We start from the raw sequence: 57671 nt of genomic DNA on the forward strand, positions 1-57671 counted from the left end.
TCATATCAACACGGAACATTTGTGCGATACTCAGAGCGCATCCCGTTCGCGTACACACGGTAATCGCGCGGCTGCGGCAGTGATAATCTTTGTCCCGAAACCAGCGTATAGGGCTCATTGGAGGCCGTTTTCCTCAATCGGTTCGACGGTTCCAGATTGTAATTTTTGGCAATAGTGTAAACCGTGTCATCGCGGTGGACAAGGACGGTTCCTGCGACTTCCGCCGTGTTCATACCGTGATGGGTGACGGCGACCTCGGGCTTCGGTTTCGGTGTGTACAGCCGGAAATGACGGCGGCGCTCAGACCAACACACAGGAGCAGTGAGAAAACGCGGCGGCCTTGCTTTTCATCATAAATCTCCTTTCCGGCGGTTCCGGTTTTAAATCCCCGCGAGGCTGAGATCGCCTGCAAAGGAAGCGAAAACTCGTTCTCTTTCGCCGTCTCTTCTTTGGGGGAGGATTGTTTTGCGCCGTCTTGTGCGGCGACTCCGTTTCTTCAAGATTATCGGGGGCGATATCAGGCAGGAGCGGCACGAAACGCACCGGCATCATTTTTCGCTTTCATAGCCGTCTTCTGTACGGGTGATGCGGTGAATAAACTGGTCACCGTTTTGCTTGCCCAGCGGAATAACGAGAAGCCCGCCGATGGATAATTGATCCAGCAGCGCTTTCGGCGGTTCCTGCGAGGCGGCGGCGGTGACGATAATACGGTCGAACGGCGCCTGTTCCGGCCAGCCTTTCATGCCGTCACCTGCAACGGTGGTAATATTATGCAGGCGCAGCTGTTTTAAAACGCGCCTCGGCAATATCCAGCAGCGGGCGGTGGCGTTCAATACTGTAAACGCGGCGGCACAGCCGCGACAGAATGGCGGCCTGATAGCCCGATCCTGTGCCGACCTCCAGCACTTTATGGCGGTCGCTGAGTTTCATGGCCTGCGTCATGGCGGCGACAACCAGCGGCTGGCTGATGGTTTGGCCGCGCCCGATCGGCAGGGCGATATCTTCATAAGCCTGATCGATAAAGGTTTCCGGCACAAAAGCTTCGCGCGGGATGCGCTCAATCGCGCCCAGCACGGCGCGGTCGGTAATGCCGGAGCGGCGCAGTTTCATCAAAAGCCGGATGCGGCGCGCCGCTGTTGTGATATCGGGAGGGCTCATGATCCGATTTTCTCCTTCAGGGCTTCCAGCGTTTTGTGATGGGTCAGATTCAGCGTTAGCGGTGTAATGGTGATATAGCCTGATGTCAGGGCCGCGGCATCATAATCCATACCGGCATGATCCGTCGCCTGTGGCGGGCCGATCCAGAAATATTTGCGTCCGCGCGGATCCATACATTCAATCACATCATCACTTGAAGCTTCGTAATGGCCTTGCGGTACGACGACAATGCCTTTCGGCTCCGCATCGCCGCGCGGCAGATTGACATTCAGCAGCGTGTTTTTTCGATCTCGAACCCGGCCAGTTTTTTAAGACTTCCGGCACCCATTTCTGGGCGATGTCCCAGTTGATATCCCCGTGCCCGCCGCCGATATGCTGGCTGAAGGCAATTGCGGGACAGCCGAGCAAAGTGGCTTCGATCGCAACGGCGATTGTACCGGAATAGGTGACATCATCGGCGGCGTTTTTGCCGTGATTAATGCCGGAGACGACCAGATCGGGCGGCGCATCTTTCATCACATGCTGAATGCCCATCACGACGCAATCCGTCGGTGTGCCGTAAACGGAGAAATGATTATCATCATAGCGCTGGATTCGCAGCGGCCTGTGGATGGTCAGGGAATGTCCGGCAGCGGATTGTTCGCTTTCCGGCGCGACAACGCAGTGGCGGGCGCCCAGAGAAATAACACATTCCTCCAGCACCTTGATGCCTTGCGAGTGAATTCCGTCATCATTTGAGATCATGATCTGCGCCTTGGCGAGATCCGCGGGTATATGAGGCATGTACGTCAACCTTGCTTCGTCAGGACGATATTATTGTTTTTGGTGTTTGTTTTAGAAATCCGCGCGGGGGCGGATAACGCAAGGAAAAGAACATCCCCCGCGCTTACTATACAGTATAGGCAAAAGCGGATGCGGCGTAAACCGTCTTCTTTCAGATGTTTTAAAGCGCGGCGGCGATAATGTCGCAAAATTCCTGCCCGTTCAGGCTGGCACCGCCGACAAGTACGCCGTCGACATTTGCGCAGGACAGGATTTGCGCGGCATTGGCGCCTTTGACGGAACCGCCATAGAGCAGATGCGTTGCGGCAATCACCGGAAAGCTTTTTTCCAGCAACCCGCGAATAAAGCCGTGCATGGCTTCGATATCTTCAATCGTTGCCGTCAGCCCCGTGCCGATCGCCCAGACAGGTTCATAGGCAATGACGGTGTTTCCGGCCAGAATTGTGTCCGGCAGAGATTGCATGATTTGCGCTTTGACGGTTTTTTCCGCTTCGCCGGACTGACGCTGGGCGGCGGTTTCACCGACGCAGACAACAGCCGTCATACCTGCGCGGTGGGTGGCTGCGGTTTTGGCGGCAACCAGCTCATCCGTTTCGCCATGAATGGCGCGGCGTTCGGAATGTCCGGCAATAATATAGGAACAACCTGCATCTTTCAGCATTTCGGCGGAAAGATCACCGGTGAACGCGCCGGATGTTTCCGGATGGCAATCCTGTCCGCCCAGAAAAACGGGGGAAGATTTTGTGACGCTGTGAAGTGCGGAGACCAATGTCGCGGGCGGCGCAATCAGTATCTCGGCCTTACCGTTCAGAGCGGATTTGTTTTCGGTGACGAAATCCGCGATATGCTTGGCGCGCGGCAGTCCGTCCGTTGACAAACCGTTCATTTTCCAGTTTCCGGCAATCAGTTTCGTATTCGCCATAACTTCTACCCTTTACCCTTTATTTTTTAATGAAACATGTGCATAAATATAACGACCGGAATTTTGAAGACAAGGAAAAAGGAAAAACGTCATGTTACAAGCCATGCGTGAAGGTATGAATTCATGGATTTTGAAGACGGTTCTCATCCTGCTATTGGGCGGGGCGATGGGCGGTCTTGTGCTGATGGATACGATTTCCTTTTGGCGGACGGGTGTCTCCCGCGGCTCTGTTGCCAATGTTGCCGGAGAAGAAATAAGTTTTGTCGAATTTGACCGCCAATACCGTATGGATCTGCGCCGCATTCCGCCGGAACTGTCGCAAAAGCCGGATGTCCGTGCCGTTGTCGCGCGCGATACGCTGCAGGAACAGATGCAGAAACGTCTGCTGGTAAAAGCCACGGCGGATAGCGGTTTGATTGTCGGCGATGTTGTGGCGGCGGAGCGCATTCGCGAATATCTAAAACCCCTGACCGATCAGGGGGCGCTGGAAAGTGTGGCGCTGGCCACGGTTTTGCAGCAGCGCCAGCTGAGCGAAAAGGCGCTGGTCGATACGCTGCGGCAGGAGCTGGCGGTCGAAATTATGATGTCGGCACTGGTTGTGCCTGTGACCGCACCGCCGCAGGAGGTGCTGGACTGGCTGCAATATGATATGGAGACGCGGGCGGGCGAATATATCCGTATTTCCGGCGCGGGTTTTAAAGCCGATGCCCCGGATGAGGAAAGCCTGCAGAAATTCCATGCCGATAAAACGGCGTTATGGATGTCGCCGGAATACCGTTCCTTTTCCCTTCTTGTCCTGACGCCGGAAAAAGTCCTCACGGAGATAGAGGGAATCGAGATTGTCAGCGATGACGCGTTGAAAAAAACATATGAAGACCATATCGCCGATTATACCGAGGCCGATAAACGCACGGTGACGCAAGCGGTTTTCGGCGGGGAAGAAGATGCGAAAGCGGTCTTTGCGCTGTTGAAAGACGGAAAAGCCAAAACACTGGCCGAAGCGGCGGAAAAATCCGGCACGGAAGATGCCCAGATCATGGAAGCGGAAGAGCATACGGCGCAATCGATTTTCCCCGAAGAAATCTCTGACGCGGTTTTCGGTTTTGAGAAAGACAAAGGTGTGGTCGGTCCGATTAAATCGCCGCTGGGTTGGCATGTTGTGAATATCACGGCGACGGCGCGGGGCAATGTGACCTCATTTGACGAGGTGAAAGAAACGCTGCGCAGTGACTGGATACTGGATCATGCCTCTGACCCGCTTTATACGAAAGTCAGCGAGCTGGAAGATATGTTCGCGGGCGGTGCCAGCGTGCAGGAGGCGGCGGAATTTATGCAGATCGGCTTTGATAATGTGCCGTTCCTGACATCTATGGGTGCCGCTGCGGATGGTAAAGCCTATCCGCTGGAGCCGGCGAAACATGCGCAGGCGGTGCTGGAAAAAGTCTTTGCCATGAGCAAGGATGACGAGATCAAGGCTGAGGTGCTGGAAATGGATGACGGCAGTTTCATCGCCGTCAGTCTGGACGAGGTAAAACCCGCGCAGAAAATCCCTTATGAAGATGTCGCGGAAAATGTCCGCGAAACCTGGGTAAAAAGCGAAAAGAAAAAGCAGATGCGCGACCGCGCCGAAAAAATTGCGGATGCCGTGCGAACGGATGGTAAAACGCTGGCAGCGGCGGCAAAAGAATTCGGCTATAGCACGGCGCAGATTTCGCTCCGCAGCCGTTCCAAAATGCATTTGACGGAGGATGGTAAAAACGCCGTGCCGACCGAGGCTGTCACCAAGCTGTTTGACCTGACGGCGGAAGGTGATGCGGCTGCGCTGCAATCGGGCGATGATATTGTGGTTGTGACGCTGACAAAACGTGACCTTCCCGATCTGGGAGATGATGCTGCCGCTGCTGCGGTATCGGAAGCGGCCATCAGCCGTGCCATGATCGAGCGCGGCTTGCGCGATGATATCGTGCGGCAGTTTCTGGCGGCGATCGAGAAAAAATACGGCGTTCAGGTCAATGAATTCAGTTTTGAAAAGCAATACGGCAAGGCCGCGCAGGAAGAGGCTTTAGGTACTTATTAAAAGGGATGATTGCTATGCGGAGAGGTTTTCTCCGTCCGGTAATATGTTCTTTTTTGCTGCGGTAATTTCTCTGGGCCAGCGGCGGTGCAGCCACAGCCATTGTTCCGGTCTTTCATGAATCCAGCCTTCCAGCATATGGTTCATATCCTGCAATAACTGCCGGATATCCTGATCCGTATCCCCTGTTTTTTTGACCTCCAGCGCCGGATAAACCGTGACGCGGAAGGCTGTGCCTTTGATGCGCTCAATCCGTGCGGGGTAAAGCGGACAGTCATGTTTCAAGGCCAGCTGTGCCGGAAAAGGGATGGTCATGGCATCATGGCCGAAAAACGGTACGGCAATGCCTTCATTCAGTTTCTGGTCGATCATAATGGCCAGCGTTTTTTTATCTTTGACCAGACGCATCATTTCAATCGCGGCGCTGCGTTTCTTATGAATCTGCCCCTCTGCCCCGCTTTCCCGCGCGCGGGAGAGCAGCCGGTCAACCAGCGGGTTGTTCAGCCGCCGATAGGTCAGATAAGCCTCGAATCCGCGCTGTTGTCTGACGCTGGCCAGCCCGACTTCCCAATTACCCAGATGGGCGGCAACCAGTATGGCGGGGGCGTCGCTTTGCGCGATCGTCTCCAATATGTCACCGCCGACAAGTTCCGCTTTTTTCCCCAGCGCAACCAGATGAGGGTATTCGGCGATTGTGCGCCCCATATTGTCCCACATTTTGCGGATCAGATCTTTTTTTTCGGCGTCGGTTTTATCGGGGAAGGCCAGTGCCAGATTCTCATAGGCTTTTTTACTGGCGCCAAGATGCGGCCCGATCATGCGTCCGATAAAGCCGCCGGTGGCGGAGGCCGCGTTGACGGGCAGCAGTTTAAAGAAACCGTAAAGCGTGTAAGCCGCGGCGGCTTCGATGCCATAGCGGATTTTGCGCAAAAGCGGAATAGGCAGTTCCTGCGGTGTTGTCTGTTGCATCAGCCGTGGTTTCTAGCTTGTTTTTTGCAGTTTTGATTTCAGGAAGGCTGTTATAGCCTGTTCGTCCTGCCATTGTAAAGCAACGGGAAGGGTTTTGACAGACTCCCTTATTTTTGCGGGCAGGCGGACGGCGTCTTTCTCGGTTGTGATCAGCGCGGCATTATGGCGGCGGGCGGCGGCCAGTAATGTTTTGATATCTTCACGGCGATAGGCGTAATGATCGGGAAAGGGAAAGAATTCCGCGACATCCGCGCCGCATGTTTCCAGTGTTTCGCGGAATTTTTGCGGCAGGCCGATTCCCGCAAAGCCGACAAATGCGCCGTCAAAGGAAGGATTTTGCGGCTGTAGATCTGCGAAAAAAACAGGATTTTGGTAGCCGTATTGCTGTAATTTTTGCCGCCAGTCTTCGCGGCTGTTTTCATCCTTTATGCCCAGTAAAATACAGGCATCGGCGCGTTTTAAGCCGTTTTGGGGCAGCTCGCGCAGCGGTCCGGCAGGGAAAACCGCACCATTGCCGAAACCGGCTGCGGCATCAATAACCAGAAAAGACAGGTTCTTATGCAATGACGGATTTTGAAAACCGTCATCCATGATAATGGCACCCGCGCCGCCTTCTTCTGCGGCGACGGCACCTGCCGCACGTTTGCGGGCGACCCAGCAAGGCGCATGGCGTGCCAGCAGCAGCGGTTCATCCCCGATCTCCCGAAAGCCGTGCTGTGCGGGTTTGACAAGTACCGGGCCTTTTAACCGTCCGCCGTAACCGCGGGTCAGGAAATGCGGCAGAAAGCCGAGATCATGCAGGATATGGGAGACGGCAATTGCGACAGGGGTCTTCCCGCTGCCGCCCATCGTGATATTGCCGATACACAGGACGGGAACGGTGCCGTGATGCGGAGATGTTAAGGCGCGGCGTAACCGTGACAGGCGGTCATACAGCCATGCCAGCGGTTTTAAACCGGGCGGCGGGGCGGCTGTGCCATACCAGAAAGCGGGGGTTTTGCGCATCATGTCTCCTTTTTACAAGAAACTTTACCGCAGCTTTGACGGGGATGCCAGCGTTAAGGATGTGTTTCTTAACGGAATTTTAGAACGGGACTGATAATCTGGAAGAAGGAATAATGAAGGAGAAGTCATGGCTCTGCGATATACATCCGTTCTTCCCAATGATTTGCTATTGCGCGATATCAAGGCGCATATGGACTGGTTTGAGACTGTGTTGCGGCGGTCTTTCTTTCCCGCCGCCGTTACGGAAGACGGCGAGGCGCCTGCCATTCCCGCCATTTTTGTCAAATGGTGCGGTGATAATACGCATAAAGAGTCCGTTGATGAAAAAGATGTGGAACATCTGCTGCAAATTCATGACGCTTTGGCGGAGGCCGGGGCGGATTGCCTGCGCGTCGCGGGCGGGATGACGCAGGAAAATTATACGGCGCTGACGCAATGCCTGGATGCCTATATGAAACAGCTGCAGAAATTCAGCGAAGATCTGGCCGGCAGTAATTTCAGTATTGATACGGTGACGGGGCTGCGCAGCGCGGCGGGGATGAAAAACGAAATCGCCCGCGAACTGGACAGGCGTGACCGTAAAAGTGACGTCTTCTGTGTTTGCGCCCTCTCCATTGACGGACATGAAGCGCTGGCGGAAAACCGCGGTGAGCGCCGTATGAAGGAAATCTATGCACATATTGCCGAAATTTTGATGGATTCCCTGCGCTCTTACGATGACGGTTATTTTCTTGGGGAAGGCGCATATCTTCTGTGCCTGAAACATGCGGAATTGCTGGATGCCTGTACGGTGATGGACCGTATTTGTGCCAGAATAGCGGCAAGCCCCGCCAGTCTGGGCGGTACGGAGGAGACGGTGAGCGTCACGCTTTCCTGCGGCGTTGCCGAACCTGTGCCGGGGGATAAAATTGACGATATTTTCGCCAATGCCGAACGCGCAATGAAAGAAGCGCAGGCGGAGGGCGGCAATCAGGTAATGGAGTGGAAGGAAAAAAGCGCCCTGCAGCAATATGCCGAAGATGCCGCCATGTTCGACTGACGGCACCCTGACATCATATTTTCCTGTTAGGCGTTTGGCGTTACTTTGCCGGACCGCCCGGTTTTTTCGCACCGTAACGCTTTTTGATCATGTCAAAGCTGGCACGGATGGCATAAGCCTCCCCGCCTTTCGGTGAGCCGGGTTTGGATGTCGGATTCCAGCCGTAAGTGTCGATATGCACCCAGTTGATATCCTTTTCCACGAATTTCTGCAAAAATAGCGCCGCGGTAATCGCGCCGGCGAAAGAACCGCCGGAATTATTCACATCGGCGATATCGCTTTTAATCATGGATTCGTAGTTTTTCCACAGCGGCAGACGCCAAAGCGGGTCGCTGGTACGTGCGGAGGCGGCTTCAAAATCCTTGGCCGTTTTATCATCATTGGTGAAAATCGGCGGGATTTCCGGGCCGAGTGCCGTACGTGCCGCGCCGGTCAGTGTTGCAAAATCGATCAGCAGATCGGGTTTGTCATTACAGGCCTCGGCCAGCGCATCGGCCAGTATCAGACGGCCTTCGGCATCGGTATTGCCGATTTCCACCGAGATACCTTTGCGGGTGTCGATAACATCGCTGGGACGGAAGGCGTTGCCGTCAATATTGTTTTCCACGGCGGGGATCAGAACGCGCAGACGAACCGGCAGTCCGGCCTCCATAATCATTTGCGCAAGACCCAGCACATGAGCGGCACCGCCCATATCTTTTTTCATCAGCGCCATATTCGCGCCGCCCTTCATGTTCAACCCACCGGTATCAAAACAGACACCTTTACCGACCAGCGTGACTTTCGGTGCGTCTTCATCGCCCCAGCTGAAATCCAGCAGGCGCGGCGCTTTGTCACTGGCGCGGCCGACGGCATGAACGGCAGGATAGTTTTCTTTTAAAAGATCATCGCCGCGGATGACTTTCAGGCTTTCGCTGTTGAATTGTTTTGTCAGGGCGCGGGCGGCTTTTTCAAGATCATCAGGGCCCATATCATTTGTCGGGGTGTTAATCAGGTCGCGGATCAGGAAAATCGCCTTCACCGTCATATTCACCATATCCTGATCGGCATTTGCCGGCCAGGCCAGTTTGTTTTCCTTTTGGGCGGTCTTTGTTTTTTTCGATTTGTAACGGTCAAAATCATATTGCCCGAAAGCCCAGCCCATTGCGGCTTCGGTGGCTTCGTCCTTGCTCATCTTGCGGTCGATATGATAGCCGCCTTTATGTTCCGGCAGGTTTTTCGGCAATGCGGAATAGCTGTAAATCGAATTTTCTTCCGGCAGGCCGAACAGGAAGGAGGTCGCTTTTCCATCCGTGGCGGGCAGCGGCAGAACGCTGCCGCTTTTGGCCGAAAATCCGGCACTTGCGACCCAGTTTTGCGTCTCTTCAGGCTGTTTTTTCAGCCAGTCTTTTAATTCGGACGGTTTGACGGGGATAACGGCGCGGGAGGTTTTGCCTTTACGGTCAAGAAAATTCATGGACGGTTCCTCGTTGTTGTTCTTGTATGATGTGGAGCCGAGATTAGCACGGGAATGAGTTATATGTCAATAAAATACGCGGGGCGGCGCTAATGGCTTGTCAGTCCGATCGCGAGCGGTGAAATGACGAGCGGTTCGGTCTGACTGCGGGATAATGCCCAGATTTGCAACAATTCGGCGGCACCCTCCGGCAGCGGCATCGCGGTGGAAATCGGCGGCACGCCACTGACGGCACTTTCCGTGAAGAGTTCAAACAGCAGTTCCAATGTCGAACGGCGCGGCGGGTACTGCACGACCGGCACGGCCTCTTCCGGTTTAAATCCGGCCATTTCCTTGGCTTTTTGCAAAGCCTCCTCCAGACCGCCGAGGCTGTCGATCAATCCGACTTCAAGAGCTTGTTTCCCTGTCCAGACGCGGCCTTGTGCGACTTTTTCCACCTCTTCCGGCGTCATGCCGCGGCCTTCGGCGACCAGAGCAACAAAACTGTCATAAATGTGATCAAGCAGGGCGCTGAAGCGTTTGCGGGCGGTCGGTGAAAACTGTGATTGTGATGACCACATATCGGCATTTTCGCCGATATTGACCGATTCCCATGTGATGCCGAGTTTTTTCCACAAATCCTCCAGCACCATTTTTCCGGCAAAAACACCGATCGAGCCGGTCAGCGTTGCCGGTGCGGCGACGATATGATCAGCATTCACCACGGCCCAGTAACCGCCTGATGCGGCGGCACCGCCCATTGAGACGATGATTTTTTTGTCTTTTTCGCGGGCATAGACAACAGCGCGGCGTATGGCCTCGGCGGCTGTCGGTGACCCGCCGGGAGAATCCATGCGCAGGACGATGGCGGCGATTTCCTCATTCTGCGCCGCGCTGCGGATGGAGGAGGAAATACGATCGGCGAACATCGGCTCGCCGCCTGATAAAGGTGATGCGCCGCCGCCGTCTTTACTGGGCATAATTGCACCGGAAGCATAGATCAGCGCGATTTTGTCTTTGCCTTCATGTGCCGTGACGGGGGCTTTTTTGCGGATCAGTTGTGACAGGAAACCGACCATACCTTCTTCATCCTCCTCGACTTTGGCGCTGAAGCCGTAACCGAGAAGGTCGATGGTTTTAATACCCTCTTCTTCATCTTCCTCTTCATCGTCGTCGTCGTCGTCATCATCGTCATTTTTGTGTGCAGCAGATTTTATCTGTTTTTCGGCCTCTTCTTTCGCGGTTTCCAGCAGGATATCGTAATGTTCCAGCTTGTCGATCAGCTTGTTTTCCGCCGCTTCCGTGCCCAGATGCGGGGCGGTATCAATCAGTTTACGTACCTCTTCCGGTGTCATGCCGCGGTCGGCGGCAATGCCTTCGGTGATTTGTGCGGCAAGATCGCCGAGCAATTCCGTCATCATGCGGCGACTGGGTTGGCTCATATCTTTGCGGGTCAGGCTTTCCATGGCGCTTTTATATTGGCCGCGGTGGTCGAATTCAGCCTCGATGCCGAATTTTTCCATCACTCCTTTCAGAAACGGGGTTTCGCTGCTGATACCGGTAATGGAGACAACGCCGAGCGGCTGCAGCCAGATTTCATCAAAAGCTGCGGCAAGATAGTAAGTGCCTGTGCCGCCGCCCATGCCGCCGAAATTCTCGCTGTAAATCCACGCTTTTTTGCCTTCGCTGCGGAAACGGTGGATGACATCGCGTAGCTCCTGTATTTCGGCAAGGTCGTAATGGCTGGCACCGGCATGAATAACCAGACCGGAGACGCGGTCATCCGTGGCGGCCATATCGATCGCATCAACGATTTCATGCAATGTTGTCGGCGGGCGCAAGAGCGGACCGCGCAGGGACGGCTTCTGGCTGGTTTTATACAGATTGGGCTTTAATTTATAAGTCAAAAGGATATTTTCCGGCAGCGGCGGCGGCGCGTAATTGACGGCACGGTGAACCGTGGCCAGAAAAAAGCAGATAGAGATAAAAAGCGCAAAGCCGAAAACGGCGAAAATACGTCCCAAAAAGGAAAAAACACGGCCAAAACCTTTATCTTCTTTACGGCGTGTCAGATTGGTTTCCATGGAATATCTCTCTCGAATTACTGATGCGGGCGGATGAGGAGGAAGGTAATGCCGGAATCATCCTCTTATTCCCCATTCTGACGGAAAACTCTAAACAGAATGTAAAAATTTCCGCTGACTGAAAGGGAAAATCTAAAAAAAAGACGCGACCAAAGGGAAAAGCTTTGCTATCCTATACCAACGTGCCAACGGTACGTTTCAGATAACCGAAAATAAACCACAGCATCGCAGGAACGAAAAATATGTTCGGAGGCAAAAAAGACAAGCCGCGCGTCGGCGCAACTGCCAAACGCATGCAGGCGGAAATGATTGCACGCAAACATCGCGGCGAGGACGTCAAAGGCCAGAAACAGGATGTCACAGGCCCGATTGTGCTGATTTTTTTAATCAGTGTTGCCATGGCTTTTTTGATGACGGATCAGGGCGTTTATGACCGTTATGCCCATTACTTCCGCATTACCGGAAACCATCTGGTGAACCAGATGCTGGTCGGGCCGGGAACGCCGGTCTTTATCGGCAACGGTCTGGCGGATACGATTATCGTTTCCATTACCCGCGGGTTGTTTTTGTTTTTGCTGGCCGGATCAGTGCCTTATATGGTGCGGACATATGCCCGGGTGACGGACCGGATGCAGGGAAATCTTTACATCATGCATTGGGGCTGCCTGATTGTCGTACCCTTTATCATTTATGTGTCACAAAGTTTTATCTGGCCGCTTTTAAAAGACGTGTATGATATCTTTTTCTATACGGGATAAGGAACGGAAATTATGACGGAATACAGACCACCGCTTGAGGATTTGGCATTTGTGCTGGATCATATCGCGGGTTTTGACGGTATTTGCGGTGAAGGCAGCGACATCAATATGGATCTGGCGCGCGCCGTGCTGGAGGAGGCAGGCAAGCTGGCGGCGGATGTCTGGGCGCCTTTGAATTCCGCCGGGGATAAACAGCCTGCCGTTATGGAGAACGGTGTTCTGAAAGCGACGCCGGGCTTTAAAGAAGCCTATTTGCAATTTGCCGAAGGCGGCTGGAACGCGATTTCTTTTGACGAGGCGTTCGGGGGGCAGGATATGCCCTGGTGTCTTGCGATGGCGGCGGCGGAAATGTGGCAGGCCTCCAACCTGTCTTTGAGCCTGTGTCCTTTGCTGGGGCAGGCGGCGATTGAAGCCATCCATAAACACGGCACGGCGGAGATGCAGGAAAAATACCTGCCGAAGCTGATCTCCGGCGAATGGACGGGTACGATGCATTTGACCGAGCCGCAGGCGGGAACCGATCTTTCCGCCATACGCACGACAGCGAAAAAAGAGGGTGATCATTACCGTCTTCACGGGCAAAAGATTTTCATCACTTTCGGCGAACATGATTTTACCGAGAATATCATTCATATGGTGCTGGCGCATATTGACGGCCTGCCTGAAGGGAATAACGGGCTGGGTCTGTTTCTGGTGCCGAAATTCCTCGTTAATGATGACGGCTCACTCGGCGAACGCAATGATGTTTTCGCAGTCTCCGTCGAACACAAATTGGGAATTCACGGATCGCCGACCTGTGTGATGACTTACGGCGATAAAGGCGGCGCAGTCGGTTATCTTGTCGGGGAAGAGGGCAAAGGGCTGCGCAATATGTTCACGATGATGAATAACGCCCGTATCGGCGTCGGCCAGCAGGGGGTTGCCCTTTGTGAACGTGCGACGCAACATGCAAAGGCTTATGCCGCCGATCGCGTACAAGGTGGGAAAATCGGCGATAAATCCGGCAATGATGTGACGATTATCAATCATGTCGATGTCCGCCGTATGCTGGCGACGATGCGTGCCTTGACCGAGGCGGGGCGTGCAATGGCGCTTTATGCCGGCGGTTATATTGACCGCGCGACGCGTGCGGCGGATGCGGAACAGAAACAGTCCCTGTCGGCGCGGGTGGATTTGATGACGCCGCTGATCAAGGCATGGTGTACGGATGCGGCGGTGGAGGTCTCTTCACTGGGCGTACAGATACATGGCGGTATGGGCTTTATCGAAGAAGCGGGTGCGGCGCAATTCTACCGCGATGCGCGTATTCTGCCGATTTATGAGGGTACGAACGGTATCCAGTCCAATGATCTGGTCTTCCGCAAAATTCTGCGTGACGGCGGCCGGGAATTCACCCGTTTTGCCGCGGATATTGCCACGGATATTGATGATTTGCGCAGCCGTAATGATGAAGCCTTGTCGGTGATTGCCCGCCAGATGGATACGGCGCTGGAAAAACTGAAAACCAGCACGGAATGGATTTTGCAAAACGGCGCGGAAAATACCGATGCCGTTGCGGCGGCCGCTGTGCCGTATCTGCGTCAATGCGCAACAGTGGCGGGCGGTTATATGATGGCGAAAATGGCCGGAACCGCGCATCAGCTGCTGCAAGCGGGTGCGGATAATGACAATACGGCGTTCTTGCAGACCAAAATCATTCACGCGCGCTTTTTCGCGGAATCACTACTGCCGCAGGTCGGCGGCTTGACGGATGTGGTGACCGGCGGTCATCCGGCGCTGCTGAAAACATCTGACGCACAGCTTTAAGGATTTCCGCTGATGAGCGGCCTCCCCGCAAAAACACATAGGGATATGGATGCCGCCTATGCGGCATTGCTGGCGGATGGCACATTGCACCCCGATGCGGTACAGCAGGAGATCGTTGAAAAACTGACGGCGCTGCAAAAACAGCTGGCGGGCGGCGGGGCGGCAGAGACGTCTTTTTTCGACAGGTTATTTTCCGGTTTTAAAAAAAGCGGTGAAAACGGGCGGCAGGGCATCTATCTTTACGGCGGTGTCGGGCGCGGCAAGACCTTTTTAATGGATCTGTTTTTCAAAACGGCACAGGTGAAGGACAAAACCCGCCTCCATTTCCATGATTTCATGCTGAAAACACATGACGCGCTGCATGACCGCCGCCGCGGGCGTAAAACCATGCATTATCACAAAACGGATATTCTTGCCGATTACGCGGCGGAGCTGGCGGAGAACAGCCGTTTAATCTGCTTTGACGAGCTATATATCCGCGATATTGCCGATGCGATGATTTTGGGGCGCTTGTTTACCGCCTTATTTGCGCAGGGTGTGACGGTGGTATTTACCTCGAACTTTCCGCCGGATGATCTGTATAAGGACGGGCTGCAGCGCGGCTTGTTTCTGCCCTTTATTGCGCTGCTGAAGGAAAGGCTGGAGATTCTGCATCTGTCATCGGAGCGGGATTACCGTTTGAACCGCGCCTTTAAGGAAGGCACATGGTTTGCGCCTTTGTCACCGGCAGCGCAGGAAAAAATGCATACGGTTTTTGCGGCTCTGACGGATGGCAAGCCGAAAGAAAAACGCGTGATAAAAATCAAATCACGGGAAATGGCTGTGAATGACTGTGCGGGGCGGGTGGCATGGTTCACATTTGCCGAATTATGCGAACAGCCGCGCGGCGCGGCGGATTATCTGATGCTGGCGCAGCACTTTGACGCCGTTTTGCTGGCGGATGTACCGCAGCTGACGGATAAGAAACGTAACGAAACGCGGCGTTTTATGACCCTGATAGACACGCTGTATGAAAAAGGGGTCAGGCTGGCTGTTTCCGCCGAGACAGGCATTGACGGGCTTTATAACGGCACGGAGAACGCATTTGAATTCCAGCGCACGCAAAGCCGGTTGATCGAGATGCAATCGGAATCCTATTGGCAGGAAAATGTGGATTAATGTTTGGCTTTGATATGTTTTGCGGGTTTTTCGCGCGCCCAGTTTTTCAGGCGGCGGCTGTCACCCAGACAGGCTCCTAAAACCATGGCGAGGATAAAGATCGGAATACCCGAGAAGCCTGTGGCGAACCATTTATCTTCGTTACGGCGGTCAATCTTCTGTGCCGTCACATCAAGGATGTTTTCGACCGATGAACTGGCATATTGTTTTATGACATCGTCGCGTTTATCGCGCAGGAAACCGTAATCGGCAATATCATATCTGTCATTAATTTCTGCCGGGTCCTTGACGGTGTTTTCAAAAACCGTCATCAGATTTTCGGCCTGTGCTTCTGACAGATGCGGGGTGAACAGGATACGGTCAAGAACGGGCGTGGCTTTGCCGTCAAACGCATTGGCGGCGTTGCGGCGGGCGGTTTGCAGTTCCTGATATTCCGCCGTGGTGTAATCACCGGTTTCAAGACGGGTCTCGATACCGTTTAGCGTGGCAAAGTCTTTTTGCAATACCGTCAAATCGGACTGAATTTCCGCCAGCACGGTTTCCGTTTGCGGCGTGGTCTGGTGATCGGGTGCTTCATCTGCCAGCATCCAGACGCCGCCAAAGCTGAGCGCGGCTGTTAGGGCGGCACCGATTGTGACAGCAACGCCGCCATCGCCTTTGCGGGCGGTTTTGGCAAATTGATGCCGTGCCGATTTCAGATAATAAGATGCGTTTTGCATGGTATAAAACCCGCCCCGTTATTTTAAAGAACAGGCAATAAGCTACCATATTTATGAAAAATAATCAAGTGGCCTATGCGGCAATGCAGGCAAAGAAAAACAGCCCGGCATCGCGCGCGGGCTGTTTTCTTTATATCTTCAAATGAAAGCCTTCTGCTTTTAAAAGCAGAAAACCGCCAACATTACTTGTTGACGATTTCTTTCAGGGCTTTACCGACTTTGAACTTAACTTGGTTGCAAGCCGGAATTTGAATTTCTGCACCCGTTTGCGGGTTGCGGCCTTTTGTTGCTTTACGCTTGGTCACATCGAATGTGCCGAAGCCGATCAGCTGTACTTTGCCGCCTTTTTTCAGTGTAACGGAAACGCCGGAGATGAAAGCTTCCAGAGCTTTAGCAGCTTCGGTTTTTTTCAGTTCAGCATTTTTCGCGATAAAATCGATCAGTTCACTCTTGTTCATAATAGTGCTCCTTTATAAAGTTACGTTTGGCAAAATTCGCCTTTGGTTTTATAAACCAGGGTCGTTTCTAAATATCTTTTTCAAGATCATTCTAGAAAACGGGTTGAGGTCGATAAAAGTAGCCGAGGGCCTCGCAGCCCTTGGTTTCCCTACACCGAATCACTCGATACAATTATAATTGCTGGTTTTCCGCGGAATCTCAATGACGAATTACGTCTTCCGTCATTTTTTTGCGGTTTTTTTCAGTAATCTCTTTCAATTCTTCATTATTTGCAGGTTTTATAGGCTTTGGCGCCTGCGAAAGCGCATGTTCCAGCACTTCCTCGACCTTCGAGACCGGAATAATATCGATGACTTTTTTGACATTTTGCGGAATATCTTCGAGATCTTTAACGTTATCCTGCGGGATCAGCACTGTTGTAATACCTGCGCGCAGAGCCGCCAGCAGCTTTTCTTTCAAGCCCCCGATCGGCAGAACCTGTCCCAGAAGATCAACTTCACCTGTCATGGCAATGTCACGATGCACCGAAATACCCGTCAGGCTCGAGACCATGGCCGTGACCATAGCAATCCCTGCCGAAGGGCCGTCTTTCGGTGTGGCACCTTCGGGAACATGGATATGCACGCCGATTGTTTCGAAAACTTCCGGCTGGATGCCAAGGGCGGGTGCGCGTGACTTTACGATCATTTCCGCGACCTGAATGGATTCCTTCATCACATCACCCAGCTTACCGGTCATGGTGAATTTGCCTTTGCCGGCATGAGTGACGGCCTCAATTGACAGCGTATCGCCGCCGGTTTCCGTCCAGGCCAGTCCGTTGACAAGGCCGACACGGTTTTCTTCATTGATTTTGCCGTAGTCATATTTTGTGATACCGGCGTAATTCTTCAGATTGCGCGGGGTGATATTCACCTTTTTGCGCTTTTTCATCAGAATTTCCTTCACGCTTTTACGGGCGAGATTGGATAATTCACGTTCCAGATTACGGACACCGGCCTCCCGCGTGTAATAACGGATCAATTCGCGCAGCGCATTGTCGGAAATGGAGAACTCGCCTTTTTTCAAGCCATTCGCCTTGATCTGTTTTTCAATCAGATGGCGCTTGGCGATTTCGACCTTTTCATCTTCCGTATAGCCGGACAGGCGGATGATTTCCATCCGGTCCAGCAGCGGGCGCGGCAGGTTCAAACTATTCGCCGTACAGATAAACATGACATCGGAGAGATCATAGTCAACTTCCAGATAATGGTCGTTGAATGTATGGTTCTGTTCCGGATCCAGCACCTCCAGCAGCGCCGAGGACGGATCACCGCGGTAATCATTACCGAGTTTATCAATCTCATCCAGCAGGAAAAGCGGGTTTGAAGATTTGGCTTTTTTCATCCCCTGCACGATTTTGCCCGGCATAGCACCGATATAGGTGCGGCGGTGTCCGCGGATTTCCGCTTCGTCACGTACGCCGCCCAGAGAAATACGGACAAAATTACGGTTTGTCGCACGCGCAATCGAGTGACCAAGCGAGGTTTTACCGACACCCGGCGGCCCGACAAGGCACAGGATGGGGCCTTTAACCTTGCCGGCGCGTTGCAGCACGGCAAGATATTCCAGAATGCGTGTTTTGACCTTTTTCAGACCGTAATGGTCTTCATCCAGCACTTTTTCAGCCAGTTTCAGGTCTTTCTTGATTTTGGAGCGTTTGCTCCACGGAATATCAAGCAGCCAGTCGAGATAGTTGCGCACGACCGTGGCCTCGGCCGAGATCGGGTTCATTTGTTTGAGTTTGCGCAGCTCGTTCTGGGCTTTGGCTTTCGCCTCTTTGGTCAGGCGGGTTTTTTCCAGCTTTTCTTCCAGCTCCGCCAGCTCGTCCATGCCTTCTTCGGTATCATGCAGCTCGCGCTGGATGGCTTTCATCTGTTCGCTCAAATAATATTCGCGCTGCGTCTTTTCCATCTGGTGTTTGACGCGGTTGCGGATATTGCGTTCCATTTCCAGCACATTGATTTCGCCCTCCATGAAGGAGAAAATACGCTCCAGCCTTTCCGCGACATCAACGACTTCCAGCAATTCCTGTTTTTCGGGAATTTTTAAAAGCAGATGCGAGGCCGCCATATCGGCAAGCTTGCCGGGGTCTTCGACGCGGGCAACAGTCGGCACGACTTCGGGCGGGATTTTTTTGTTGAGTTTGACGTATTGCTCGAATTCCGTCACGGTGGCGCGCATCAGACCCTGCAGGGCATCTTCCTGACTGGCGGGCGGGGTTTTGTCTTCCAGCGGCGCGCAATAGGCTTCAAAAAAGTCGCTATTCTGCGTGAAAGAGGAAATACGGGCGCGTTTTTTACCCTCGACCAGAACCTTGACGGTGCCGTCGGGGAGTTTCAGCAATTGCAGAATGGAGGCAATTGTCCCGATTTTATAAAGATCCAGCGTATCAGGCTCGTCTTTGCCGGCGTTTTTCTGGGTAACGAGGAGAATTTGCTTATTTTCCTTCATCACATGTTCCAGCGCGCGGACGGATTTTTCACGCCCGACGAACAGCGGCACAATCATATAGGGAAAGGCAACAATGTCTCTGAGCGGCAGAACCGCGTATTTTTCGGCTGCTTCGGGCGTATCTCCGAGAATTTCGTCTGACATGGATTTATACCTTCCGGTCGTATAGGGTGTTGGTTGTTTTCTAAGCCGCGTTCATCTTTTCACTGTTCAAATCGCGCCCCGAAAAAGGGCTTACAGCACCGCTTTTTTAAAGGGGACACTCTTTGATTATGACCGTTTTTGTTTAAGAAAGGCTTGATTTCGCCTTTTCATAAGTGCTTATTATTTTTTACCGCTATCGGCGTCTTCTTTGACCTCGGGGCGTTTTTCGACAACTTCGTCGATCAGACCGAAAGCTTTTGCCTTAACGGGGTCCATGAAGTTATCGCGTTCCATGGCTGTTTCGATTTCCTTGATTTTACGTCCGGTGTGATGGACGTAAAGCTGGTTCAGGCGTTTACGCAGATCCAGAATCTCTTTGGCGTGGATCTCGATATCCGTTGCCTGGCCGCGCGCACCGCCGGAAGGCTGGTGAACCATGATGCGGGAATTAGGCAGAGAATAGCGTTTGCCTTTTGCGCCGGCTGTCAGCAACAGAGATCCCATCGAGCAGGCTTGTCCCATGCAGACGGTGGCGACATCGGGGCGGATATATTGCATCGTGTCGTAAATCGACAGACCGGATGTAACAACGCCGCCGGGAGAGTTGATATACATGAAAATGTCTTTTTTCGGGTTTTCCGATTCAAGATGCAGCAGCTGGGCACAGATCAGTGTGGCCATATGATCGTGAACTTCGCCATTGACGAAGATAATGCGCTCTTTTAACAGACGCGAATAAATATCGAAAGACCGTTCCCCGCGGGCGGTTTGCTCGATCACGATGGGGACGAGTGTACTGACGGGGGATTCAAATTCGCTCATTGTTTGCCTCTTTCATTGCTTTTAAATTGTTTGGCGTTTTCCTGAATAGGATAGCAGGGGGTTTCACCGCATTTCAAGAATGCCATGACGCGGCAGGGCGGTCAACAAAATGCCGCGCAAAAAGCACAAGAAAAAACCGCCCCCCTTAACTTTCGTAAGGGAGGCGGTATAACAAAGAAAGTATATAACTTACTTTTACCTAAGCAAGCACCTTAAAGCTTAGCGCTTCGGGCCGTTTTTTTGTGCCGGCGTCGTCGTTTTGGACGCTGCGGGCGTTGCGACATCGTTGTCGTTGCCTTTGGTGCGCTCTTGGTAGATTTCGTCGATCAGTTTTTTCGATTTTTCGTTAAACTTCTCGCGTTTCGGCGGTGCATTTCTGTTAACCATATGTGCAAAAGGTGCCGGTTTTTTGTGCGGGATGATACCGTCAATCAGGTTCAGCTTTACGCCTTCTTCCGGAGACAGCCAGTTGTCGCGCTCGAGAAGTTCGTAAACTTTCTCTTCCGCAATACCGGTATGGGCGACATAGATGTCAGCAAGAATTTTGTACAGACGATCCGTGTTTTCCAGGCTGACTTCCTGATCCTGAATTTTGCCCTGCGTACCGGAGGCAATTGCGTGGATCATAATGCTGGAGTTTTGGGAAGCGTAACGCTTGTCACCGCCGACCAGCAGCAGGGATCCCATGGATGCCATCAAGCCGTAGCCTTGCGTGTGAACCGGAGATTCGATTTCGCGCATCGTGTCATAAATGACCAGACCGTCAAGAACGGAACCACCGGGAGAATTAATAATCATGCGAATCGGCTTCGTTTTATCCTGCGCATCCAGAAACTGGAGTGATGCCTGTGCAACAGCGGCCATTGCGCCGTTGACTTCGCCGTCAAGGCGGATAATACGGTCGCTCAGGAGGCGGGAGAACAGATCCCAGCGTTTCATAACGCCGCCCGGCTCTTGCTCTTCAACCGTCGGGATAACGGTGTTGGACGGAGCCGACGTGTTCTCTTTAATGAAGCTTTCCTGATCTTTCGCAGACAGGTTTTCGAACAATGATTTTACAACGTCCAAATTTGTGTTTTGCTTTTCCATGGTCTTCTCGTGCCTTTCTTTGTTTTTTTAGTCAACGGTGTCCATTGCGTCGAAGCCGTGCCGTTTGCTTTTGCAAATCAACACAGAACCCCTTACGTAAACAAACACCGCCAAGTTATAAAGTTTTTCGTAAATTCAAAGATGACTATTTAGACATCTTTCCACTCTCTTCTGCAAGCTTTTTTTTCTTTTTATGCGATAAAACAGCAATTTTTATATTTTTATTTCTTTTTGCCGTCTGTCTTCTTATCGCCCTTCTTTGTTTTTGATGCTGTGCCTTTATCCGCGGAGGTTTTTTTATCGGAACCTGATTTCTTCGAAGAGGCTTTTTTCCCTTTTGAGGAAGATTTTTTCTTCGTATCGATCGACTGTTCCGCCTCTTCGGCGAGCTTTAACAAGTCATCAAAACTTACGCTTGTATTAATAACAGAACATATTTCCAGAATAAAGTCAACAATTTTTTCCTCATATAAAGGTGCGCGGAGTGCTTCGAGAGCTTGTGGCGTGCTTTGATAATACTCAAACACCTGTTTTTCCTGACCCGGATAACGGCGCGCTTCGTTGATGACAGCCTGTTGCAGCTCACCTTGCGAGACTTCGACCTTGTTTTCACGGCCGATTTCGGCGAGAACGAGTCCGAGCTTCACGCGGCGTTTGGCAATCTCGCGATATTCCTTTTTCTCCGAATCGGACAGGTCGAGTTCGTGGTTGCATTCCTCACCGTGATGGTGGCTGCCGTCCTGATGTGCAAGATGGTGCAGGATGCTCTCATATTCCGAATCGAGCATGCCGGCCGGCACGTCGAATGTATGGGTTTCATCCAGAATATCCAGCAATTGACGTTTGGTGTGCAAACGCGTCAGACGGTCGTAATCGGCCTGAATTTGTTCCGTGACGGCGGCTTTTAACGCTTTCAGATCATCGAAACCGAGTGTTTTGGCAAACTCGTCATCCGTTTTCGGCAGAACGGATTTTTGCAGTTTCTTGACCGTGACGGTGAAGACGGCTTCTTTACCGGCCAGTTCCTCGCTGCCGTAATCTTTCGGGAAAGTGACGGTAACGTCTTTCTTGTCACCGGCTTTGCAGCCGACCAGCTGGTCTTCAAAAGTGTCGACAAAGCTGTTTGATCCGAGCTCCAGCGCGTAGTCATCGCCTTTCATACCGGGGCGGGCTTCGCCATCGACGGTGCCGTCGAAATCAATCACGACAGTGTCGCCTTTTTTGGCGGCGCGCTTTTCTTTGACGTCTTCCAGCGTTTTATTGCCTTTTGCGATGCGCTCGAGCGCTTCATCAACGGTTTTGGCTTCCGGCTTGGCTGTGTGGCGCTCAAGCTTCAGTTTCTTGATATCCGTCAGTTTGATCTCGGGCAGAACCTCGACAACCATCGTATATTTCAGGCCTTTGCCTTCTTCAAAGCTTTCCACTTCGATTTTCGGCTGCATGGCGGGTTTGATCTTATTTTCGTTGATGGCTTTCATCGAGCTGTCATTGACAGCACTTTCCAGCACTTCCCCCAAGACGGACTGACCATAGCGGGATTTCAAAACAGCCAAAGGGACTTTGCCCGGACGGAAGCCGGGGATTTTCATGGTTTGACCGATTTCCTGCAATTTCTCGTCAACGCGCTGGGAAATTTCCTCAGCTGTCATGGTCACGGTAAAGGTTTTTTCAAGAGCGTTATCTTTGGTCTGTTTGATTTGCATCGGTTTCATCTTTCTTAAATCGTTGCTTTTAAAAAATGGACTATATTGTCCGCACTTACGTCTAAATTCACCCGGCACCGGCTGTAAGCCGGTTAGGGTTCATTAAGACATTCAGTGACAGACACTTGAAAAAGGCAGATTTACTGTCTTTTTCAAGTGTCTGTGGTGCGGGCGAAGGGACTTGAACCCCCACGTCGCTAGGACACCAGAACCTAAATCTGGCGCGTCTACCAATTTCGCCACGCCCGCTTTTACACGAAATGCCGTTCATTCCTTTTAAGGCGGCCTATTTCCGCATATATTATGCTCAGGGTCAATAGTTTTAGGGGTTTCAGACATTGAAAAACTTTGATTTTGTACCGCCGTCACCGGTTTTTGAGGTTTTTCTGTTATAATAAGGGGTATGGGAGAGGAAAACGGGTGGAACCGCTTTCCGAAAACCCTGTATTTGTTAAGGTTTCTACGGCAATATGAAAGATAGTCGGGTTTTGCGAATCGGAGGATGACACCGGAGATGACAAAGGGGAGTAAAGAACAGGATGCATTAAGCGGTAAAATTCTTGACCGCCGTTTTGTACCCAAAGATACGCTGATTATCGAGGAAGGGCAGCCTGCCTCCTGCGCCTATTATATGGAGAAAGGCGCGGCGGAGGTGTTCACAACCGATATTGACGGACGCAAGATTGCGCTGTCGCCGATCGGGCCGGAGGATATTTTCGGCGAAATGGCTCTGATTACGCGCGGGGTCCGTACCGCTAATGTGCGCACAACGGAAGATTCGACGATTGTGAAGATTACACCGGAGGATTTCCGCCGTTCCTATTCCGGTTCCAACAAGATTTTCAAAAAGCTGATGGTGGCGCTGGTTGACCGTTTGATCGGTGCCAATCACCATATTGCTGAACAGCATAAAACCATTGCGGATTTTGAGGAAGCCGCGCATTTGACGGTGATGACGGTGAGCAAATCCATCCCCGAAGAGCTGCGCGACAAATTCGTGATGGAGGTCAAGCCTGTTCTGGATCATCTGCGGACGCTTTTGAAAAAATATAAAGACCTGATTCCCGCCGAGGCTGAAGAGCTGGAGGAAAAGGTCACGAAAACAGGCAAAAAGCTGAAAGACGAATAAAAGGCTTGATGGATGGGGGCAAGAGTCCTTATGATACGCCTGTTTTATAGAAGATTTGATAAAAACAGGCGCCCGTAGCTCAGCTGGATAGAGCATTGGTTTCCGAAGCCAAGGGTCACAGGTTCAAGTCCTGTCGGGCGCACCACAACCACAATAAAAACTCCCTTGAATGGGGTTTTTTATTGTGGTTGTCACTGGAGCCTTAGCGAGGAAAAGCGGATTTTCCAATCCGCGCAGTCCGAGGTTTAGGCGTAAGTGTAAATAGCCCCCTTGAATGGGGGTTTTTATTGCGGTTGTCACCGGGGCTTACCGAAATCACACAAAGAAAAAACCCCGCCGGTAATCTGCGGGGCTTCGCCAGTTTTGTTATTTGCGTTAGTCGAGACTGCTGTCTCCGTTCGCGTAGTTGAAAATAGACAGGCAACACATTCCCATCGAAACCAGTGTCATCAATGTTGACGTGGTGAACAGCGCCAGAAGATTGCCCCAGAAAACAACCAAGGCGCAAACGCATAATGTGACCATAATGGAAATGACGAACAGCGTTTTCAGCAACGCGACATTTCTTTCGGGACCGCGGAAGTTGTCCGCGCCCTCGCCCGTTGATCCGGTATTCTTCATATGAATATGAACTTGCTGCGGTGCTGCATTTGTCATTTTTCTTACCTCACCGTTTCAAAAAATTGCACACTCCCCTGATTCCATAATAGCGCAGAGAAGTTAATATCGAATGAATAATACGTAAAATTACAACAATCATTATGAAAAGGCAATACTGCGGATGGATTTTTGATGAAAACACGGTTATGCTGGCACAGTACATATTTTAAGCAGGAGGAAAAAATGCAGGTTTCTGAACAATTTATCAAGGATATGCCGAAAATCGAACTGCATCTTCATATTGAGGGCAGTCTGGAGCCGGAATTGATGTTCGAACTGGCGCAGCGCAATAAAATCGCCCTGCCTTTTCCTGATGTGGAGGCGGTGCGCCGCGCTTATGATTTCAGCAATTTGCAGGATTTCCTCGATATTTACTACCAAGGCATGAATGTGCTGCGGGAAGAGCAGGATTTCTATGATCTGGCCTGGGCGTATTTTGAAAGAATCGCCGCACAGCATGTCATGCATGCCGAAATTTTCTTTGACCCGCAGGGCCATACGGCGCGCGGTATTGCTTTTGAAACCGTGCTGAACGGCTTGACCCGCGCCATGCAGGATGCGGAAGACGAGCTGGGCGTGACCGCGAAACTGATTATGTGTTTCCTGCGTCATTTAAGCGAGGAAGACGCGTTTAAAACGCTGAATGAGGCGCTGCCCTATAAAGACAGAATCATCGGGGTCGGTCTCGACAGTTCCGAAAAAGGCCATCCGCCGTCGAAATTCGCCAATGTTTTTGCCAAGGCGCGGGAAGAGGGTTTTTTGATTGTCGCCCATGCCGGAGAGGAAGGCCCGCCCGAATATGTGACGGAGGCGCTGGATATTCTGAATGTTGACCGCATTGACCACGGCAACCGCCTGCTGGAAGACGCGGCGCTGACCGCGCGGATTGTGGCGGAAGGCAAGGCGCTGACGGTCTGCCCTTTGAGTAATCTGAAACTTTGTGTCGTAAAGAACATACAGGATCATCCGCTGAAAAAGATGCTCGATCTCGGGTTGAAGGCAACGGTGAATTCCGACGACCCCGCCTATTTCGGCGGCTATATGAACGAGAATTTTCTGGCCGTTGCCAAGGCGCTGGATCTGAACGCCGATCATTTGCTGACCCTGACACGCAACGGTATCGAAGCCAGCTTTCTGAGCGATGCGGAAAAATCGATACTGTTTGACCGTGTCGATGCTTTTGCACAGAAGGCGGCGGCGTGAAGGATTATTCTTCGGCGGGGCAAATCTCAGCGATGAAGTTTTTGCCTGTTGATATATCCGCGAGCATATAGGGTTTCCACAACCCGAAAATACGGCAACCGTTTGCGGAAACAGCCAGGTCGCTGACTGCACCTGCTAAAACACGGATAATTTTTTGTTCACGTGTGACAAGGCAGAGATAGCTTTTTTGCTGATTGCCCCATAAATCTAAGACATCCGGCTCATCCCGTTTCAGCCCCGCATAGCTGCATGGTATCACAAAACCGTTTGATACCGGGTGACGCAGCATTGTATGTGCACCGTTTTCCATGTTCATTGGTGGAAGCGTGTATTGATCAACAAGGTTAAACTGACGGTCAAACCAGAGGACTTGACGGCTGTCATCTTCTTCTGATGCGTGGGTGGCAAGGAAATAGCGGTCGCTATTGCGATCGAATGTCGGATATGGCGGGTGTGTTCCGCGCCAGTTTATGTCGATTTCACCTTTTGTGCCGTCAGGCTTCTGCCATGTAAATTTTCCAGGCTGATATTTGCTGCGAACGGTTAGGGTGCTGTTGGGTAGTTTATGATGAACACTTGTGTGTTTGATTGTCATCATACCGTCATCAGGGTGAAAGGCCGGATGGGGAGGTCGTATACCGTAGCTTGGCTCACAATTGGTTAAATAAAGCCCTTTGGTTTCTGGATGGGTTTTACTGTTAAATTCTTCCACGAATTCAGCATTTTCGTTGAAATGACCGTAGTATATGATGTGACCGTATTTATTCACGGATTTCGGAACGCTGCGTAAATAAGTGAAACGCCGTGTCGCGGGATAGTAGCAAAGACGGCTATTCGTTTTTCCTATCGGCCCTTCGTCAAGTTTTCTGAACGTCCCTGTTTGCGTATCCAGTATAATAATCGCTCGCGGACTGATACGGTAATTTTTCGTGATAGCGTTATAAACAACATAGCGGTTGTCAATCCAGTGCGGGAAATTGCTCCCAAAGACACTGTTTTGCGTGTGTGCGCTGAGGATAGTAGGCATCTCTGTTTGAGAGAAAAACTTGACCGGATATTCGCCCGGCGCGGGATCAACCATATGTGATTTAATTCTTTCCGCAGCTGTTTTGTAGCGCTCCAGTCTTTCGCTTTCAAGCCCCAAAATGTCGATGATGGAGGTCTGCTGCGCGCCCTCCTCTGCCTGCGATATTCCCGCGTTGCAGATAAACGCCGATAGAAAAGAAAGTAAAGCAATAAAATACAAAAATTTTTTCGGCATACACATCTCGCTTAGTCACCCTTGCGGGACTGAACGGCGTTCAGATAATGTGCCAGCAGGGCATCGGCATCTGCCTTTGTTTCGTTGCGGGCGAATTCGGGGTGCCATTGCACGGCCATGACATAGCTGTCGGGCTCGTCCAGCCAGAATGATTCGATGACGTTATCGGTGGAGGAGACGGCCTGCACTTTCAGCCCTTTGCCGAGTTTATGCACGGCCTGATGATGGACGCTGTTCACAATCGCCTTTTCCCGCCCTTCGAAAATATAGGACAGCGCCGTATCGGGCGTGATATCGATTTCATGTTTCAGATTATCATAGGCATGGGCGCAGCGATGCGTGGTGTCCGTGTCGATCTGGGTGGCGATATCCTGATACAGCGTGCCGCCAAGCGCGACATTTATCAGCTGCATACCGCGGCAGATGCCGAGAACGGGTTTTTTCAGCTCTTTTGCGGCATGAAACAGTGCGATTTCGTAGTCATCACGGGCGGCATCACCTTCCCATTCCGGTTTCAGCGGTTCTTCGCCATAGCTGCGCGGGCATAAATCGGCGCCGCCTGCGAAAACGATTCCGTCCATTTCGGCCACTGCGTCACGGCTGGTCACCTTGCCGGAGATTTTCGGCATCATATAGGGAATCGCGCCCGCATCTGCGAAAAAATCGCACATGCCCTGTTCCAGAAAAGCGAGGGTTTTCTTGGCGTAAAATTTTCGGTCAGGATCCGGGTAAAAGAAATTGGCGGAAATACCGATACGTAGATGTGACATGGCGTCCTCTTATTGCCTTCCGTTATAAGGCGGCTCTTTTACGCCGCTATTTTGGCGCTGTCAAGGTCGCCGCGGCGGGCGGCGTCAAATAATGCGGCATAATCTTTTGCCTTCAAGGGCAGCGGATTGCCGCCCGATGACGGGTCGGCCAGCGCCATTGCGCCGATTTTTGCCGCATCGCCGGTTTTGATGCCGATTTCCGACAGGCTGTGCGGAATGCCCAGACTTTCCCTGATCCGCATCACCCAGTCCAGCACGGCGTCAAAACCGTGCGTACCGGGCAGGTTCAGGAAACGCGCCAGCAGTTCCATTTTGCCGTTGATGGCATCACGGTTACGGATCATCACATAAGGCAGAAGAATGGCGTTTAAAAGCCCGTGATGCTTGTCATACACCGCGCCGAGCGGATGTGCCAGCGCATGCACGCCGCCCAGCCCTTTCTGGAAGGCGGCCGCCCCCATCATCGAGGCTGCCAGCATATTGGCGCGGGCTTCCACATCCTTGCCGTTCATATAGGCGCGGGGCAGGTTCAGGGAAATCAGCCGCATGCCTTCCAGCGCGATCCCGTCCGCCATCGGGTGATAGCCGGGGGCGCAGAAGGCCTCGAAAGAATGGATAAAAGCATCCAGCCCTGTTGCCGCCGTCAGATGCGGCGGCAGGCCGATGGTCAGCGCCGGATCGGCAATCACGACATCGGGCAGCATTTTCGGGTGGAAGATGATTTTCTTTTCATGCGTGTCTTCCTTGGTAATGACGGAGGCGCGTCCGACTTCCGAGCCTGTTCCCGCTGTTGTCGGAATGGCGATAATCGGCGCGATTCCATCGGCATTCACGCGTGTCCAATTGTCACCGACATCTTCAAAATCCCAGAGCGGGCGGTTTTGTCCCGCCATCAGGGCAATAGCCTTGCCTGCATCCAGACCGCTGCCGCCGCCGAAGGCGATGACGCCGTCACAATGCTGTTCCTTGTAATAGGCTGTGCCGTCTGTGACGTTCTTTCCGGTCGGGTTGCCTTTGACCTTTGTGAACAGCGCGGTGGTCATACCGGCATCGGCATTGATTTTCAGCGCGGTTTTGACGATATCCGATTCCGCCAGCCCTTCATCTGTGACCAGTAGCGGCTTGCCGATATTCAAATCGCGGCACAGCTGCGGCAGTTTTGCCAAAAGACCCTCGCCGAAGATGGTTTTGGTGGGGTAGTTCCAGTTGCCGGAAAGTGTTTTGCTCATGCGTTCTACTCCTGTTAAAGGCGGAAATGCAGGTTTTTCGGGCGGGTGAAGCCGGAAAAACCCAGCACGGATAATGTTGCGCCGCAGCCTGAATCCTTGACGCCTGTCCATGCCAGTGCGGGGTCAAGATAATCACAGCGGTTCATAAACACCGTACCGGTTTCAAGATCAGCGGCCAGCGCGGCGGCGGCATCGGCATCCTGTGTCCAGAGCGAGGCTGTTAATCCGTAGGCGCTGTCATTCATCAAGGCGCGGGCTTCCATATCATTTTCGACAGCCATGATGCCGATGACGGGGCCGAAGCTTTCTTCCGTCATCACGCGCATATCATGTGTGACATCGGTCAGCACTTGCGGCGCAAGATAGGGCGTGCCTTTTTCGGAGGCCGGGAATTTGCCGTCATCAATCAATGCGGTTGCGCCCTGTTTGACGGCTTCGGCGATTTGTCCGCGCACGAAATCCGCTGCGCTTGTGCGGACCATCGGGCCAAGTGTGGTTTCGGGGCTGAGCGGGTTGCCAAGACGGTAGCGTTCCGTCAGCCGCACAAAACCGGCAACAAAATCATCATAAAGGCTTTTATGGACATAGATGCGTTCAATACCGCAACAGGACTGACCGGAATTGAAAAAGGCGCCATCGACAAGATTTTCGACGGCATTGTCCAGATCAGCATCAAAGCGGACATAGGCGGGGTCTTTGCCGCCCAGCTCCAGCCCGACGGGGATGAATTTGCCGATGACGGCTTTTTGCGCGGCAATACCGCCTTTGACGGAACCGGTGAAGCTGACGGAATCCGTGCGCGGATCAGCCAGCAGTTTTTCCGTATCCTGATGTGTCAGGTCAAGTTTCCGGAAGATGCCCTGCGGCAGTCCGGCTTCCTGAAAAGCGGCTTCATAACGGTCGGCAACCAGAGGGGTCTGGTGCGAATGTTTCAAAATAACGGCATTGCCTGCCAGCAGCGCGGGAAAAATGGCATTCACTGATGTCAGATAAGGGTAATTCCACGGCGCGACAACCACAGAGACACCGACGGGAACGCGTTTGATGCGGCGCAGGAAACCTTCTTTTTCCTCCGGCACGATATCCGCCAAAGCTTCTTCGGCAATGGCGATCATATGGCGGCCGCGTTCTTCCAATCCGCGCAATTCACCCGGTGACTGCGCCAGCGGACGACCGATCTGGCGGGTGATTTCTTCGGCGATATCGCTTGTCCATCCGGTCAGAATATCCAGCGCCTTTGACAGGATATCCTGTTTTTTCGCCAGCGGGGTTTTTGCCCAGTCTCGCTGTGCTTTTTTTGCGCTATGCAGGGCGGCATCAATATCGGATTCCGTATGATAGCTGCGGGTCAGATAGACGCTGCCATCCACAGGCGAAATAACCTGAAATGTGTTGTCGGCGGTTTTTTTTGCGGGTTTTCCCATGCGCGTTGTCCTTTAAATAATCTCGAAATAGCGTTGCAGTTCCCAATCGGTGATGGCTTTGCGGAATTCGCGTTCCTCCCATTCGCGGGACTGGGCGTAGTGCTCAACAAAATCCTTTCCGAACAGTTCTGCGGCGGCTTTTGACTGGCGCAAACGTCCCGCGGCTTCGTAAAGCGTGGCGGGGAACCGGAATTTCTTGGGGAAAGTCATGTCATAAGCATTGCCTTTGACGGGGGCGGTCGGTTCGATCTTGTTTTCAATCCCCCACAGCCCTGAACCGATGGCGGCGGAGAGCGCGATATAGGGGTTGATATCGGCGGCGGCAATACGGTATTCAACGCGTTGCGCTTTTTCACTACCGGTAATCGCCCTGAGTGCTGTCGTGCGGTTTTCAATCCCCCATGCGGCGGCAATCGGTGCCCAGAAACCGGGGATCAGACGGCTGAAACTGTTGACGGTGCAGGCCGTCATAGACAGCAGTTCCGGCATCAGCGCCTGCTGCCCGCCGATAAACCAGCGCATTTTATCCGAAATATTGTGATCGGCATCCGCATCATAAAACAGGTTTTTACCGCTGTCCTTATCGGTGAAAGACACATGGATATGGCCGGATTGCCCCGGCCAGTCCGGTGAATATTTCGCCATGAATGTGGCCATCAGCCCTTTTCTTTGCGCCAGAACCTTGACGAAGGTTTTGAATAGTGCGGCGCGGTCGGCGGCTTCCAGCGCGTTATCATAGACCAGCGCGGCTTCCAGCACCCCTGCCCCCGTTTCAGTGTGTAGCCCTTCGATCGGGAAACGCATATCACGGGACAGATTCAGGATATCCTGATACAGCTCGGCATGGACGGAGTTGCGCAAAACGGAATAGCCGAAAAATCCGGGAGTCAGATTATTCAGATTTTTGTAATTCTTCTCGCGCACGGATTCCGGTGTTTCGTCAAAAATAAAGAATTCAAATTCGCAGGAGGCTTGCGGCAGAATGCCTTGCGCTTCGGCACGCGCCAGAACGCGGCGCAATAAACCGCGCGGGCAGCATTTTTCCGCCGCACCGTCGAATTCCGCAAGACAGAAAATGCCGTTTTCCTCGAAGGGAATGATGCGTGCGGTATCGGGCAGCAGCCGGACAGGCGCATCGGGATAGGCGGTGTGCCATCCGGTATAAGAAGCCTGATCGTAAAGCTGGTCATTGGAATCCCAGCCCAGTACGACATCACAAAAGCCGAAACCGTTTTTTAAGGCAGAGATAAATTTATCGCGCTGCATATATTTGCCGCGCAACACACCGTCAATATCAAACACGCCGGTTTTGACGTAGTCGATACCGCCGGCCTCCAGCCCCTTGCCGATATCCGCAGCATCACCGCTGCGGAACAGGCTTTCGATATCTTTGCGTGTCAAACGGTTGGCAGCGGAGGCTGCAGAGCCTCCGGCAAAAGCTTCCGGCTGTGTTTTGAAGGCGGGCATAGCAAGGGCACTCCCTAAAAAGAAGAAAGAGATAAAAAATGTGCCGTTACTATATCACCGCTGCCCCGAACGGAAAAGCCCCGTGTTTATAGGAAAATAATCCGGCAAAAACCAGCAGCAGCATGGAAATCAGCACAATGGCAATAAAATTGAACTCGTTTTTCGGACGGAACAGATCGGGATTGATTTCGCTGCAGATTTTGCTGTTGCCATGCATTGGGTTTTTGCCGCATTCGCGCATCTGGTCGAAAATGGCAAAAAAGATAAAAACAACGGCGGCGCTCATCACCACCGAGGCCGTATCCTGCCATAAACCGTCGGGGCGGAAGACCATTAGGCCGAAGATGGTCGAACCGCCGATCAGAGCCAGTAAGACGATTTCGCTGAGCATCATATCGCGCAATTTTGACAGGACGAGGCTGTCGATATCCCTATAGAGAATGCGGACGCTATCGTCGTGCCAGTTTTTCTTTAAGGCGGTTAGTTTTTTATAAACAAGGTGAATGCGTTGTTTATCGCCGGTGGATAAAAGCGCGTCCGTGTATTTGATCAAGGCATTGAGCGGTTTTTTATCCCGTTTTTTATAAGAGGCGCGCAAAGCATCCAGCCCGTAAGAAATATCCAGCGCCAGCGTTTCCACATGTTTGCTGCGGGTGATGACGCGGTCCCATGCGAAGGCGATCAGAATGGCATAGATGACCGTTGTAAAGGAAATCGCATCGTAAAAATCCGGCAGCCCCCGCCCCGTTGTGAAATAGCAGTAAGCGCCGCCGAATAGCAGGGTGAGCATGCTGGAAGTATAGGAAAAACTGTGTTCGGCCTTGATGGTGACCAGCAGATTGGCTGTTAGGACGAATAAAGTGCCGATGACGACAAAATCATTGATGTGTGAAAAGCCGAAGATTTGCAGCCATGTGATCGACAGAACGGGGGCGAGATAATACAGCACCTGGATATTCGGGTTTTTTGCACCGAGAAAGCCGCGTGTGTAAAACAGGCTGCCGCCGGTATAAACGACAACACCGATAACGGCGGCCAGCCAGACATCATTGACGACCATCGTGCTGATACCGTCTTCCTGAAAATACCAGAAGGTCAGGATGAAAAACGGCAGGGCGGCAAAGCGCGTTAATCCGCTGCTGAAACAGGCGCTGAGCAGAACATCACCGTCATGATGCTGCGTAAAATATTGCGAGACCCGCGCCCTGAGAACCGTGCTGAGTGCAATGCCGAGACTGCCGATAAAGGCCAGAACATAGCCTTCCAGACGCACGGCTTCGATATCTTTGAAGGCGGAAAAGGCGAGCTGCTGCACAATTTCGCGGCTATCGGCGCTGACGATAAAGCCGACGCCGATCAGGGCGAGAAAACCGAAAGCGTAATCAAGCCCGCGGACTTTTTCCCAGGCTTTGGCAACCAGAAAAGGCGTCAGCCAGATGGCCAGTATCGGCCATGTTTCATATATAATCGTGGCGCCGATTTTTGATGTTTTGATCAACGCCAGCATAAAACAGGAATGCGCGACCGCCGCCGCCGCCCCTGTTGCAAAGGCTGAAAGCCAGATATGTTTTTCGACTTTCAAGCTGCTCCAAAAGCTTCTTTTACCGGTATAGCGGTTTTTGAAAAGCCTGTAGCCGATGGCAAAAGAGGCGAGGGAACAGAAAAAATGCGCCAGCATGACAAATAAAACCGGATCATTTTGCTCCAGCCCGAAAGAAGCCAGCAAAGGGTAAAGGCTGAAAAGAAAGACGGAGATAAGCATGGCAAAAACGGCTGTCATCGGAAGAGAAACCTTTGAGAAAAATGCGGAAAATGATTGACCGAAAAAACGGCTTTGGTGTCATTATTCTGGCACAAAGCGGAATCGCTGTCACCTGTGGAAATCGGGAAGAGAATTTTCAAGAGAGGCCGCGGGTTCCGTTGTCCGCTGCGGAAAGGAGTGATAGTATCTTTTGCAAGAGAGATGAAGGGGGCACGGGTGTCGCAGCAAGAGCAGATAATCCATACGGCGGAAACGGAAACGGCGTTACAAATCCTGAAAACGGATATGCACGGTCTGTCTGTGGAAGAAGCGGCGCAGCGTTTGGAAAAATACGGGTTAAACAAGCTGCCCGATGTAAAACGCGCCGGTCCGTTGACGCGCTTCCTCCGGCAATTTCACAATGTTCTGATTTATGTGCTGTTGATATCGGCGGCGGTGACGGCGCTGATGGGGCATTTTGTCGATATGGCGGTTATTCTGGCGGTTGTGCTGATTAATGCCCTGATCGGCTTTTTGCAGGAGGGGCGCGCGGAAAAAGCGATGGAGGCCATCCGCAAAATGCTGGCACCGGCGGCGGCGGTTTTGCGCGGCGGGCAGCGTGTGACTCTGCCGGCTGAACAGCTGGTACCGGGAGATATTGTGCTGATCGAAGCCGGGGATAAAGTGCCGGCTGATCTGCGCCTGTTGCAGGCGGAGGGGTTATTGATCAGCGAGGCGGTTTTGACAGGGGAATCCGTTCCCGTTGAAAAAGAGACGGCGGCTGTTGCGGAAAAACTGCCGCTGGGTGATCGCCGCTGCATGGCTTTCAAGGGCACGATGGTGGCGGGCGGCACGGGAACGGGCGTTGTTGCGGCAACGGGCGGCGCAACGGAAATCGGAAAAATCAGTGATATGCTGGCGGAAATTCAGCCGCTGGTCACACCGCTGATTGAAAAAATGAACCGCTTTGCCCGTTATCTTAGCGCCGTTATTTTAATCGGCGCGGCTTTGATGACGCTGTACGGCACGCTGCTGCGCGGGATGGAGTTTGCGGAACTGTTTATGGTGGCGGTCGGGCTGGCAGTGGCGGCGATTCCCGAAGGCCTGCCTGCGGTACTGACGATTACGCTGGCAATCGGTGTGCAGGCCATGGCGAAGCGGCATGCGATTGTGCGGCGGATGCCGGCAATTGAAACGCTGGGCGCGGTGTCCGTTATCTGTACGGATAAAACCGGCACCTTGACCCATAATGAAATGACGGTCGCGACGATTGTCACGGCGGAGGCCGATTTTACCGTGACGGGAGAAGGTTATGCGCCTGACGGGGAGGTGCTGCTGGGCGGGACGCCGATTGATCTTGCCGCGCATGAAACGCTGGGATTTATCGCGGAAGGCGGGGTGCTGTGTAACAGCGCGGTGTTGCATCAGGAACAGGATGGCTGGTTTGTTGAAGGTGACCCGATGGAGGGGGCGCTGCTGACGATGGCGCGGAAATGCGGCTTGCAGGAGGAGGAGCTGCGGAAGCGCCTTCCCCGCCGCGCGGCGATTCCCTTTGATGCGAAAACACGTTATATGGCGGTGCTGCATGAAACACCTGCGGGCGCGGCATTGCTGTATGTGAAGGGCGCGCCGGAAAAAATACTGGAGCTTTGCGGCAGTCAAAGACTGGCGGATGGCGGCGAGGCGGCACTGGATAAAGATTACTGGCGTGAGGCGGTGGAAACCATCGCAGCGGAAGGCCAGCGCGTTCTGGCGGTGGCGGTGAAATCTCTGCCCGCGCCGCAGCAGAAAATTACGGCGGAAGAGGCGGAGAACAATCTGGTATTGCTGGGACTGTTCGGATTGATTGATCCGCCGCGGGATGAGGCGGTCGAGGCCGTCGCGGCATGCCGCACGGCGGGGATCAGCGTGAAAATGATTACCGGTGACCATGCCGTGACGGCAACGGCAATTGCGCGTCAGGTCGGGCTGGAATATCCGGATCATGTGCTGACAGGACATGATCTGGATGCGATGGATGATGAAACGCTGAGCCGTGCCGTGCTGGAAACGGACGTTTTCGCACGGACAAGCCCTGCGCATAAATTAAGACTGGTGAAGGCTTTGCAGGCACATCAGATGGTGGTGGCAATGACGGGGGATGGTGTTAATGATGCCCCGGCGCTGAAACGCGCCGATGTCGGCATTGCGATGGGGCGTAAGGGCAGTGAAGCGGCGAAAGAAGCCGCGGCGATTGTTTTGTCGGATGATAATTTCGCCTCCATTGCCGCCGCCGTACGCGAGGGGCGTACGGTGTATGATAACTTGAAGAAAGTGATCGGCTGGACATTACCGACCAATGCCGGAGAATCGCTGGTGATTGTCGGTGCGGTTTTTTCAGGCATGACTTTGCCTTTGACCGCTTTGCAGATTTTATGGATTAATCTTGTCACCGATACGGCGCTGGGGATGGCACTGGCTTTTGAGCCGACAGAGGAAAATACGATGAAGCGTCCGCCGCGTCCGCGTACGGAAGCGCTGCTGTCGGGCGGGCTGGTCTGGCAGATTGTTTTTGTCTCTGTGCTGTTTGCCGGCGGCATCTGGGGGATATTCCTTTACGGCGAGAGCCGCGGACATAATCTGGATTTATGCCGCACAATGGTTGTCAATGCGCTGGTGGTGATGGAGATCGCCTATCTGTTTTTCTTTCGCAATCTTTACGGTACGTCGCTGACATGGAAAGCGGTGCTGGGAACGCCGCCTGTCTGGATTGCGGTGATGTTGGTGACGGCAGGGCAGTTCTTACTGACTTATACGCCTTTTATGCAGGGCGTTTTCGGCACCGAGAGCGTTCCCTTGCAGGATGGCGCGGTCATTATCTGCACAGGCGCGGTGCTGCTATTTATCATGGAGTTTGAAAAACAGATAAGGCTGCGGATTTTTAACAGGGTGAAACGGAAAAGGGACAGGCAGAAATGACAGAAGAACAGAATGACGGGATGATCGAAAATGTCACCTTTGACGAATTGAAAATCGGACAACAGGCCTCGCTGATGCGGGAGCTGACAAAGGAAGAAATTGATCTGTTTGCCCTCGCATCAGGGGATATCAATCCCGCCCATCTGGACGAGGTCTATGCCAATGACACGATTTTTCACGGTATCATCGGACATGGTATGTGGCCGGGAGCTTTGATTTCCACGCTGCTTGGTACGGTGCTGCCGGGGCCGGGAACGATTTATTTAAGTCAGAATATCCGTTTCAAAAAACCGGTGCGTATCGGTGATATGGTGACGGTCACGGTCACGGTGACGGAAAAACGGACGGATAAACCCGTTGTGACGCTGGACTGTGAATGCCGCAACCAGCTGGGCGAGATTCTGGTGAAAGGAGAAGCGGTGGTACTGGCGCCGACGGAGAAAATCCGTAAAGAACGCACGGAGCTGCCGGAAGTGCATTTTAAATATGCCGACCGTTACCGTGCTTTGATTGATTCCTGTGAAAACCTGCCGCCGCTGCAGACGGCGGTGGTGCATCCGGTGAAGAAACACGGAATGGAGGCGCTGCGTGAAGCGGTGGAGGAAAATCTGATTATTCCCGTTCTGATCGGCCCGAAGGCGCGTATTCTGGCGGCGGCGGAGGAGGCGGCATTTGATATTTCCGCATTCGAACTTGTTGATACGGAACATTCCCATGCGGCGGCGGAAGAAGCGGCACGCCTGGCGGCATCCGGTCATGTACAGGCCATTATGAAAGGGTCGCTGCATACCGATGAACTGCTTTCGGCGATTGTGGCGCGTGATAGCGGGCTACGGACGGAACGGCGCATCAGCCATGCTTATGTCATGGATATCCCGTCTTATCACAAGCCGCTGATTATTACCGATGCGGCGATCAATATTTCGCCCGATCTGGAAGTAAAGGCCGATATTTGCCGCAATGCGGTTGCCTTGTGGAAGATTATCGAAGGCAATGACGGGCTGGAGCCGAAAGTCGCGGTGCTGGCTGCTGTGGAAACCGTGAATGCGCGGATGCAGGCAACGATTGATGCCGCCTGTCTGTGTAAAATGGCGGAGCGCGGCCAGATTGCGGGCGGCATTTTTGACGGGCCGCTGGCACTGGATCTGGCGATCAGTCAGCAGGCGGTCGCGCAAAAAGGCATTACCTCATCCGTTGCGGGGGATGCCGATATTCTGATAACGCCGGATATCGAGGCGGGAAATATGGTGGCAAAACAGCTGACGTTTCTGGGGAATAGCGATGCGGCAGGATTGGTGTTGGGCGCACGTGTGCCGGTGATTTTGACCAGCCGCTCGGATAATCTGCGCACAAGGCTGATGTCCTGTGCGCTGGCGGTCAGAATGGCGGAGGCCCGCAGACAGGGGCAGATTAAATGACGGATATATTACTGGTTTTAAATACCGGTTCATCGAGTGTGAAATTCCGTATTTTCGGTGCGGCGGCGGATTTGCCGCTGCTGGCTGACGGGCGGGTGACGGGGATCGGCACGGCACCGGTTTTTACGGTCAAAGGGGAAACGCCGCGTGAGCTGCCGCAGGATTTGACGCAGAAACAGGCGCTGCAATATGTGCTGGACTGGATTGACGCTGCGGATGACGGCCGGCATGTTGTTGCGGCGGGGCACCGTATCGTGCATGGCGGCGGGGTGTTTTGCGCCCCTGTTTTGCTGACACCGGAGGTGCTGGACAGACTGGACGGATTTGTGCCTTTGGCACCGCTGCATCAGCCGCATAATCTTGCGGCGGTGCGGGCTTTGGCGGAGATTTATCCCGGGTTGAAACAGATCGGCTGTTTTGATACGGCTTTTCATGCCGGACATGACGCGGTGGCGGATTGTTTTGCCCTGCCGGAAAAATTGCGGGAAGAAGGCGTGCGTCGTTACGGTTTTCACGGGTTATCTTATGAAGGCACGGCGCATTTTCTGGCGCAGGAAGGAAAAATTCCGCCGCGGGTGGTTGTGGCGCATCTGGGTAACGGTGCAAGTCTGTGCGCAATGAAAAACGGAAAAAGCATTGATACGACGATGGGGATGACGGCGCTGGACGGTTTACCGATGGGGACACGCTGCGGTGCGCTTGACCCCGGGGTGCTGATTTATCTGCTGCGCACCGGTATGTCGCCGGATGCGCTTGAGGAGATGCTGTATCACGATGCGGGTTTAAAGGCGCTGTCGGGCGGTGTGTCGGATATGAAGGCTCTGCTGGAGGATGGCGGTGAAAAGGCGGTATTCGCCGTGGATTACTTTACGCGCAAAGTGACGCAATATATTGCGATGATGGCGGCGAGTCTCGGCGGCCTTGATCTATTGGTTTTTACGGGCGGAATCGGCGAAAATGCCGCGCCTGTCCGCAGGGCTGTTACGGAAGGGCTGGCTTTTTTAAAACCGTTTGATGTGCGTGTGGTGGGTGCCGATGAAGAGCGCGTGATTGCCCGTCATATCCTTGAATTTTTGTCGCAGGAACAAGAAAAATCCTAGAAATAACTTGATTTCACCTCTGAAACCTTTTACATACACAGGTCTTGGTTTTTAATAATACTGCATTTTATGAAGAGGGAATTTTCAAATGGATAAAACGGAAACCGTCACGGAAAAAACCGCTGCTGAAAAAACGAAAGACAAAGCCGCGAAAGTAACGGCGGGTGTGAAAGCGGGTCTGCAGACTGCCGGAAGCAAGCTGAAAAACGGTATCGGTGCTGTGACAAAGAATTTCCGCGCGGCCATTCGTATGGGGATTGCGCTGGCGGCAACGCCTGCTTTTATCGGGCTTGCGGCGTTGCAGGCTTTTGTCGTGCGTCCGCTGACGGGTAACCAATCCTTTATTCCCAATCTGATTTACAATGCTTCGGCAAAACTGATCGGTTTGAAGATCAAATTTAACGCCGCCTCCGCCCCTGTCGAGAAAAAACAGACATGGTATGTTGCCAATCATATTTCCAATGCCGATTTTCTGGCGCTGGGTGCGAAGCTGGACGGCACTTTTGCCGGAAAAGGCGACATCATGAAATGGCCGGTGGTTGCGCAAATGGCGCGGGCGATCAAATATATCGGTTTGCGCCGTTCCTCGGAATATAATGCCGAATCCCGCGCCAAGCTGGTGAAAAATTTCAATGACGGCCAGAATGCCATCATGTTCCCCGAAGGCACGACATCGGACGGGTCGAAAGTGCATTTGTTCCGTGCGGCGCTTCCCGGCCTGCTTTACGGTGATCCCGCCGTCGACAAGAACAAGCAGGAAATTAAACTGGACAAGGATGTGGTCGTACAGCCTGTTGCCATCAAAATCAAATCCGTGAACGGCAAAGACCCGTCCGGTGATGCAGATCTGCGCGAGCTGTATTGTATGTATCACGAAGAAAATATGCTGACCCGTATCTGGAAACGGATGCAGGTACGCGAGATCACGATCGAGCTGACGGCGATGAAGCCGCTGAAACCGCAGGAATTCAAGGATGCGAAAGAGCTGATGAACAAAGCGGCGCTGGATATTGCCACGGTTGTTAATCCGGGTCAGACGACATTTACAAAGGCGGAAATTCCGTCGCAACCGCAAAAACCGGCAAATGACACGGCAAAGAAAAAGCCGGCAGCAAAACAGAAAACAGCTGTTGCCGCGAAAAAAGCCTAAGAATTTTTGAAATTTAAGTTAAGGAGCGCATTCTCTCAAGGGGATGCGCTTCTTTTTTATCTGCGCCGTAAAGGCGCGCTGGCGGTGGAGAATTTAATCTGTTCCGGATGCGGCGCGGCTGTCTCTTTTTCCGTCAAATCAAGGATGTGTAACCCGTCATTTTTGGCTTTGCGGACGGCTTCTTTCAGATGTTTGGCGTTCGTGCGTATATAGGGGCCGTAGCTGAGATCGCTCATCTGCCAGTCTTTTTTGAAATTGTCCCAATTCCGCAGGCGCAGAAAGCCGTCATCATATTCTGTGACGTCACTGGCCAGAAAGGCGATTTTTTCATTTCTGCCGCCGGAGCCGTCACTGTAACCATCCATAAAGACCAGCAGATCATCATTGCCGAGCGTGTCGTCCAAAGCGGCGGTGTTGAAAAGAAAGGAAAGTTTTTTATCAATCAATTCCTCTGTGACGGCTTTGCCGGTCACTTCCGTTAAATCAATCAATTGGCCGCGTCCTGACGGTGTACGGCCTTCCATGATATTGCAAAGCTCCTGAAACGGCAGGGCGACATAGATTTTTTCCTGCGCCGCCGTCTCCATAACGGAAATCTGTTCCGTACCGGAGTAATAGCGCGTGATCTGGCTTTTGCCCATGCGGATCTCGCGCTCCCCCGCACCTGTCAGGTCGCGCATATGCATGCGCAGCGCAATCACAGGTTCGGCGGTGCTGCGGTTGCCGAGATAGCGGATTTTGCTTTTTTCCTTGAACATGTCTTTATGCTGTTCCATCCCGTATCTCCCCTAAATGGCCTGACGGCAGATTTTCGCCGCTTTGGGAGAGAGTTTCAGTCCTGCAATCAGGCGCGCTTTTTGCGGAGGGGGCGTCTGGCTGCGCAAATCAGCGATTTTCAAGCCTTTGGAAACGGCATCCGTAAGTGCCGTCTGCAAGGATTCCGTATCGATTTTGGAAATGAAAGGGCCGTAATTCGTACTCATATGCCACTGTTCTTTATAACTGTCCCAGTCCCGCATCGCGGTATAGGTGCCTTCGCTGTCGGATTTGACGGAGAGAACCTCGCTTTTCAGGAAGCCCATCAATATGTATTTTCTTTTCTCGTTCTTGGAACTGTATCCATAGGCGATAATCAGGGAATCGCCATCAGGAATTTCAGACAGGACGGCCTCGGCATTAAAGAGCTTTGCAAGCCGGGCTTTGGCTTCCCGCTCTTCAGCGTCCCGTCCTGTGACGTGACTGAGGTTAATCAGGCGTTTTCCGGCGATATATGCGCCGTCCAGCTCTTTACAAAGCGTCTGAAACGGCAGCATAACGGTGATTTTTTCACCTTGTGCGGTTTTAATGATGCTGCGGAAAGGGTCGGCATCGCTGTAGTAACGGCTGATATCCTCGCGTTTGATACGGACACGGCGTTCCAGCGTATCATCCTCGCCTTTGACGGGCATATTCAGTTCCACCTCGCATAATCCGCCGTTTTGCCGCGTATAGGTAATGCGCCGCTGCGGGGCGGCACTGTCGGGTTTTTCCTGTTTTGTGTCGGTTTCAGCCATATTAAATGCTCTGCCGGTCGAATTGATTTGCCAGCATAAGATAGCAGAATGGTAGTATTATGTCAATAATAACGCGGAATTTCTCCTGCAGAATGCCGTTTTGGTTTATGATGGGAAATATGATCTTTGCGCGACTGTATCAGGAGGATGTCAGCATGACGAAATTTACCGATAATACAAAAGCAAACCGTTTTGAGCTGGAACTTGACGGCGGCACGGCAATTGCCGATTACACAAGGGATGGTGACAGCCTGTCGATCAACCGCGTATTTGTGCCGGAAGAATTGCGCGGCCAGGGTGCGGCGGGAAAAATCATGGCGGAAATCGTGCAGGCGGCGGAGAAAAGCGGTGACAGGATTGTGCCTGTTTGCAGCTATGCTGTGGCATGGATGGAAAAGCACGGGAAAAAACCGCCGAAGAAAAGCGGTCACACGCCGCATTAACGGTTTTTCTACCAGCGCAGGAATGTCATCCCGGCCAGCAGTCCCAGAAAAGACAGGCCGAAGGCTGGCAGGAAATGCCAGATCAATAAATGCGCAAAACCGTCCGCACCGCAAACCAGACGCATAACCGCTGCCGCGAAAGCGGCAATCCCCAGCAGCACGGCATAACCCGTCCAGAGCGGCAGTACCGGTGCGGATTTCCTGACCAGATAAAAGGCAAGCAGGGCAGGCACAGCCATCAGCAGGATCAGGTTCACGGCGCAATGGTGGAAGATGCCGTATTTGCCGATTTCACTATGCAGATGCTGCGGTTCCGCCAGCAGGAACAGCATGATATTTGCCCCCAGTGCCAGCAAGACGGTCACCCATACGGCGGCGAAAGGCATTTTGCCGTAGCGGATATCCGGTACGGAAAGCTTAAATCCGGCGTAAAGGCATAAAATACCCGAGAACAGCAATACAGCTGTTTCGGCAAGGAAGCCGGCGCCTGTCAGAACCGTGGCAAGGTCATGCCGGAAACCCTTGATAATTGTGACGGCCAGCAGCATGGCGGCAAGGAAAACCGCACTCCATAATGCTGTGCGCTTTGCCGGCGGCAGTAGAGGACGGACGGGCGGGAGCTCTTCCGCCAGTGCGCTGATCAGTTTTTTCGTGTTTTTGTCCTTATCCGGTATCATTTATGCGTCTTCTTCTCCGTAACCGTGTTTGACAAGCCAGTCCTGCATTTTCCTGTAACCGCGATGCGCTGCGACTTTGACCGCGCTTTCGCTCATTTTCATTTCTGTGGCGGTTTCCGCAACGGAGTAACCGTCCAGCTTCATCATATTAATGATCTTGCGCTGTTTATCGGGCAGCTGTGCCAGTGCGTCATGCAAATCCTGCATCTGCACGGTTTCTTTATTACTATTCGATGGAATATGCAAAAAAGTTTCAAAATTTTCCGTTAAGACCTCTTTTTGCGTATGGCGGGTCATTTTGCGCAGGTAATCAATCATTTTGTAGCGGGCAACGCCGTACATCCAGCGTTCGAAAGGTTCATCGGGATTATAGGTATGGCGGGATTTATGAATGGCCAGCAGGATTTCCTGCACAATATCCTCAATCGCATCATGGTTGAAGATCCGTCCCTGCACAAAACGGCGCAATACCGGCGCAATTGCTGTTAACAGCTTATTATAGCATGTTTTATCCCCCTGCTGCGCGGCGCGCATCCAGACGGACCAATCGGGATTGGCTTCAAGTTTTTTGCTGTCGCTATCCGGCGTTTCCATGAGGTTTAGTTTAGCGGCGAATGCGGCAGGTGCAAATGCTATTTCTTTTTGGCGTCTTTCGGCGGGCGGTGACGGTATTCCAGCAGCAGAATATAGGCTTTGACGGCGGGCATCAGGAAAAAGACCGCAACCGCCCCCAACCCGCCGACATAGAGAAGATGAACCCAGATCGGCGGCGCGAATTTGACATCGATAATCCAGGCCAGCGGCATCAGGGAAAAGCCGAGCAGAAAAATCAGAAAAACGGCGGCACCGTCGCCGATATCATGGTCGCCCAGCGCTGCGCCGCATTCCGGACATTTTTTTGTGATGGTCAGGAAAGCGGAAAACAATTTCCCCTTGCGGCAGACCGGGCAGCGCCCTTTGAGGGCAAAGCCGAGATCGGAGAAAAGGCCCGGCGTTTCCTCCGGGCCCTTATCATTTCCCTTATGCTGTTTGGGGGCGGTTTTAGGCATTGCCCCACCAGTAAACAGCGCAGAACAGAAACAGCCAGACGACATCGACGAAATGCCAGTACCATGCGGCGGCTTCGAAACCGAAATGGCTTTCGGGTGTGAAATGTTTCTTTTTGGCGCGGAAATAGCATACGGCCAGAAAGATCGTTCCGACCAGAACGTGGAAACCGTGGAAGCCCGTCGCCATGTAAAAGGCCGAAGAGTAAATGCCGTCGGTAAAGCCGAAGCTGGCATGGAAATACTCATAAGCCTGAAAACAGGTAAAGACGATACCCAGCAATACGGTGTAAAGCAGGCCGCGGACGGCGTTGTCGTTATCGCCTTCAAGAATGGCATGATGCGCCCATGTAACCGTACAACCCGAGAGCAGCAAAATCATTGTCATCAGGAAGGGCAGGCCGAAAGCGGGGATTGCATGAACGCCCTCCGGCGGCCAGACACCGCCGATCGCATCTGTCGGGAACAGGCTGGCATTAAAGAAAGCCCAGAAAAAAGCGAAAAAGAACATAACTTCCGAGGCGATAAACAGCGACATACCGTAACGCATTCCGATTTTCGCAATCGGCGTATGCGCTTTTTCTTCGACGGCTTCGAAAATCACATCCTTCCACCAGAAAAACATGACAGCCAGAACGGCGGCGAGGCCAAGGAAAACGCCTTTTAATCCGACGGATTGTCCGAGGAATTTTACCTCATGCATATAAAGCACGGCACCTGCTGCCAGTAGAAAAGCGGCAATCGCACCAAAGAACGGCCAGATGCTGGGTCTGACGATATGATACGGATGCTCTCCGCCGCTTTTGAAGTCATATTCGATTTTTTCCGACATGGTCTTGTCCCCGTTTTTTCTTAAGGTTTATTCATTACAGGTTATTGTAGTTTTTTTCCGCGTCTTCTTCCAGCTCTTCGGAGTCGGCGGGATAAAAAGTATAGGAGAGTGTGATCGTGTCCACATCATCCATGTAAGGGTCTTCCGCCAGTTTCGGTTCAATATAGAAAGAAACCAGCATATCGACCTCTTCACCCGGCGCCAGCGTCTGTTCGTTAAAGCAGAAACATTCGACTTTGTTAAAATATTTACCGGCTTTTTGCGGTGTGACATTAAAAAGCGCCATACCGGTATTTTTGACATCACCGGTGTTTTTTGCCATGTAATGCACCTGACGGTCCTCGCCGATTTTAATCGTGACGGATTTTTCTTTGGCTTTAAAAACCCAGGGCAGTTTGCGCGAAGTATTGGCATCAAAGCGGATGGTGATATCACGGTCAATTGCTGCATGTTCGGGGGCTTTTTCGGCTTTTTGCGTCGTGCCGCCATAGCCGGTGACGCGGCAGAACAAATTATAAAGCGCAGGTGTTGTGAAGGTCAGCCCGACCAGAACACAAAAACCCAGCATAATGGAGAGGAAGATTTTTTTGTTCTTCCGGTCCATTGCGGCGATATCATGCTCTTTATTCTGTTTTTTTGCCATACCGCAGATGCTGCCTTGTTTAAGATGAAAGCCGGACGATGGTCACGACAAACATAATCGCCATATAGGCAATCAATGTTGCAAGAACAATGTAGTTCTTTTTCTTTTGACGTTCATGTATCTCCGAACGGGTCTGTTTTTCAGCAATCACCATTTTTTTATCCTTTTTTGTCAAAGCGCACCAATCATCAATGCGGCAAAAAGACCGAACAGGTAGAAGATTGAAAAGGCAAACATTTGCCGTGCCGGTTTGTGATCATCCTCCGTTGCGCGGAAAACGCGGATGGCGCAGCGCAGGAACAGCATGTTTAAAATTGCGGCCGTCGCCAGATAAAACAATCCGCCCATATGCAGCAGATAGGGGGCAAGTGCCAGCAGGCAGACAATCACGGTATAGGCCAGCATCTGGCGTTTGGTCGCACGGCTTCCGGCAATAACGGGCAGCATCGGTACGCCTGCGCGTTTATAGTCGGCGTTGCGGAAAAGTGCCAGCGCCCAGAAATGCGGCGGTGTCCAGAAAAAGATCAGCGAAAACAGCAGCAGGGATTCGGGCGAAATGCTGCCTGTGACGGCTGCCCAGCCGATCATCGGGGGGAAAGCACCGGCCGCGCCGCCAATGACAATATTTTGCGGCGTGCGGCGTTTCAGCCAGATCGTATAGACAAACACATAAAACAGCGAGGCGGCGGCCAGCAGCGCTGCGGCCGTCCAGTTCAAGGCCAGCCCCATCAGCATGACGGAGAGGATGGTCAATACAACGCCAAAGGCCAGCGCATCATCCGGCTGCATCCGTCCCTGCGGCAAGGCGCGCTGTTTTGTGCGTTTCATCAGCGCATCAATATCGCGGTCATACCACATATTGATGGCACCTGCCGCGCCGGAGGCCAGTGCGATACAGAAAACGGCAATCACGGCCAGAAACGGGTGCAGATCTTTTGCCCCCGGTGCCATCAGCATGCCGCAGAATCCGGTAAAGACGACAAGCGACATTACCCGCGGCTTCAGAAGACTGATATAGTCTCTGACGCTGGCCTCGGGAAATGCGGGAGAGGTCCCCGCGTATCCGGAATATTTCTGTTCTATCGACATTTTTGCTCTCTTGGCAGAGGCCGCGTTTTATTTAATGACCGGTTGTTTTTCAAACTGGTGGAACGGCGGCGGGGATGACAAATGCCATTCCAGCGTTGTTGCACCTTCGCCCCACGGATTATCTCCGGCCTTGCGTCCGGCAACAATCGTGTAAATGGCAATACCAAGGAACATCAGCGTCGAGGCACCGGCGATAAAAGCACCGATCGAGGACACATAGTTCCATCCGGCATAAACATCGGCGTAATCCGGAATACGGCGCGGCATGCCCGCCAGACCCAGAAAATGCTGCGGGAAGAACAACAGATTGACGCCGATAAAGGTCGTCCAGAAATGCAGCTTGCCCCAGAATTCGGGATATTGGCGGCCGCTCATCTTGCCGATCCAGTAATACCAGCCTGCGAAAATCGCAAAGACCGCTCCCAGCGACAGCACGTAATGGAAATGCGCAACGACATAATAGGTATCATGCAGCGCGACATCCATACCGGCATTGGCCAGTACCACCCCTGTGACACCGCCGAGGGTGAACAGGAAGATAAAGCCGATTGCCCAGAGCATCGGGGTTTCAAAGCTGATGGAGCCGCCCCACATTGTGGCGATCCACGAGAAGATTTTGATCCCCGTCGGCACGGCGATAATCAGCGTGGCGATGGTGAAATAGGCCAGCACGCCGGTGGACATGCCGACCGTGTACATATGGTGGGCCCAGACGATAAAGCCGACGACACCGATGGACACCATCGCATAGGCCATGCCCAGATAACCGAAAATCGGCTTGCGCGAGAAGGTGGAGATAATATGGCTGATAATGCCGAAAGCAGGCAGAATCATAATATAGACCTCCGGATGGCCGAAGAACCAGAACAGATGCTGGAACAGTACCGGATCACCGCCGCCTTCGGGGTTGAAGAAAGCCGTGCCGAAATTACGGTCGGTCAGCAGCATCGTAATCGCGCCGCCCAGAACCGGCAGTGACAGCAACAGCATGAAGCTGGTCACCAACACGCCCCAGACGAAAAGCGGCATTTTATGCATGGTCATGCCGGGGGCGCGCATGTTGAAAATTGTGGTGATAAAATTGGCGGCGCCCAGAATGGAAGAGGCACCGGCAAGGTGCAGGGCGAAAATCGCCATATCAACCGACATATCCTGATGGAACTGGCTGCCTGACAGCGGCGGATAGACCGTCCACCCCGTTCCGGCACCCGATCCCAGAAGGGCGGAGAAAACCAGCAACAGGAAAGCAGGAACAATCAGCCAGAAACTGATATTGTTCAGGCGCGGGAAGGCCATATCGGGCGCACCGATCATCAGCGGCACGAACCAGTTGCCAAAGCCCCCGATCAGTGCGGGCATGACAACGAAAAAGACCATAATCAGCCCGTGTGCCGTGATAAAGACGTTCCACATCTGTCCGGTTTCGAAAAACTGCATGCCCGGATGCATCAGCTCGGCGCGCATCACCATCGAGGCCAGACCGCCGATAATCCCTGCCATGACGGAGAAAATCAGATACAGCGTTCCGATATCCTTATGGTTTGTCGAACAGAACCAGCGTGTAAAAAACGGGGGTTTATGATCAGCCATTGTTATTTCCCTCCAGCCGTCTGCGGGAATTCCATCGCGAATTCCACGGCGTTATTGTTGTTATCATTGACGGAGCCGAATTCCAGCTTTGCTTTTTCGGTCCAGGCTTTGAATTCTTCCGGCGTGACGGCGAGGATGGTAATCGGCATAAAGCCGTGACCTTCACCGCATAATTCGGAACATTGTCCGTAATATTTTCCGGGTTTTTCGATACGGATCCATGTTTCATTGGTTTGGCCGGGAACGGCATCTTTCTTGACGCCCAGTGCCGGAACCGCCCATGAGTGCAATACATCTTCAGCGGTGATCAAGACGCGGATATTGGTGTCTGTCGGCAGCACGACCGGATTGTAAGTGTCCAGCAGGCGGTGTTGGCCTTCCTTTAAATCTTCCTCGGCAACCATAATCGCGTCAAAAGCAATGCCGTCATTATCGGGATATTCATAGGCCCAGTACCATTGGAAACCGCGGACTTTTAACGTCATATCGGCTTCTTCAATACGGTCGACGAAAAACAGCAGCCGCATCGAAGGAATAACAACCATCGCCAGAATCAGAACCGGTACCAATGTCCAGACGACTTCCAATGCGACATTATGTGTTGTTTGCGACGGAACGGGATTGGCCTTTTTATTGAAGCGAATCATAACGTAAAGCAATAGCAGCATCACAAAAATGACGATACCCGTGATGATGTAAAGCAGGGTGTTGTGGAACCCGACGATCTGCTCCATAACCGGAGAGCCCGGCTGGGACAGGCCGATCTGCCAAGGTTTTGCCAGATTTTCAACCTCTGCACGGGCTGTGCCGGGCAAAAAGGTCAGGAACGCCGCGGCGGCGCAAAGCCTGCTGATCAGCGAAAACAGTCTGGTTTTTATCACGGGGAGCCTCCTTAATACGAGAGATTATTCTTTTTATTTCTTATGGTGTCGGATACGCGCTTTTTTGACCTAGGTCAAGCGTATTTTCTGTAAAGAGGGAGGGGATGTCAAGAGTCCTGTGATGGAAAGAGGGGATATTCACATCCTTGTCTTTGCGGGGTAAATACGTTAATTTTTATCTCCCACCCGAAGAACAGGAGAGAGACAATGGCAGGCAAGGATTGCGATAGGCTGTTAAAGAAGGTCAATGAGGCGGTTTACCGCCGCGACCGCTTTATTTTTAAGGTGCTGACGGCGGAAAACGCATTGGCTCGGAATTTTGCCGCCGTCAGTTTCCTGCATAATGAATTATCGCTGCACAGTCTTGTGAATAAGAAACAGCTGAAAAAAGCCGTTGAAAATATGAATGCGGAAACGGATCCGGTGCGTCTGGCGCATTTAAAGCGGGTGAAACATTACCAGATACATCAAGGCAGCGGCACAAAGCGTGATCTGGTGCGCCGCGCTTTGGCAATGTCTTCCACGGAGGGGAAGTGGCGCAAGGCAAAAGCGAAAGGTGACTACGGTATTGTCGCAGGCGCTTTTGACAAGCTGGTGAAAATCAGCCGCGATTTCGGCAAGAACAAGGCGGGAAAGCTTGGCTTGTCTTCGCCTTATGAAGCCCTGATGGATGAATTTGATCCGGGGCGCGATGTCCGCCATTTTGACAAAATGGTCGCCGGACTGGAAAGTTTTATCAAGCCGCGTATCGCCGGCTTGCCCCCCGCAGAAGAGACAGCGGAGAAAACAGACCCGCTCTTTGCATTGCCCAAAGATGTGCAACGCGAATTATGCCGGAAAATTCTGGACCATATGGGGCTGGATATGGACGCGCTGGAATTCCGTGACGGGCCGCATCCGACCTGTTTCGGGGAAAGCGGGCGCGTGATGATGACGATGTCCTATAAGGAGGATGATTTCACTTATGCGGCGCTGGCTGCCGTGCATGAGGGCGGTCACGCCTTGTACCGTCAACATACGCCTGCGGAGTATCTGCAAGGGCCGGCGGCGGAGGTATCCAGCCAATCGACCGATGAATCCATGGCGCTGATTTTTGAAAACGCCTATGGCCACAGCCGCGGCTTTGCCGAATTTCTGGTGAAGACTCTGAAAGAGGATTTCGGTATCAGCTCTCCCGATCTGACGGCGGACAAGCTGTTCCAGCAATTGCAGAAACAGGACATGTCGCTGCTGCGCGGCGCAACGGGGGAAGAGGTTTATCCCCTGCATATTGCACTGCGTTATAATACCGCCCGCGATATGATCGACGGCGGCAGATCGGCGCAGGATATGCCGGAGAAATGGGCAAAGGAAGAGGACGCGCTGTTTGGCTGCGGGGAAAAAATCACGGAACGCCCGATGCAGGATATTCACTGGTATGGCGGTAAAATCGGTTATTTCCCTTGCTATCTGACGGGGACATTAATGGCGGCGCAGATTTTTGAAACCGCGCTGGATGAAAAACCGGAGCTGGAGCAGGCGATTGCCGATTTCAATACCGCGCCGCTGATTGACTGGCTGAAAGAGAATGTTTACAGCAAAGCGCCGCGCCATACATCGGATGAATTGGTCAAAGAAGTGACAGGCAAAAAGCTTGATATTGATGCCTTTAAAAACCGCGTTATTAAAAGTGCCGCGGCGAATGGCAATAAAGCGGTGAAAAAATCCGCGCCACAATCAGCCTTGCGGAAAAAAACAGGAGGAAAGTTTTCTCCTAAATGATACCGGATATTGCTGCTTTTCCCCATATGCCGCTGGTCGCATTTTTTGGGCTGTTTATCGGTTTTTTTGCACCGCTGACCGCCTCGGGAGGGTTTCTGGTTGTGGCGTTTTTGCTGACGCTGGGATTGTCGCCGCAAGCGGCGGTCGCCTGCGCCATGTTTGCCTCGATCGGCAGCGCCTCCATGACCTTTACACGGCTTAAACGCGACGGCAAGGTGGTGTGGAATTTTCTGCCGCCCCTGATTGCCTTGACGGCTTTGGGAAATGTCATCGGCTCCTTTGTTGTCGTCAACACGCCCGACAATATTTTAAAGCCGCTGGTCGGTTTTTTGATGGTCTTCGCTGCTTCGATCATTGCTTTTCAGTCCCGTCTGGGGGTGGAGAGGCAGAAAAGCAGCAAAAAGAAAACCGTGCTGGGGATGGTGCTGTATTTTCTATGCGCGGTTTATGCGGGATTTTTTGTCGGCGGATCGGGCGTTATGCAGCGCTTTACGTCGCTGACATTTTTTGGTTTTACTGTTATGCAATCGGCGGCGACCGGGGCTCTGCCCTGGGTGATTGCGGCATCCGCTTCTTCCGTCGTTTTTTATCTGCACGGATATCTTGATTTCGCCTATGCGCTGCCGCTGCTGGTGACGATGGGAATCGGTGCCTATATCGGGGCGCATACCGGTCTGAAACGCGGCGAAGCCTGGGTAAAAGGGGTTTTTGTCGGTGTGACTTACCTGACCGCCTTTTATTTCTTTACGACCGCATTGTTATTTTAATCCCGCCGCGGCTTAACGCTTTGTTAAACCTGTTTCTTTACAATATGATAAATGTATTTATTCCGTAGAGGAGTTATCTTATGACAGAAGACGAAAGAGAGTGGGTAAAGGATCTGGAAGGCCAACGCGCTGAAGAGTGTAAGGGTGCAGGACCTGTTTTACAGGGAGAGTTGCGGCAGGACGTGGTTCGCAGACTTGAAGAAAACAGTTTGACGCCCAAGCAGATCGAAGCATTTTGTGACAGTTTTGATTCACCGGATGTAAAGCCGGGGGCGTGGAATTCGACAAAAGACTTCGTAGAAGAAGCATTTGATGCTGCCGGTGTAACAAATAAGGCTTATCTTCAGCGCGTTATAGGAAGCTTCCAAAAACCGACAGAACAGGAAAAAAGAGATGGTAAAAAGTCGCTGATGGACAGAATTGGTGGCGCCGTAGAGGCGAGGGAGGTTCGGATGAAAACCGTTCCGCAAACACAGAAACCGGGCGCTAGAATGTGACGAAATTCTACTGTTGCAACATAGTGGGCGATATTTTGTTTGGTAGAGGCATTTATTGAAGAAATAAAAAATTTTTAAAATTACGCCCCTGATATATTCGGGTGTATTAAGCTTCCGCCGCCGCTTGTTTTGCGGCGGTTTTTTTCGTAGAGTGAAAGCAGGGTTTGTGATAAAACTCCGACATTAAGAAAAAACAAAAAGGCGCCAAGCAAATGTCTCTCGCGGTGGATAAATTCAGTACGGCACGCAAAAATATGGTGGATTGCCAGATCCGCCCCAGCAAAGTCACGAATGAGGCGGTTATCAATGCCTTCGAAACCGTGCCGCGTGAATATTTCGTCCCCTCCTATCTGCAGGGTATTGCCTATATCGACGAGGATATCAAACTGGGCAAAGCGGGCTGGCTGATGGAGCCGGTGATTCTGGCGCGGCTGCTGCAGGCGGCGGCGATCCGGCAGGATGATGTAGTGCTGGATATCGGCTGCGGCAGCGGTTATTCCACGGCGGTGCTGGCACAGTTGGCGATGACGGTGATCGGCGTTGACCAGGATGCGGATATGATTGAACAGGCGGATGTGCAGTTGCAAACCATGGATGTTTGCAATGCGGCGCTGGTGCATGGCAATCCGCGTGACGGCTATCAGGCGCAGGCGCCTTTTAATGTGATTTTAATTAACGGTTCCGTTCCCGGCGTGCCGGGGCATATTACCGACCAGCTTGCCGAAGGCGGGCGGCTGGTAACGGTATTGCGCGGACCGGAATACGGCACCGGACAGGCTGTTCTGGTGACAAAGACAAAAGCCGTTATCACGACGGAATATCTGTTTGATGCGTCAACCTATCCTGCGCCGGGTTTTGAAGATCAGGCGTTTTTCACCTTTTAGCAGTCCGGCTCTGAACGGAGGCACGATTCTTGCGACCTTTTATAAAAAAGACCCCCCGCGCTTTCATACGGGTTTTAACCGGTGTTGTTGCGCTGCTTGCCCTGACGGGGACGGCGGTTTCAACGGCAGCGGCGCAGCAGGCGGTGCAAGAATCGGTGCGGAAAAATGACGGCGGACTTTTTGCCGTGCTGGAACATGTGCATCAGACCCATCCGCGTCTGGCGGCGGAACGTGCCGGTCTGGAAAAGGCGGATGCCTATATCCGCGAGCAAAAAGGTGAGCTTTTACCGACCCTGTCCGCGCGGGCAAGCGCGACCAGCAGTCTGACGGAGCCGGGGGCTTTCGGTTCCCTGAACGGGGAGACGGGAGATGTCGGTTTTGAGCTGTCGCAACCTTTATACCGCGGCGGCAGCACTATGGCGCGTATCCGCGAAGCGGAGGATTTTTCCGAGGCGCAGAGCGAGCGTTACCGCCGCGTAGAAAATGATGTATTGCTGGAGGCGGTTCAGGCGCATATTGCGCTGGTGCGCGATGATGAGCATGTCCGGCTGCGGGAAAAAAACATCACCAATCTTGAAAAACATCTGGAATCGGAAAATACGCGTTTTGATCTGGGCGCGAATACGGCCACGGATGTTAATCAGGCCAAAGCGCGTCTGGCGGCGGCACGTGCCGAGGCGCAACGCGCGCGCGGTAATCTGGCGGCAAGCGTGGCGGATTATGTCCGCGTCAGCGGAAGACAGCCGCCGGATATTTCCGGTATTTCCCTGCCGCAGGCGGTGCTGGCCGATCATCTGCCGTCACTGGCAACATTGGAAACCGCGCTGGCGGCCGCAGGAAAGATCAGCCCCGATATTCTGGCGGCACAGTTGGAGGAAAGCGCGAACCGGCAGGCGCAGCGCGCGATTAAGGGGGAATATTATCCTGCCGTCACTTTGACGGGACAGGCGCAGCGCACCTATAAACCCGTTTTTGCGCCGGGAATTGATTATCAGGATCAGTCGCGGATTGTTCTGGAGGCCAGTATTCCGCTGTATAAAGGCGGGCGTACGACGGCCCGTTTGAATCAGGCGCGGCATGACGGCAATAAATTGCGGATGGAAACGCTGGATACGGCGCGTGAAGTAACCCGCCGCGTGACAACGGCCTGGGAAAATCTGCAAGCGGCAAAAGCCGAGGCCGATGCTCGTCAGGTGCAGGTGGATGCCGAGGCGCTGGCGCTGGACGGTGCGCGTGCGGAATTTACACTGGGCGGGCGTACATCGCTGGATGTGCTGGATGCCGAGCAGGAAAAACTGGATGCCGAGCTGGCGCTTTTATCTGCGCGCCATGATGTGATTCTGGCCGAATTTGATCTATTGGCGGCGACCGGACAAATGACCTGGGATGTGCTGCACACGGCGCTGCAGCATTAAAATGCATGACCGGGCTGTTTGGTGGAATAATATTATTGACAGTTTTATGAATCTCTCTTAAAAAGAGACCCTATGCACGGAAGCCGCTTTGCGGCGGGACGTGCAAAGCCTAAGAAATGTGCGGGTGTAGCTCAGTTGGTTAGAGCGCCGGCCTGTCACGCCGGAGGTCGCGGGTTCAAGTCCCGTCACTCGCGCCATTTCTTTCCCCCCCCCCCATTTGTTTGCAAGGACTGTTAAAGTTGTGACGCAAGCACATTATCAACAGCTTTATCAGCCTCTGCAGTTTTTCGCTGATCTGCCGCTTTGGATTGCCGCACATAGGGCAAGCGATGACACGCTTTCTTTTGAGGCTTTGCCGCTGGATTTATCTTTTAACGCTTTGCCGAGTCATGCTGTGCGCGTGTTGCATGACGGGCGGGAAATCTGCATTTATAAATGCAATCTGGCGCAGTTCACGGACGAAGACGGGCGGGATTGTGCTTTGTTTTCTCCGCTTGTCGTGACATGGCGGGACGGTCATCCGCCAAAAGGGGATATCAGCCGCCGCATCATTGCGCATTGTACGGATTCGGCGCGCGGCTTCTGTTCATCAAAGCAGGATTCGCCGCAGATGGATGTATTGGTGACCAGCGGAAATTTGACCAAAGAACGGGCGGGTTTGCCGTTTTTTACCGCGCTGGGCTGGGAGATTATTACGGAAGACACGGCGCAGCGGCAAATCTATCAGATGATTATAAAATCACTGGAAAAGGCGGCTGCGGCATTTTTGGAAGAAGATGACAGGCCGGTGTCTTTTGCCGTGATGACATTGCCGCCCGTTACGGAACAGGACCGGCACAGCTGAAAGATGCCTGCCGGCTTAAAATTCATCCGGTTTTGATGGCACATTACTGCGTGATTGCACATTTTGCGCCTCCTGCACGGCGCGGCGGAAATCAATCGGTGAATCAATCGGCGGCAGCAGGACTTCCCCGACCCCCATTCCGCGCACGACCACGCGGCCATAGCCGAACATCCTGCCGATAATCCCCTGACTGACCGTCACGCCCTCAATCCGGTCGATACTCAGCTCACCGACATGGCGGGCAATCAATCCGCGCTTATAGACAAGACGGTCAGTGGTGATGGCGATTTCCGTTGTCGCTTTCACAATCATCATGCTGGCGAAAATAAACAGACCCATAATGAAAAAGCCCATCACCATAAAGCGGACAGCGGGGTGCAGACCCCAGAGAATTTTGAGATAGCCGCCCTGCTGGTCAAGAATGAATTTTTTCGCATTTTCAAACTGTTCGGGAGGCAGGCTGGGGAATTGCGCTTTGATCTGCTGGCTGATTTCCCACCAGATGGCGCCATAGGCGAGCGCAAAGCCCGCACTGATTCCCATCAAAATCCAGATAACGGCATTGACGGTGTACATCCAGTGGAATCTTGCGCCCATCAGGATTTCTTCATTTGGTCCTAAAGATTGTTGTACGTAAAGCATGCGGCACTTACCTTGAAAGAGATATCCAAAACGCTGATGTTATTTTGGCATGATGTGACAGAAAATGCACAGAAAAAATATCTGCGCACCCTGTCAGTCTACATTTTTTCGGCAGGCTTAGGAAGATTTCTTTCCGTTACCGTTTTTCTTGCCGTTTTTGGGCTCTGCGGCTTTTTGCGGCATCAGGATGGAGAGAATAATGCCGATTTCCCGTGCCAGATGCGTGCGGGAAACAACGCGGTCCACCATACCGTGTTCCAGAAGATATTCTGCGGTCTGGAAACCGTCGGGCAGTTCTTCGCGGATGGTTTCCTGAATGACGCGGCGGCCGGCAAAGCCGATCATCGCGCCGGGCTCGGCAAGGTGGATGTCACCCAGCATGGCAAAAGATGCGGAAACGCCGCCGGTTGTCGGATCGGTCAGCAGCACCAGATAAGGCAGGCCGGCATCTTTAACCTTTTCAACAGCAATCACGCTGCGCGGCATTTGCATCAGTGACAGCATGCCCTCCTGCATACGGGCGCCTCCCGATGCGGGAATGGCGATCAGGGCGGCCTTGCTTTCCACGGCGATTTCGGCGGCGCGGAGAAGGCCGTTACCGACGGCGGCCCCCATTGACCCGCCCATAAAGTCAAAATTAAAGGCGGCAATCACAACGGCATTGCCGCCGATTGTGCCTTTGGCGACAATGATGGCGTCCTGCCGTCCCGTTTTATGACGGGAGTCTTTCAGGCGGTCGCGGTAACGTTTGCGGTCGCGGAATTTTAACGGATCATCGCGTTCGTGCTTTAGCTCGATTTCGCTGTATTTGCCGTTATCGAACAGCAGGTTCAGACGCGCTGCGACGGAAATTTTCATGTGATGATTGCAGGACGGGCAGACATTCATATTGTCTTCCAGCTCGCGCTGGAACAGCATGCCCTCGCAAGACGGGCATTTTGTCCATAGATTATCAGGCACCTCTTTCTTGGTGACAAGGGCGCGAATTTTCGGACGAACGTAATTGGTAAGCCAGCTCATGCTTTTATCCTGTGTTATTTTGCTGAAAAACCCGTGCGGAGTGTAGCGGTTACGCGGCGGCCGTGCAAGGGGGAATTGCCGCGGCGATTTTTGCGGCGGCAGCGGCGGGGTCAGCGGCTTGTGTGATAGGGCGTCCGATAACCAGATGGTTTGCGCCGGCTGAAAAAGCCTGCTTAGGCGTCATAATCCGGCTTTGATCATCTTGTGTGACGCGCTCTTCCGCCGGGCGGATGCCGGGAACCATCAGGACGGGTGCGGTGCCGAATCTCTGACGCAGGGCGGCGATCTCCAGCGGCGAGCAGACCAGACCGCCCGCCCCGGCTTCAAGGGCTGTTTCGGCAAGGCGCAGAACCTGCGCTTCGGTGTCATTTCCGGCGCCTGTTTGCTGCAGGTCTTGCGCGGTCATATGTGTCAGAACCGTTACGGCCAGAATCGTCATAGCGGGCGCGTGGGTTTTTGCCGCATCGACAGCGGCGGTGACCATGTTTTTGCCGCCGCCGGCATGGATGGTCAGAAAAGCGGGATTTAAAGGCGCAACGGCTTTGACGGCGCCGGAGACGGTGTTGGGAATGTCATGCAGTTTTAAATCCAGAAAGAAACCGGTATCTTCGGCGGCGTTTTCCAAAACGCGGCGCACGCCGTCCTGCCCCAGGGCATAGAAAAATTCCATCCCCAGTTTGATACCGCCCAGATGCGGGGACACCTGCCGGACAAGCTGTGCGGCTTTTTCAGAATCGGTGGTGTCAATGGCGCAGAAAATTTTTGATGTCATGAATAATAAAACCCGCGAAAGATTGTCTCGCGGGTCAGATTAACGCGGGTTGCGCCTTCGCGCAAGCCCTGCCGTATGATGGCGCATTGATCAGCGTGTTTTCGCCGGTTTACGCGGGGCGCGGCTGGTTTCGTTGACGTTCAACCCGTCATCGATACCTTCCATACCGGACATATCGTAAAGCTCGT

Annotated in this window: 51 protein-coding genes, 3 tRNA genes and 2 pseudogenes (1 of these 56 running past the window's edge); 20 read left to right on the forward strand and 36 right to left on the reverse strand. The window is 52.9% G+C overall.

The window, feature by feature from the left end:
- Positions 1 to 5 precede the first annotated feature (5 nt).
- The 4 genes and pseudogenes from HND56_00005 to HND56_00020 all read right to left on the reverse strand — a co-directional run bounded on the left by HND56_00005 (position 6) and on the right by HND56_00020 (position 2863).
- Entirely contained in the window at positions 6 to 314 is a 309-nt protein-coding gene (locus tag HND56_00005; GenBank protein ID QKK04161.1) for a hypothetical protein, read from the reverse strand.
- Positions 301 to 1158 (reverse strand): annotated as a pseudogene (locus tag HND56_00010) (protein-L-isoaspartate(D-aspartate) O-methyltransferase). Before HND56_00010 ends, HND56_00005 begins: the two are co-directional and overlap by 14 nt.
- A pseudogene (surE, locus tag HND56_00015) lies at positions 1155 to 1941 on the reverse strand (5'/3'-nucleotidase SurE). The pseudogenes HND56_00010 and surE overlap by 4 nt, the downstream one beginning before the upstream one ends.
- Positions 1942 to 2101: 160 nt before the next feature.
- A complete protein-coding gene (locus HND56_00020; GenBank protein QKK04162.1) occupies positions 2102 to 2863 on the reverse strand; it encodes a triose-phosphate isomerase in 762 nt (253 codons plus the stop codon).
- A gap of 91 nt (positions 2864 to 2954) precedes the next feature.
- On the opposite strand from HND56_00020, the gene HND56_00025 reads away from it, so the two are divergent.
- Entirely contained in the window at positions 2955 to 4940 is a 1986-nt protein-coding gene (locus tag HND56_00025) for a hypothetical protein (protein ID QKK04163.1), read from the forward strand.
- Between the two features lie 12 nt (positions 4941 to 4952).
- Here HND56_00025 and HND56_00030 read toward each other — a convergent pair whose 3' ends face one another.
- Positions 4953 to 5906, reverse strand: a complete 954-nt coding sequence (locus HND56_00030) for a hypothetical protein (GenBank protein ID QKK04164.1) — start codon at positions 5904 to 5906, stop codon at positions 4953 to 4955.
- A gap of 12 nt (positions 5907 to 5918) precedes the next feature.
- Positions 5919 to 6914: a tetraacyldisaccharide 4'-kinase gene (locus tag HND56_00035; GenBank protein QKK04165.1), complete on the reverse strand. Its 996-nt coding sequence runs from the start codon at positions 6912 to 6914 to the stop codon at positions 5919 to 5921.
- A 124-nt stretch (positions 6915 to 7038) separates the two neighbouring features.
- On the opposite strand from HND56_00035, the gene HND56_00040 reads away from it, so the two are divergent.
- Entirely contained in the window at positions 7039 to 7950 is a 912-nt protein-coding gene (locus HND56_00040) for a diguanylate cyclase (GenBank protein ID QKK04166.1), read from the forward strand.
- Positions 7951 to 7990: 40 nt separating this feature from the next.
- Here HND56_00040 and HND56_00045 read toward each other — a convergent pair whose 3' ends face one another.
- Positions 7991 to 9406, reverse strand: a complete 1416-nt coding sequence (locus tag HND56_00045; protein QKK04167.1) for a leucyl aminopeptidase family protein — start codon at positions 9404 to 9406, stop codon at positions 7991 to 7993.
- 89 nt (positions 9407 to 9495) lie between these two features.
- Entirely contained in the window at positions 9496 to 11469 is a 1974-nt protein-coding gene (gene sppA / locus HND56_00050; GenBank protein QKK04168.1) for a signal peptide peptidase SppA, read from the reverse strand.
- 242 nt (positions 11470 to 11711) lie between these two features.
- Here sppA and HND56_00055 point away from each other — a divergent pair, with 242 nt between their 5' ends.
- The 3 genes from HND56_00055 to HND56_00065 are packed head-to-tail and all read left to right on the forward strand — an operon-like array spanning position 11712 to position 15191.
- Positions 11712 to 12227 (forward strand): hypothetical protein, encoded by a 516-nt coding sequence (locus HND56_00055; GenBank protein ID QKK04169.1) that lies wholly within the window; start codon positions 11712 to 11714, stop codon positions 12225 to 12227.
- Between the two features lie 12 nt (positions 12228 to 12239).
- Positions 12240 to 14033 (forward strand): acyl-CoA dehydrogenase, encoded by a 1794-nt coding sequence (locus tag HND56_00060; GenBank protein QKK04170.1) that lies wholly within the window; start codon positions 12240 to 12242, stop codon positions 14031 to 14033.
- Between the two features lie 12 nt (positions 14034 to 14045).
- Positions 14046 to 15191 carry a cell division protein ZapE gene (locus HND56_00065; GenBank protein ID QKK04171.1) on the forward strand — a complete coding sequence of 382 codons (1146 nt, stop codon included), beginning with the start codon at positions 14046 to 14048 and terminating at the stop codon, positions 15189 to 15191.
- On the opposite strand, the gene HND56_00070 is transcribed toward HND56_00065, so the two are convergent.
- From HND56_00070 to HND56_00100, 7 genes are all read right to left on the reverse strand, one after another.
- Positions 15188 to 15910: a hypothetical protein gene (locus HND56_00070; protein QKK04172.1), complete on the reverse strand. Its 723-nt coding sequence runs from the start codon at positions 15908 to 15910 to the stop codon at positions 15188 to 15190. The genes HND56_00065 and HND56_00070 overlap by 4 nt on opposite strands.
- 182 nt (positions 15911 to 16092) lie before the next feature.
- Positions 16093 to 16368 carry an HU family DNA-binding protein gene (locus tag HND56_00075; protein ID QKK04173.1) on the reverse strand — a complete coding sequence of 92 codons (276 nt, stop codon included), beginning with the start codon at positions 16366 to 16368 and terminating at the stop codon, positions 16093 to 16095.
- A 199-nt stretch (positions 16369 to 16567) separates the two neighbouring features.
- Entirely contained in the window at positions 16568 to 19003 is a 2436-nt protein-coding gene (lon, locus tag HND56_00080; GenBank protein ID QKK04174.1) for an endopeptidase La, read from the reverse strand.
- A 180-nt stretch (positions 19004 to 19183) separates the two neighbouring features.
- The gene (gene clpP / locus HND56_00085) at positions 19184 to 19825 is read right to left on the reverse strand and encodes an ATP-dependent Clp endopeptidase proteolytic subunit ClpP (protein ID QKK04175.1); all 642 of its coding nucleotides are present in this window, start codon (positions 19823 to 19825) and stop codon (positions 19184 to 19186) included.
- Between the two features lie 219 nt (positions 19826 to 20044).
- Entirely contained in the window at positions 20045 to 20914 is an 870-nt protein-coding gene (locus tag HND56_00090) for a hypothetical protein (GenBank protein ID QKK04176.1), read from the reverse strand.
- A gap of 221 nt (positions 20915 to 21135) precedes the next feature.
- Positions 21136 to 22617, reverse strand: coding sequence for a trigger factor (locus HND56_00095; protein QKK04177.1), 1482 nt, complete (start codon positions 22615 to 22617; stop codon positions 21136 to 21138).
- A gap of 163 nt (positions 22618 to 22780) precedes the next feature.
- Positions 22781 to 22866, reverse strand: a tRNA-Leu gene (locus tag HND56_00100).
- Positions 22867 to 23131: 265 nt separating this feature from the next.
- On the opposite strand from HND56_00100, the gene HND56_00105 reads away from it, so the two are divergent.
- Both HND56_00105 and HND56_00110 read left to right on the forward strand, forming a co-directional pair.
- Positions 23132 to 23746 carry a cyclic nucleotide-binding domain-containing protein gene (locus HND56_00105; GenBank protein ID QKK04178.1) on the forward strand — a complete coding sequence of 205 codons (615 nt, stop codon included), beginning with the start codon at positions 23132 to 23134 and terminating at the stop codon, positions 23744 to 23746.
- 68 nt (positions 23747 to 23814) lie between these two features.
- Positions 23815 to 23891 (forward strand) — tRNA-Arg (locus HND56_00110).
- 230 nt (positions 23892 to 24121) lie between these two features.
- On the opposite strand, the gene HND56_00115 is transcribed toward HND56_00110, so the two are convergent.
- Complete coding sequence (locus tag HND56_00115; GenBank protein QKK04179.1) at positions 24122 to 24403, reverse strand: hypothetical protein; 282 nt, start codon at positions 24401 to 24403, stop codon at positions 24122 to 24124.
- Positions 24404 to 24589: 186 nt separating this feature from the next.
- On the opposite strand from HND56_00115, the gene HND56_00120 reads away from it, so the two are divergent.
- Positions 24590 to 25609, forward strand: coding sequence for an adenosine deaminase (locus HND56_00120; protein ID QKK04180.1), 1020 nt, complete (start codon positions 24590 to 24592; stop codon positions 25607 to 25609).
- A 4-nt stretch (positions 25610 to 25613) separates the two neighbouring features.
- Here the strand turns inward: HND56_00120 and HND56_00125 are convergent, their stop codons facing one another.
- From HND56_00125 to HND56_00150, 6 genes are read right to left on the reverse strand one after another with little or no spacing between them, the layout of a single operon-like run.
- Entirely contained in the window at positions 25614 to 26870 is a 1257-nt protein-coding gene (locus HND56_00125; protein ID QKK04181.1) for a hypothetical protein, read from the reverse strand.
- A gap of 11 nt (positions 26871 to 26881) precedes the next feature.
- Positions 26882 to 27640: a gamma-glutamyl-gamma-aminobutyrate hydrolase family protein gene (locus HND56_00130; GenBank protein QKK04182.1), complete on the reverse strand. Its 759-nt coding sequence runs from the start codon at positions 27638 to 27640 to the stop codon at positions 26882 to 26884.
- Positions 27641 to 27678: 38 nt separating this feature from the next.
- Positions 27679 to 28869 carry an iron-containing alcohol dehydrogenase gene (locus HND56_00135; protein ID QKK04183.1) on the reverse strand — a complete coding sequence of 397 codons (1191 nt, stop codon included), beginning with the start codon at positions 28867 to 28869 and terminating at the stop codon, positions 27679 to 27681.
- Positions 28870 to 28883: 14 nt separating this feature from the next.
- The gene (locus HND56_00140; GenBank protein QKK04184.1) at positions 28884 to 30293 is read right to left on the reverse strand and encodes an aldehyde dehydrogenase family protein; all 1410 of its coding nucleotides are present in this window, start codon (positions 30291 to 30293) and stop codon (positions 28884 to 28886) included.
- Between the two features lie 12 nt (positions 30294 to 30305).
- Complete coding sequence (locus tag HND56_00145) at positions 30306 to 31760, reverse strand: glutamine synthetase (protein QKK04185.1); 1455 nt, start codon at positions 31758 to 31760, stop codon at positions 30306 to 30308.
- Between the two features lie 49 nt (positions 31761 to 31809).
- A complete protein-coding gene (locus HND56_00150) occupies positions 31810 to 33540 on the reverse strand; it encodes a DMT family transporter (GenBank protein QKK04186.1) in 1731 nt (576 codons plus the stop codon).
- Positions 33541 to 33723: 183 nt separating this feature from the next.
- On the opposite strand from HND56_00150, the gene HND56_00155 reads away from it, so the two are divergent.
- The 4 genes from HND56_00155 to HND56_00170 all read left to right on the forward strand — a co-directional run bounded on the left by HND56_00155 (position 33724) and on the right by HND56_00170 (position 40127).
- A complete protein-coding gene (locus HND56_00155; GenBank protein ID QKK06508.1) occupies positions 33724 to 36459 on the forward strand; it encodes a cation-transporting P-type ATPase in 2736 nt (911 codons plus the stop codon).
- Positions 36456 to 37877 carry a bifunctional enoyl-CoA hydratase/phosphate acetyltransferase gene (locus HND56_00160; GenBank protein QKK04187.1) on the forward strand — a complete coding sequence of 474 codons (1422 nt, stop codon included), beginning with the start codon at positions 36456 to 36458 and terminating at the stop codon, positions 37875 to 37877. The genes HND56_00155 and HND56_00160 overlap by 4 nt, the downstream gene beginning before the upstream one ends.
- Positions 37874 to 38977 (forward strand): acetate kinase, encoded by a 1104-nt coding sequence (locus HND56_00165; GenBank protein ID QKK04188.1) that lies wholly within the window; start codon positions 37874 to 37876, stop codon positions 38975 to 38977. The genes HND56_00160 and HND56_00165 overlap by 4 nt, the downstream gene beginning before the upstream one ends.
- Positions 38978 to 39065: 88 nt before the next feature.
- Positions 39066 to 40127, forward strand: coding sequence for a 1-acyl-sn-glycerol-3-phosphate acyltransferase (locus HND56_00170; protein QKK04189.1), 1062 nt, complete (start codon positions 39066 to 39068; stop codon positions 40125 to 40127).
- 56 nt (positions 40128 to 40183) lie between these two features.
- On the opposite strand, the gene HND56_00175 is transcribed toward HND56_00170, so the two are convergent.
- Positions 40184 to 40903 carry a hypothetical protein gene (locus HND56_00175; GenBank protein QKK04190.1) on the reverse strand — a complete coding sequence of 240 codons (720 nt, stop codon included), beginning with the start codon at positions 40901 to 40903 and terminating at the stop codon, positions 40184 to 40186.
- A 12-nt stretch (positions 40904 to 40915) separates the two neighbouring features.
- The gene (locus HND56_00180) at positions 40916 to 41680 is read right to left on the reverse strand and encodes a hypothetical protein (protein QKK04191.1); all 765 of its coding nucleotides are present in this window, start codon (positions 41678 to 41680) and stop codon (positions 40916 to 40918) included.
- 155 nt (positions 41681 to 41835) lie between these two features.
- Between HND56_00180 and HND56_00185 the strand changes: the two genes are divergently transcribed.
- A complete protein-coding gene (locus tag HND56_00185) occupies positions 41836 to 42123 on the forward strand; it encodes an N-acetyltransferase (protein QKK04192.1) in 288 nt (95 codons plus the stop codon).
- A gap of 8 nt (positions 42124 to 42131) precedes the next feature.
- Here the strand turns inward: HND56_00185 and HND56_00190 are convergent, their stop codons facing one another.
- The 8 genes from HND56_00190 to coxB form a co-directional block, all read right to left on the reverse strand.
- Positions 42132 to 42800 (reverse strand): DUF1109 domain-containing protein, encoded by a 669-nt coding sequence (locus HND56_00190; GenBank protein QKK04193.1) that lies wholly within the window; start codon positions 42798 to 42800, stop codon positions 42132 to 42134.
- A complete protein-coding gene (locus HND56_00195; protein ID QKK04194.1) occupies positions 42801 to 43394 on the reverse strand; it encodes a sigma-70 family RNA polymerase sigma factor in 594 nt (197 codons plus the stop codon).
- 38 nt (positions 43395 to 43432) lie between these two features.
- The gene (locus HND56_00200) at positions 43433 to 43849 is read right to left on the reverse strand and encodes a DUF983 domain-containing protein (GenBank protein ID QKK04195.1); all 417 of its coding nucleotides are present in this window, start codon (positions 43847 to 43849) and stop codon (positions 43433 to 43435) included.
- Positions 43842 to 44678, reverse strand: coding sequence for a cytochrome c oxidase subunit 3 (locus HND56_00205; GenBank protein QKK04196.1), 837 nt, complete (start codon positions 44676 to 44678; stop codon positions 43842 to 43844). The genes HND56_00200 and HND56_00205 overlap by 8 nt, the downstream gene beginning before the upstream one ends.
- A 34-nt stretch (positions 44679 to 44712) precedes the next feature.
- Positions 44713 to 45282 (reverse strand): cytochrome c oxidase assembly protein, encoded by a 570-nt coding sequence (locus tag HND56_00210; GenBank protein QKK06509.1) that lies wholly within the window; start codon positions 45280 to 45282, stop codon positions 44713 to 44715.
- A gap of 210 nt (positions 45283 to 45492) precedes the next feature.
- Positions 45493 to 46410: a protoheme IX farnesyltransferase gene (locus tag HND56_00215; GenBank protein QKK04197.1), complete on the reverse strand. Its 918-nt coding sequence runs from the start codon at positions 46408 to 46410 to the stop codon at positions 45493 to 45495.
- Positions 46411 to 46437: 27 nt separating this feature from the next.
- A complete protein-coding gene (ctaD, locus tag HND56_00220; GenBank protein QKK04198.1) occupies positions 46438 to 48000 on the reverse strand; it encodes a cytochrome c oxidase subunit I in 1563 nt (520 codons plus the stop codon).
- Positions 48001 to 48002: 2 nt separating this feature from the next.
- Positions 48003 to 48881 carry a cytochrome c oxidase subunit II gene (gene coxB, locus HND56_00225; protein ID QKK04199.1) on the reverse strand — a complete coding sequence of 293 codons (879 nt, stop codon included), beginning with the start codon at positions 48879 to 48881 and terminating at the stop codon, positions 48003 to 48005.
- A gap of 207 nt (positions 48882 to 49088) precedes the next feature.
- Here coxB and HND56_00230 point away from each other — a divergent pair, with 207 nt between their 5' ends.
- The 7 genes from HND56_00230 (at position 49089) to HND56_00260 (ending at position 55049) form a co-directional block, all read left to right on the forward strand.
- Entirely contained in the window at positions 49089 to 50642 is a 1554-nt protein-coding gene (locus HND56_00230; GenBank protein QKK04200.1) for a hypothetical protein, read from the forward strand.
- Positions 50639 to 51409, forward strand: coding sequence for a sulfite exporter TauE/SafE family protein (locus HND56_00235; GenBank protein QKK04201.1), 771 nt, complete (start codon positions 50639 to 50641; stop codon positions 51407 to 51409). The genes HND56_00230 and HND56_00235 overlap by 4 nt, the downstream gene beginning before the upstream one ends.
- An 80-nt stretch (positions 51410 to 51489) precedes the next feature.
- Entirely contained in the window at positions 51490 to 51906 is a 417-nt protein-coding gene (locus HND56_00240; protein QKK04202.1) for a hypothetical protein, read from the forward strand.
- Between the two features lie 212 nt (positions 51907 to 52118).
- A complete protein-coding gene (locus tag HND56_00245; protein QKK04203.1) occupies positions 52119 to 52790 on the forward strand; it encodes a protein-L-isoaspartate O-methyltransferase in 672 nt (223 codons plus the stop codon).
- Positions 52791 to 52819: 29 nt separating this feature from the next.
- Positions 52820 to 54205: a TolC family outer membrane protein gene (locus HND56_00250; protein QKK04204.1), complete on the forward strand. Its 1386-nt coding sequence runs from the start codon at positions 52820 to 52822 to the stop codon at positions 54203 to 54205.
- Positions 54206 to 54325: 120 nt separating this feature from the next.
- Positions 54326 to 54402, forward strand: a tRNA-Asp gene (locus tag HND56_00255).
- 44 nt (positions 54403 to 54446) lie between these two features.
- Entirely contained in the window at positions 54447 to 55049 is a 603-nt protein-coding gene (locus tag HND56_00260; protein ID QKK04205.1) for a hypothetical protein, read from the forward strand.
- 15 nt (positions 55050 to 55064) lie between these two features.
- Here the strand turns inward: HND56_00260 and HND56_00265 are convergent, their stop codons facing one another.
- The 4 genes from HND56_00265 to HND56_00280 form a co-directional block, all read right to left on the reverse strand.
- Entirely contained in the window at positions 55065 to 55691 is a 627-nt protein-coding gene (locus HND56_00265; GenBank protein QKK04206.1) for a PH domain-containing protein, read from the reverse strand.
- A gap of 117 nt (positions 55692 to 55808) precedes the next feature.
- Entirely contained in the window at positions 55809 to 56711 is a 903-nt protein-coding gene (locus tag HND56_00270) for an acetyl-CoA carboxylase carboxyltransferase subunit beta (protein ID QKK04207.1), read from the reverse strand.
- Between the two features lie 49 nt (positions 56712 to 56760).
- On the reverse strand, positions 56761 to 57483 hold the full coding sequence (gene pyrF / locus HND56_00275) for an orotidine-5'-phosphate decarboxylase (GenBank protein QKK04208.1): 723 nt from the start codon (positions 57481 to 57483) through the stop codon (positions 56761 to 56763).
- Between the two features lie 90 nt (positions 57484 to 57573).
- A protein-coding gene (locus HND56_00280; protein QKK04209.1) for a hypothetical protein crosses the window boundary here: on the reverse strand, positions 57574 to 57671 show its 3' portion. It continues 70 nt past the right edge of the window; 98 of the gene's 168 nt are visible here — the last part of the coding sequence; the start codon falls outside the window, past its right edge; it ends in the stop codon at positions 57574 to 57576.

This window comes from Pseudomonadota bacterium (assembly GCA_013285465.1).
GTDB lineage: Bacteria > Pseudomonadota > Alphaproteobacteria > Micavibrionales > CSBR16-224 > CSBR16-224.

Coding starts and splice junctions, on each gene's coding strand:
- HND56_00055 (QKK04169.1), top strand. CDS start 11,712: ATGTTCGGAGGCAAAAAAGACAAGCCGCGCGTCGGCGCAACTGCCAAA.
- HND56_00165 (QKK04188.1), top strand. CDS start 37,874: ATGACGGATATATTACTGGTTTTAAATACCGGTTCATCGAGTGTGAAA.
- HND56_00265 (QKK04206.1), bottom strand. CDS start 55,691: ATGCTTTACGTACAACAATCTTTAGGACCAAATGAAGAAATCCTGATG.
- HND56_00105 (QKK04178.1), top strand. CDS start 23,132: ATGACAAAGGGGAGTAAAGAACAGGATGCATTAAGCGGTAAAATTCTT.
- HND56_00235 (QKK04201.1), top strand. CDS start 50,639: ATGATACCGGATATTGCTGCTTTTCCCCATATGCCGCTGGTCGCATTT.
- HND56_00130 (QKK04182.1), bottom strand. CDS start 27,640: ATGTCACATCTACGTATCGGTATTTCCGCCAATTTCTTTTACCCGGAT.
- HND56_00160 (QKK04187.1), top strand. CDS start 36,456: ATGACAGAAGAACAGAATGACGGGATGATCGAAAATGTCACCTTTGAC.
- HND56_00145 (QKK04185.1), bottom strand. CDS start 31,760: ATGCCCGCCTTCAAAACACAGCCGGAAGCTTTTGCCGGAGGCTCTGCA.
- ctaD (QKK04198.1), bottom strand. CDS start 48,000: ATGGCTGATCATAAACCCCCGTTTTTTACACGCTGGTTCTGTTCGACA.
- HND56_00180 (QKK04191.1), bottom strand. CDS start 41,680: ATGGCTGAAACCGACACAAAACAGGAAAAACCCGACAGTGCCGCCCCG.
- HND56_00095 (QKK04177.1), bottom strand. CDS start 22,617: ATGCAAATCAAACAGACCAAAGATAACGCTCTTGAAAAAACCTTTACC.
- HND56_00075 (QKK04173.1), bottom strand. CDS start 16,368: ATGAACAAGAGTGAACTGATCGATTTTATCGCGAAAAATGCTGAACTG.
- lon (QKK04174.1), bottom strand. CDS start 19,003: ATGTCAGACGAAATTCTCGGAGATACGCCCGAAGCAGCCGAAAAATAC.
- HND56_00020 (QKK04162.1), bottom strand. CDS start 2,863: ATGGCGAATACGAAACTGATTGCCGGAAACTGGAAAATGAACGGTTTG.
- HND56_00230 (QKK04200.1), top strand. CDS start 49,089: ATGGCAGGCAAGGATTGCGATAGGCTGTTAAAGAAGGTCAATGAGGCG.
- HND56_00120 (QKK04180.1), top strand. CDS start 24,590: ATGCAGGTTTCTGAACAATTTATCAAGGATATGCCGAAAATCGAACTG.
- HND56_00115 (QKK04179.1), bottom strand. CDS start 24,403: ATGACAAATGCAGCACCGCAGCAAGTTCATATTCATATGAAGAATACC.
- HND56_00185 (QKK04192.1), top strand. CDS start 41,836: ATGACGAAATTTACCGATAATACAAAAGCAAACCGTTTTGAGCTGGAA.
- HND56_00150 (QKK04186.1), bottom strand. CDS start 33,540: ATGACAGCCGTTTTTGCCATGCTTATCTCCGTCTTTCTTTTCAGCCTT.
- HND56_00205 (QKK04196.1), bottom strand. CDS start 44,678: ATGTCGGAAAAAATCGAATATGACTTCAAAAGCGGCGGAGAGCATCCG.
- HND56_00240 (QKK04202.1), top strand. CDS start 51,490: ATGACAGAAGACGAAAGAGAGTGGGTAAAGGATCTGGAAGGCCAACGC.
- HND56_00200 (QKK04195.1), bottom strand. CDS start 43,849: ATGCCTAAAACCGCCCCCAAACAGCATAAGGGAAATGATAAGGGCCCG.
- pyrF (QKK04208.1), bottom strand. CDS start 57,483: ATGACATCAAAAATTTTCTGCGCCATTGACACCACCGATTCTGAAAAA.
- HND56_00025 (QKK04163.1), top strand. CDS start 2,955: ATGTTACAAGCCATGCGTGAAGGTATGAATTCATGGATTTTGAAGACG.
- HND56_00060 (QKK04170.1), top strand. CDS start 12,240: ATGACGGAATACAGACCACCGCTTGAGGATTTGGCATTTGTGCTGGAT.
- HND56_00210 (QKK06509.1), bottom strand. CDS start 45,282: ATGGACCGGAAGAACAAAAAAATCTTCCTCTCCATTATGCTGGGTTTT.
- HND56_00040 (QKK04166.1), top strand. CDS start 7,039: ATGGCTCTGCGATATACATCCGTTCTTCCCAATGATTTGCTATTGCGC.
- HND56_00030 (QKK04164.1), bottom strand. CDS start 5,906: ATGCAACAGACAACACCGCAGGAACTGCCTATTCCGCTTTTGCGCAAA.
- HND56_00070 (QKK04172.1), bottom strand. CDS start 15,910: ATGCAAAACGCATCTTATTATCTGAAATCGGCACGGCATCAATTTGCC.
- HND56_00215 (QKK04197.1), bottom strand. CDS start 46,410: ATGTCGATAGAACAGAAATATTCCGGATACGCGGGGACCTCTCCCGCA.
- HND56_00140 (QKK04184.1), bottom strand. CDS start 30,293: ATGGGAAAACCCGCAAAAAAAACCGCCGACAACACATTTCAGGTTATT.
- HND56_00045 (QKK04167.1), bottom strand. CDS start 9,406: ATGAATTTTCTTGACCGTAAAGGCAAAACCTCCCGCGCCGTTATCCCC.
- clpP (QKK04175.1), bottom strand. CDS start 19,825: ATGAGCGAATTTGAATCCCCCGTCAGTACACTCGTCCCCATCGTGATC.
- HND56_00155 (QKK06508.1), top strand. CDS start 33,724: ATGAAGGGGGCACGGGTGTCGCAGCAAGAGCAGATAATCCATACGGCG.
- HND56_00125 (QKK04181.1), bottom strand. CDS start 26,870: ATGCCGAAAAAATTTTTGTATTTTATTGCTTTACTTTCTTTTCTATCG.
- HND56_00065 (QKK04171.1), top strand. CDS start 14,046: ATGAGCGGCCTCCCCGCAAAAACACATAGGGATATGGATGCCGCCTAT.
- HND56_00245 (QKK04203.1), top strand. CDS start 52,119: ATGTCTCTCGCGGTGGATAAATTCAGTACGGCACGCAAAAATATGGTG.
- HND56_00190 (QKK04193.1), bottom strand. CDS start 42,800: ATGATACCGGATAAGGACAAAAACACGAAAAAACTGATCAGCGCACTG.
- HND56_00195 (QKK04194.1), bottom strand. CDS start 43,394: ATGGAAACGCCGGATAGCGACAGCAAAAAACTTGAAGCCAATCCCGAT.
- HND56_00135 (QKK04183.1), bottom strand. CDS start 28,869: ATGAGCAAAACACTTTCCGGCAACTGGAACTACCCCACCAAAACCATC.
- HND56_00175 (QKK04190.1), bottom strand. CDS start 40,903: ATGGAACAGCATAAAGACATGTTCAAGGAAAAAAGCAAAATCCGCTAT.
- HND56_00170 (QKK04189.1), top strand. CDS start 39,066: ATGGATAAAACGGAAACCGTCACGGAAAAAACCGCTGCTGAAAAAACG.
- HND56_00090 (QKK04176.1), bottom strand. CDS start 20,914: ATGGAAAAGCAAAACACAAATTTGGACGTTGTAAAATCATTGTTCGAA.
- sppA (QKK04168.1), bottom strand. CDS start 11,469: ATGGAAACCAATCTGACACGCCGTAAAGAAGATAAAGGTTTTGGCCGT.
- HND56_00035 (QKK04165.1), bottom strand. CDS start 6,914: ATGATGCGCAAAACCCCCGCTTTCTGGTATGGCACAGCCGCCCCGCCG.
- HND56_00270 (QKK04207.1), bottom strand. CDS start 56,711: ATGAGCTGGCTTACCAATTACGTTCGTCCGAAAATTCGCGCCCTTGTC.